59 protein-coding genes and 5 tRNA genes (2 of these 64 cut by a window edge) are annotated in these 57,671 nt (G+C 35.7%); 50 read left to right on the top strand and 14 right to left on the bottom strand.

The genetic code is table 11. The features are described from left to right. From ACNARN_RS02995 to ACNARN_RS02925, 15 genes are all read left to right on the top strand, one after another. On the top strand, positions 1 to 178 hold the final stretch of the coding sequence (locus ACNARN_RS02995; protein WP_416304126.1) for a portal protein. 1,487 nt of this gene lie to the left of the window's left edge; only the last 178 of its 1,665 coding nucleotides appear in the window; its start codon lies off the left edge, out of view; its stop codon occupies positions 176 to 178. After that, entirely contained in the window at positions 175 to 489 is a 315-nt protein-coding gene (locus ACNARN_RS02990) for a hypothetical protein (protein WP_416304125.1), read from the top strand. The genes ACNARN_RS02995 and ACNARN_RS02990 overlap by 4 nt, the downstream gene beginning before the upstream one ends. Positions 490 to 518: 29 nt before the next feature. Next, on the top strand, positions 519 to 1,196 hold the full coding sequence (locus ACNARN_RS02985; RefSeq protein WP_416304124.1) for a peptidase: 678 nt from the start codon (positions 519 to 521) through the stop codon (positions 1,194 to 1,196). 15 nt (positions 1,197 to 1,211) lie between these two features. After that, positions 1,212 to 2,192: a major capsid protein gene (locus ACNARN_RS02980; RefSeq protein ID WP_416304123.1), complete on the top strand. Its 981-nt coding sequence runs from the start codon at positions 1,212 to 1,214 to the stop codon at positions 2,190 to 2,192. Positions 2,193 to 2,250: 58 nt separating this feature from the next. After that, the gene (locus tag ACNARN_RS02975) at positions 2,251 to 2,682 is read left to right on the top strand and encodes a Bbp16 family capsid cement protein (RefSeq protein WP_060555916.1); all 432 of its coding nucleotides are present in this window, start codon (positions 2,251 to 2,253) and stop codon (positions 2,680 to 2,682) included. Positions 2,683 to 2,690: 8 nt separating this feature from the next. After that, on the top strand, positions 2,691 to 3,032 hold the full coding sequence (locus tag ACNARN_RS02970) for a hypothetical protein (RefSeq protein ID WP_416304122.1): 342 nt from the start codon (positions 2,691 to 2,693) through the stop codon (positions 3,030 to 3,032). 62 nt (positions 3,033 to 3,094) lie between these two features. Beyond that, complete coding sequence (gp10, locus tag ACNARN_RS02965; RefSeq protein WP_416304121.1) at positions 3,095 to 3,406, top strand: capsid staple protein; 312 nt, start codon at positions 3,095 to 3,097, stop codon at positions 3,404 to 3,406. After that, positions 3,406 to 4,011, top strand: coding sequence for a hypothetical protein (locus ACNARN_RS02960; protein WP_004243342.1), 606 nt, complete (start codon positions 3,406 to 3,408; stop codon positions 4,009 to 4,011). Before gp10 ends, ACNARN_RS02960 begins: the two co-directional genes overlap by 1 nt. Next, a complete protein-coding gene (locus tag ACNARN_RS02955; protein WP_416304120.1) occupies positions 4,011 to 6,473 on the top strand; it encodes a hypothetical protein in 2,463 nt (820 codons plus the stop codon). Before ACNARN_RS02960 ends, ACNARN_RS02955 begins: the two co-directional genes overlap by 1 nt. A 1-nt stretch (position 6,474) precedes the next feature. Beyond that, positions 6,475 to 6,945: a hypothetical protein gene (locus tag ACNARN_RS02950; RefSeq protein ID WP_416304119.1), complete on the top strand. Its 471-nt coding sequence runs from the start codon at positions 6,475 to 6,477 to the stop codon at positions 6,943 to 6,945. Then, the gene (locus tag ACNARN_RS02945) at positions 6,945 to 7,493 is read left to right on the top strand and encodes a hypothetical protein (RefSeq protein WP_004243338.1); all 549 of its coding nucleotides are present in this window, start codon (positions 6,945 to 6,947) and stop codon (positions 7,491 to 7,493) included. The genes ACNARN_RS02950 and ACNARN_RS02945 overlap by 1 nt, the downstream gene beginning before the upstream one ends. A 2-nt stretch (positions 7,494 to 7,495) precedes the next feature. Continuing rightward, on the top strand, positions 7,496 to 10,579 hold the full coding sequence (locus tag ACNARN_RS02940; RefSeq protein ID WP_416304118.1) for a hypothetical protein: 3,084 nt from the start codon (positions 7,496 to 7,498) through the stop codon (positions 10,577 to 10,579). Further along, positions 10,579 to 13,956, top strand: coding sequence for a hypothetical protein (locus ACNARN_RS02935; protein WP_416304117.1), 3,378 nt, complete (start codon positions 10,579 to 10,581; stop codon positions 13,954 to 13,956). Before ACNARN_RS02940 ends, ACNARN_RS02935 begins: the two co-directional genes overlap by 1 nt. Before the next feature lie 16 nt (positions 13,957 to 13,972). Next, positions 13,973 to 14,269: a hypothetical protein gene (locus ACNARN_RS02930; protein ID WP_416304116.1), complete on the top strand. Its 297-nt coding sequence runs from the start codon at positions 13,973 to 13,975 to the stop codon at positions 14,267 to 14,269. Then, entirely contained in the window at positions 14,269 to 14,580 is a 312-nt protein-coding gene (locus ACNARN_RS02925) for a hypothetical protein (protein ID WP_223293349.1), read from the top strand. The genes ACNARN_RS02930 and ACNARN_RS02925 overlap by 1 nt, the downstream gene beginning before the upstream one ends. Positions 14,581 to 14,608: 28 nt before the next feature. On the opposite strand, the gene ACNARN_RS02920 is transcribed toward ACNARN_RS02925, so the two are convergent. After that, positions 14,609 to 14,860, bottom strand: a complete 252-nt coding sequence (locus ACNARN_RS02920; protein WP_416304115.1) for a hypothetical protein — start codon at positions 14,858 to 14,860, stop codon at positions 14,609 to 14,611. A 173-nt stretch (positions 14,861 to 15,033) separates the two neighbouring features. Here ACNARN_RS02920 and ACNARN_RS02915 point away from each other — a divergent pair, with 173 nt between their 5' ends. After that, positions 15,034 to 17,085, top strand: a complete 2,052-nt coding sequence (locus ACNARN_RS02915; protein WP_416304114.1) for a hypothetical protein — start codon at positions 15,034 to 15,036, stop codon at positions 17,083 to 17,085. Positions 17,086 to 17,117: 32 nt separating this feature from the next. Here ACNARN_RS02915 and ACNARN_RS02910 read toward each other — a convergent pair whose 3' ends face one another. After that, positions 17,118 to 18,956: an acyltransferase family protein gene (locus ACNARN_RS02910; RefSeq protein WP_368887801.1), complete on the bottom strand. Its 1,839-nt coding sequence runs from the start codon at positions 18,954 to 18,956 to the stop codon at positions 17,118 to 17,120. A gap of 141 nt (positions 18,957 to 19,097) precedes the next feature. Next, complete coding sequence (locus ACNARN_RS02905) at positions 19,098 to 19,649, bottom strand: serine O-acetyltransferase (protein WP_198619895.1); 552 nt, start codon at positions 19,647 to 19,649, stop codon at positions 19,098 to 19,100. Between the two features lie 197 nt (positions 19,650 to 19,846). Between ACNARN_RS02905 and ACNARN_RS02900 the strand changes: the two genes are divergently transcribed. The 5 genes from ACNARN_RS02900 (at position 19,847) to ACNARN_RS02880 (ending at position 22,167) form a co-directional block, all read left to right on the top strand. Beyond that, positions 19,847 to 20,218, top strand: coding sequence for a putative holin (locus tag ACNARN_RS02900; protein ID WP_020945795.1), 372 nt, complete (start codon positions 19,847 to 19,849; stop codon positions 20,216 to 20,218). Continuing rightward, positions 20,215 to 20,487: a phage holin family protein gene (locus ACNARN_RS02895; RefSeq protein WP_004243326.1), complete on the top strand. Its 273-nt coding sequence runs from the start codon at positions 20,215 to 20,217 to the stop codon at positions 20,485 to 20,487. The genes ACNARN_RS02900 and ACNARN_RS02895 overlap by 4 nt, the downstream gene beginning before the upstream one ends. Before the next feature lie 2 nt (positions 20,488 to 20,489). Next, on the top strand, positions 20,490 to 20,834 hold the full coding sequence (locus ACNARN_RS02890; RefSeq protein ID WP_416304113.1) for a M15 family metallopeptidase: 345 nt from the start codon (positions 20,490 to 20,492) through the stop codon (positions 20,832 to 20,834). Then, complete coding sequence (locus ACNARN_RS02885; protein WP_416304112.1) at positions 20,834 to 21,328, top strand: hypothetical protein; 495 nt, start codon at positions 20,834 to 20,836, stop codon at positions 21,326 to 21,328. The genes ACNARN_RS02890 and ACNARN_RS02885 overlap by 1 nt, the downstream gene beginning before the upstream one ends. A gap of 347 nt (positions 21,329 to 21,675) precedes the next feature. Then, a complete protein-coding gene (locus ACNARN_RS02880) occupies positions 21,676 to 22,167 on the top strand; it encodes a hypothetical protein (protein WP_416304111.1) in 492 nt (163 codons plus the stop codon). Between the two features lie 60 nt (positions 22,168 to 22,227). On the opposite strand, the gene ACNARN_RS02875 is transcribed toward ACNARN_RS02880, so the two are convergent. Next, the gene (locus ACNARN_RS02875) at positions 22,228 to 22,815 is read right to left on the bottom strand and encodes a hypothetical protein (protein WP_416304110.1); all 588 of its coding nucleotides are present in this window, start codon (positions 22,813 to 22,815) and stop codon (positions 22,228 to 22,230) included. A gap of 142 nt (positions 22,816 to 22,957) precedes the next feature. Here ACNARN_RS02875 and ACNARN_RS02870 point away from each other — a divergent pair, with 142 nt between their 5' ends. Together ACNARN_RS02870 and ACNARN_RS02865 are read left to right on the top strand one after the other, a co-directional pair. Beyond that, positions 22,958 to 23,737, top strand: coding sequence for a DNA polymerase beta superfamily protein (locus ACNARN_RS02870; protein ID WP_416304109.1), 780 nt, complete (start codon positions 22,958 to 22,960; stop codon positions 23,735 to 23,737). Beyond that, complete coding sequence (locus ACNARN_RS02865; protein ID WP_368887797.1) at positions 23,721 to 24,773, top strand: DNA polymerase beta superfamily protein; 1,053 nt, start codon at positions 23,721 to 23,723, stop codon at positions 24,771 to 24,773. Before ACNARN_RS02870 ends, ACNARN_RS02865 begins: the two co-directional genes overlap by 17 nt. Positions 24,774 to 24,901: 128 nt before the next feature. Here the strand turns inward: ACNARN_RS02865 and sra are convergent, their stop codons facing one another. Together sra and cutA are read right to left on the bottom strand one after the other, a co-directional pair. Next, positions 24,902 to 25,135: a stationary-phase-induced ribosome-associated protein gene (gene sra, locus ACNARN_RS02860; protein ID WP_109373597.1), complete on the bottom strand. Its 234-nt coding sequence runs from the start codon at positions 25,133 to 25,135 to the stop codon at positions 24,902 to 24,904. 399 nt (positions 25,136 to 25,534) lie between these two features. Beyond that, complete coding sequence (gene cutA, locus ACNARN_RS02855; protein ID WP_198619902.1) at positions 25,535 to 25,843, bottom strand: divalent-cation tolerance protein CutA; 309 nt, start codon at positions 25,841 to 25,843, stop codon at positions 25,535 to 25,537. A 370-nt stretch (positions 25,844 to 26,213) separates the two neighbouring features. Here cutA and ACNARN_RS02850 point away from each other — a divergent pair, with 370 nt between their 5' ends. The 4 genes from ACNARN_RS02850 to ACNARN_RS02835 all read left to right on the top strand — a co-directional run bounded on the left by ACNARN_RS02850 (position 26,214) and on the right by ACNARN_RS02835 (position 29,701). After that, positions 26,214 to 27,197, top strand: coding sequence for a sugar-binding transcriptional regulator (locus ACNARN_RS02850; RefSeq protein WP_099075600.1), 984 nt, complete (start codon positions 26,214 to 26,216; stop codon positions 27,195 to 27,197). 252 nt (positions 27,198 to 27,449) lie between these two features. After that, entirely contained in the window at positions 27,450 to 28,205 is a 756-nt protein-coding gene (gene modA, locus ACNARN_RS02845; protein WP_196532527.1) for a molybdate ABC transporter substrate-binding protein, read from the top strand. A gap of 99 nt (positions 28,206 to 28,304) precedes the next feature. Beyond that, positions 28,305 to 29,081, top strand: coding sequence for an ABC transporter permease (locus ACNARN_RS02840; RefSeq protein WP_109401741.1), 777 nt, complete (start codon positions 28,305 to 28,307; stop codon positions 29,079 to 29,081). Further along, a complete protein-coding gene (locus ACNARN_RS02835; protein ID WP_160230432.1) occupies positions 29,075 to 29,701 on the top strand; it encodes an ABC transporter ATP-binding protein in 627 nt (208 codons plus the stop codon). Before ACNARN_RS02840 ends, ACNARN_RS02835 begins: the two co-directional genes overlap by 7 nt. Before the next feature lie 21 nt (positions 29,702 to 29,722). Here ACNARN_RS02835 and ACNARN_RS02830 read toward each other — a convergent pair whose 3' ends face one another. Beyond that, entirely contained in the window at positions 29,723 to 30,415 is a 693-nt protein-coding gene (locus ACNARN_RS02830) for an XRE family transcriptional regulator (RefSeq protein WP_109373592.1), read from the bottom strand. Between the two features lie 110 nt (positions 30,416 to 30,525). Further along, a complete protein-coding gene (locus ACNARN_RS02825; RefSeq protein ID WP_006532995.1) occupies positions 30,526 to 30,783 on the bottom strand; it encodes a hypothetical protein in 258 nt (85 codons plus the stop codon). Positions 30,784 to 31,615: 832 nt separating this feature from the next. Here ACNARN_RS02825 and ACNARN_RS02820 point away from each other — a divergent pair. The 5 genes from ACNARN_RS02820 to ACNARN_RS02800 all read left to right on the top strand — a co-directional run bounded on the left by ACNARN_RS02820 (position 31,616) and on the right by ACNARN_RS02800 (position 34,674). Next, positions 31,616 to 32,023, top strand: a complete 408-nt coding sequence (locus ACNARN_RS02820; RefSeq protein ID WP_196532529.1) for a DUF4878 domain-containing protein — start codon at positions 31,616 to 31,618, stop codon at positions 32,021 to 32,023. Then, positions 32,002 to 32,277, top strand: a complete 276-nt coding sequence (locus tag ACNARN_RS02815; protein WP_416304108.1) for a hypothetical protein — start codon at positions 32,002 to 32,004, stop codon at positions 32,275 to 32,277. The genes ACNARN_RS02820 and ACNARN_RS02815 overlap by 22 nt, the downstream gene beginning before the upstream one ends. Continuing rightward, positions 32,258 to 32,578, top strand: a complete 321-nt coding sequence (locus ACNARN_RS02810) for a hypothetical protein (RefSeq protein ID WP_416304107.1) — start codon at positions 32,258 to 32,260, stop codon at positions 32,576 to 32,578. The genes ACNARN_RS02815 and ACNARN_RS02810 overlap by 20 nt, the downstream gene beginning before the upstream one ends. A 258-nt stretch (positions 32,579 to 32,836) precedes the next feature. Beyond that, positions 32,837 to 33,541 (top strand): RNA ligase family protein, encoded by a 705-nt coding sequence (locus ACNARN_RS02805; RefSeq protein ID WP_198619904.1) that lies wholly within the window; start codon positions 32,837 to 32,839, stop codon positions 33,539 to 33,541. Continuing rightward, positions 33,538 to 34,674 (top strand): AAA family ATPase, encoded by a 1,137-nt coding sequence (locus ACNARN_RS02800; RefSeq protein ID WP_198619905.1) that lies wholly within the window; start codon positions 33,538 to 33,540, stop codon positions 34,672 to 34,674. The genes ACNARN_RS02805 and ACNARN_RS02800 overlap by 4 nt, the downstream gene beginning before the upstream one ends. A gap of 125 nt (positions 34,675 to 34,799) precedes the next feature. Here the strand turns inward: ACNARN_RS02800 and ACNARN_RS02795 are convergent, their stop codons facing one another. Beyond that, entirely contained in the window at positions 34,800 to 35,291 is a 492-nt protein-coding gene (locus ACNARN_RS02795; RefSeq protein WP_160230430.1) for a DUF4822 domain-containing protein, read from the bottom strand. A gap of 1,032 nt (positions 35,292 to 36,323) precedes the next feature. On the opposite strand from ACNARN_RS02795, the gene ACNARN_RS02790 reads away from it, so the two are divergent. The 4 genes from ACNARN_RS02790 to ACNARN_RS02775 all read left to right on the top strand — a co-directional run bounded on the left by ACNARN_RS02790 (position 36,324) and on the right by ACNARN_RS02775 (position 40,438). Then, positions 36,324 to 37,544 carry a PfkB family carbohydrate kinase gene (locus tag ACNARN_RS02790; RefSeq protein WP_416304106.1) on the top strand — a complete coding sequence of 407 codons (1,221 nt, stop codon included), beginning with the start codon at positions 36,324 to 36,326 and terminating at the stop codon, positions 37,542 to 37,544. A 27-nt stretch (positions 37,545 to 37,571) separates the two neighbouring features. Further along, a complete protein-coding gene (locus ACNARN_RS02785; protein WP_006532984.1) occupies positions 37,572 to 38,309 on the top strand; it encodes a glutamine amidotransferase in 738 nt (245 codons plus the stop codon). Positions 38,310 to 38,439: 130 nt separating this feature from the next. Beyond that, positions 38,440 to 39,396, top strand: a complete 957-nt coding sequence (locus ACNARN_RS02780; RefSeq protein WP_075674018.1) for a DMT family transporter — start codon at positions 38,440 to 38,442, stop codon at positions 39,394 to 39,396. A 10-nt stretch (positions 39,397 to 39,406) separates the two neighbouring features. Further along, positions 39,407 to 40,438 (top strand): methylphosphonate esterase, encoded by a 1,032-nt coding sequence (locus tag ACNARN_RS02775; protein ID WP_075674019.1) that lies wholly within the window; start codon positions 39,407 to 39,409, stop codon positions 40,436 to 40,438. A 109-nt stretch (positions 40,439 to 40,547) separates the two neighbouring features. On the opposite strand, the gene glpX is transcribed toward ACNARN_RS02775, so the two are convergent. Beyond that, positions 40,548 to 41,528, bottom strand: coding sequence for a class II fructose-bisphosphatase (glpX, locus tag ACNARN_RS02770; RefSeq protein WP_160230428.1), 981 nt, complete (start codon positions 41,526 to 41,528; stop codon positions 40,548 to 40,550). Positions 41,529 to 41,734: 206 nt separating this feature from the next. On the opposite strand from glpX, the gene ACNARN_RS02765 reads away from it, so the two are divergent. The 10 genes from ACNARN_RS02765 (at position 41,735) to ACNARN_RS02720 (ending at position 49,485) form a co-directional block, all read left to right on the top strand. Next, complete coding sequence (locus ACNARN_RS02765) at positions 41,735 to 44,794, top strand: DUF2339 domain-containing protein (protein WP_416304105.1); 3,060 nt, start codon at positions 41,735 to 41,737, stop codon at positions 44,792 to 44,794. A gap of 104 nt (positions 44,795 to 44,898) precedes the next feature. After that, the gene (locus tag ACNARN_RS02760; RefSeq protein ID WP_198619908.1) at positions 44,899 to 45,303 is read left to right on the top strand and encodes a GFA family protein; all 405 of its coding nucleotides are present in this window, start codon (positions 44,899 to 44,901) and stop codon (positions 45,301 to 45,303) included. A 216-nt stretch (positions 45,304 to 45,519) separates the two neighbouring features. After that, positions 45,520 to 46,179, top strand: coding sequence for a LuxR C-terminal-related transcriptional regulator (locus tag ACNARN_RS02755; protein ID WP_198619909.1), 660 nt, complete (start codon positions 45,520 to 45,522; stop codon positions 46,177 to 46,179). Continuing rightward, complete coding sequence (gene uvrC / locus ACNARN_RS02750; protein ID WP_196574360.1) at positions 46,163 to 47,995, top strand: excinuclease ABC subunit UvrC; 1,833 nt, start codon at positions 46,163 to 46,165, stop codon at positions 47,993 to 47,995. The genes ACNARN_RS02755 and uvrC overlap by 17 nt, the downstream gene beginning before the upstream one ends. 55 nt (positions 47,996 to 48,050) lie before the next feature. Next, positions 48,051 to 48,599, top strand: coding sequence for a CDP-diacylglycerol--glycerol-3-phosphate 3-phosphatidyltransferase (gene pgsA / locus ACNARN_RS02745; RefSeq protein WP_075674025.1), 549 nt, complete (start codon positions 48,051 to 48,053; stop codon positions 48,597 to 48,599). A 141-nt stretch (positions 48,600 to 48,740) separates the two neighbouring features. Further along, positions 48,741 to 48,816 (top strand) — tRNA-Gly (locus ACNARN_RS02740). Positions 48,817 to 48,841: 25 nt separating this feature from the next. Beyond that, positions 48,842 to 48,915 (top strand) — tRNA-Cys (locus tag ACNARN_RS02735). Between the two features lie 5 nt (positions 48,916 to 48,920). Then, positions 48,921 to 49,007, top strand: a tRNA-Leu gene (locus tag ACNARN_RS02730). A gap of 133 nt (positions 49,008 to 49,140) precedes the next feature. After that, positions 49,141 to 49,227: transfer RNA gene (locus ACNARN_RS02725), tRNA-Leu, on the top strand. A 171-nt stretch (positions 49,228 to 49,398) separates the two neighbouring features. Further along, positions 49,399 to 49,485, top strand: a tRNA-Leu gene (locus ACNARN_RS02720). 191 nt (positions 49,486 to 49,676) lie between these two features. Here the strand turns inward: ACNARN_RS02720 and ACNARN_RS02715 are convergent. From ACNARN_RS02715 to ACNARN_RS02700, 4 genes are all read right to left on the bottom strand, one after another. Beyond that, a complete protein-coding gene (locus ACNARN_RS02715; protein ID WP_368887795.1) occupies positions 49,677 to 50,708 on the bottom strand; it encodes a glycosyltransferase family 9 protein in 1,032 nt (343 codons plus the stop codon). A 295-nt stretch (positions 50,709 to 51,003) separates the two neighbouring features. Then, a complete protein-coding gene (locus tag ACNARN_RS02710) occupies positions 51,004 to 52,173 on the bottom strand; it encodes an iron-containing alcohol dehydrogenase (protein ID WP_198619911.1) in 1,170 nt (389 codons plus the stop codon). 228 nt (positions 52,174 to 52,401) lie between these two features. Further along, entirely contained in the window at positions 52,402 to 53,313 is a 912-nt protein-coding gene (locus ACNARN_RS02705) for an AraC family transcriptional regulator (protein ID WP_198619912.1), read from the bottom strand. Positions 53,314 to 53,480: 167 nt separating this feature from the next. Next, complete coding sequence (locus ACNARN_RS02700; protein ID WP_109373579.1) at positions 53,481 to 53,852, bottom strand: DUF305 domain-containing protein; 372 nt, start codon at positions 53,850 to 53,852, stop codon at positions 53,481 to 53,483. A gap of 289 nt (positions 53,853 to 54,141) precedes the next feature. On the opposite strand from ACNARN_RS02700, the gene ACNARN_RS02695 reads away from it, so the two are divergent. From ACNARN_RS02695 to ACNARN_RS02680, 4 genes are all read left to right on the top strand, one after another. Further along, the gene (locus tag ACNARN_RS02695; RefSeq protein ID WP_232797460.1) at positions 54,142 to 54,927 is read left to right on the top strand and encodes a class I SAM-dependent methyltransferase; all 786 of its coding nucleotides are present in this window, start codon (positions 54,142 to 54,144) and stop codon (positions 54,925 to 54,927) included. Positions 54,928 to 55,166: 239 nt separating this feature from the next. Further along, the gene (locus ACNARN_RS02690) at positions 55,167 to 55,586 is read left to right on the top strand and encodes a hypothetical protein (RefSeq protein WP_198619913.1); all 420 of its coding nucleotides are present in this window, start codon (positions 55,167 to 55,169) and stop codon (positions 55,584 to 55,586) included. Between the two features lie 460 nt (positions 55,587 to 56,046). Continuing rightward, the gene (locus ACNARN_RS02685; RefSeq protein ID WP_198630155.1) at positions 56,047 to 57,276 is read left to right on the top strand and encodes a sugar transporter; all 1,230 of its coding nucleotides are present in this window, start codon (positions 56,047 to 56,049) and stop codon (positions 57,274 to 57,276) included. 134 nt (positions 57,277 to 57,410) lie between these two features. Further along, positions 57,411 to 57,671: the 5' portion of an SMR family transporter gene (locus ACNARN_RS02680; protein ID WP_023581949.1), read on the top strand. 72 nt of this gene lie beyond the right edge of the window; the window shows 261 of its 333 coding nt (coding positions 1-261); the start codon lies at positions 57,411 to 57,413; its stop codon lies off the right edge, out of view.

Below are 57,671 nucleotides of genomic sequence, written 5' to 3'. Positions count from 1 at the left end.
TATCGTTGCAACCAATGAGCAAGTACAAGCCATACGTCAACAACGACAAGTACAGCAACAACAAATGGCGCAGATGCAAATGGCGCAGTCTGCTATTGATGGTGCTAAAACGCTCAGTGATACCAATCTTGATAACGATAGTGCCTTGTCCTCTATGGCTGGTGGAGGTGTTCAATGACACATCCATTCGATGCGTATGAAGACGAGAAGATTGCTCGCACTGAATACGATATTCAACAAAAAAATAAGCAAGAGAAAGAAGAACAACAGCTAAAAGAGGTTATGTCCACAGAAGCTGGACGTGCTGTTATTTGGCGTTTGATTTCTGACTCTGGCGTATTTCGTAGCTCTTTTTCTAATGATCCCTATGCAATGGCATTTAGAGAGGGCGAGCGTAACTATGGGTTAAAAGTTTTCAATAAATTACACGAAGTTTGCCCTGAGCTTTATGCGCAAATGGCAAATGAAGCAGTTACACCAAGCGTTTAACCAAGATTTAAAGAATGGGAGAAGCAGTCATGAACTTATGGCAGAAATTAATCATGCGTCGCTTGTATAACGAGCAACACAGCGAGGGAGGTGAAGGCGATGGCGGTGCAGCAACGGAACCTACTCAGGAAACATCAGCAATAGATAAAAATGAGCCACCAGCAAACAGTGCTGATCCTACTAAAAGCACTGAAAAAGAGAATGGTGGAGAGCAAGGCAAGCCGGCTGATAAGAAAAATGATGCCAATAAATCAGATGTAGGTGCGCCTGAAAAGTATGAATTTAAAGCACCAGAAGAAGGGCAAGAGCTTGATAAAGGTGCATTGGAAGTCTTTGAGCCGATTGCTCGTGAGCTGAATTTAAACAACGAACAAGCGCAAAAATTGGTTGATGTTTATGGCTCTAAAATCATGCCAGCGATTAATAAGCAACTTGCTGAAGGTTGGCAAAAACAGACAGAGCAATGGGCTGAAACTGTTAAAGCAGATAAAGAGCTTGGTTCCGCTGAATCTATCGGTGCGGCACAAAAAGCAATGGATAAGTTCGGTTCACCTGAACTGAAACAGTATTTAGAAGAATCAGGACTAGGTAACCATCCTGAGCTTATTCGTATCTTTGCTGGTGTTGGCAAAGCAATGTCAGAGGACGGTCTTGTCACTGGCAACAGTAACGGCAGTAAAAGTGCTGCTGATGTTTTATTTGGATAACAAAGAGGAAATAACATGCCTGCTTTAACTCTCGTTGATTGGGCTAAACGACAAGGCCCTGACAGCAAGCAAGCGAAGATCGTCGAATTGCTGAATCAGTCTAATGAAATCCTTGATGATATGGTTTTCGTTGAAGGTAACTTACCAACGGGGCACCGTACAACCGTTCGTACAGGTCTGCCGTCAGCAACATGGCGTTTGCTTAACTATGGTGTACCACCAAGCAAATCAACCACAGCTCAGGTTACTGATGCGATTGGTATGCTGGAAACCTATTCTGAGGTTGATAAAGACCTTGCTAACTTGAATGGGCAAAAGAATGAATTTCTATTGTCTGAATCAATTGCATTCTTAGAGTCAATGAACCAGCAAATGGCTGAAACGGTTATTTACGGTGATGCTACGGTTCATCCTCAGCGATTTACGGGTTTAGCCGCACGCTTTAACGATATGAAAGCAAAGAATGCAGTCAACATCATTGATGCTGGTGGTACTGGTAGTAACTTAACTTCTGTGTGGTTAGTGGTATGGGGTGAAAACACTGTCCACGGTATTTTCCCTAAAGGTTCTAAAGCAGGTTTAGAACAAAACCATTTAGGTGAAGTTACTTTAGAAGATGAGAACAAAGGTAAATACCAAGGCTTTCGTACTCACTTCCAATGGAAAAATGGTATCTCAGTTCGTGACTGGCGTTATGTTGTCCGTATCGCCAATATTGATTTATCCAAAATTGGTAAAGATCCAGAAAAAGTGGACACACTCGATTTACCAGACTTGTTTATTCAAGCAATTGAGAAGATCCCTAACCTCTCTATGGGGCGTCCTGTTTTTTATTGTAACCAGCAAATCCGTAGCTGGATGCGTCGCCAAATTAAAAACAGCAAAAACGTCAATATTTCTATGGCAGAAGTTGCCGGTAAGAAAGTTGTTTCATTCGATGAAATTCCTGTTCGCCGTGTTGATGCCATCTTAACGACTGAAGATCAGGTGGAATAAGTTATTGCGGTGTCGTTTAACGGCTCCGCTAACTTTCATTTATTTGGAGATAGTCAAAATGATTTTAGATAAAGAAACGCTTTTTTCACTGGATCAGGCGGTTACTGCATCTGCTGTAAGTAAGCAAATTATCGACTTAACGCCAGTGCATGGCGCATTTCGTGATATCGGTATTGGTGAGCCATTAGAGCTGTTTGCACAAGTGACTGAACAGGCTAAAGCAGCAGGTGAAGCGACGGTTCAAATTAAGTTAGAAACCGCGACAGACGATAAATTCTCTGATGCTAAATCTATCTTTGAATCTGTGGCAATACCAATTGCTGATTTAAATGCAGGTAAACGTATTGTGGCGAAAGTACCTCAAGGCGTTCTGAAGTATTTGCGCCTGCAATATGTTGTTGCAGAAGGTCCATTAACGGCGGGTAAGTTCACTGCGGGTATTAACCTAACTGTTGATGCTCATCCTATTTACGATGCTGTAACTCAATAAGGTGTGACATGTCACGATATAAGGTTTTAAAAAAATCATTTATCGCTGGGCGTCTACTTGAAATCGGTGAAGAGGTTGAGTACGACGGTATAGCTGGCGATAATTTAGCGTTAATTGGTGGCGCTGATGCTCGACTTAATACTCATAGTGTGACTGATGGGGCTGGTGATAATACTGGTGAAGGCGTAAGTAATATTGCTGTTAGCGGTTCAGGTGTGGCGATTGACTCAAGCCTTGATGCGCTTCGTGAGCAATATACCCAGCTATTTGGTAAAGCACCTCATCACAATATGGGCGCAGATAAAATGCGCACAGCAATAGATGAAAAGCGGAAAGAACTTGGGGTTTAACCCCCGATGATAAAGGGGGCGAAAGCCCCTTTTTTTTTTCTACTTGATCCGAGAGATATCCAATGAAACTAATCAATCTAAAAACCAGCACAGAAACTTATGAAAATGCCAAAGGTGAAAAAGAAACTCGTGAAGAATATCCATACGGGCTACGTATTTCACTTGAAAACGACACAATAGAAAAATTAGGCGTTTCTATTCCTGATGTTGGTGAAAGTATTGAGCTGTCTGCTGTTGCCAAAATACTGTCTAAATCCATTAATGAACGTGAAGGTAAGAAGTCAGTATATGTAGAGTTACAAATAACCGATCTGGGTCTAGGTGCAGGCGACACAAAATCAACGGCAGATGTTCTTTTTGATGGGGGTGAGTAATGGCCTCAGAAATTGAAATTTGCAATATTGCATTAAGTCGCATTGGTAATAGTCGTTCAATTAATAGCATGACTGAAGCCAGCAAAGAAGCCGTTCAATGCAACCTTCATTATGCGCAATGCCGTGATAGTGTGCTGGCCGATTTTCCTTGGAACTTTGCGACTAAAAAGGTGGCATTAGCCAATACAAATAATCCCCCACCTAATTGGGCGTATGCCTATCGCTATCCTAATGATTGTCTAAAAGCCATTGGCATTGTCGAACCTCATCAAAAGTACCGTAGACCAGATACAGCAATCCATTTTCATGTTGGTTCAGATGAAAACGGTACTGGTCGATTAATTTTTACTGATCATCCTAGTGCATGGCTTGAGTATGTTGCGCGTATTACTGACGTCAATATGTTTGATGCATTATTTAAAGATGCGCTTGCATGGCGTTTAGCGGCTGAATTGGCTCGTCCATTGGCATCAAATGCGGGTATTGGTGGTGAAGCACTACAAATTTACCAAGGTGTAATTAAAAGCGCGGCCGCACATTCATTAAGTGAGTCAGCAGAGCCAACTGATTATATGGATGAATTCACACAAGCGAGGTTGTCATAATGCCATTTAGTCTTATTCAACCTAGTTTTTCAGGCGGTGAAATTGCACCAAGCCTATATGGACGTGTTGATCTTGCAAAGTATTCAACAGCACTGCGTAAGTGCCATAACTTTATTGTTCGTCAATATGGTGGCGTTGAGAATAGACCAGGCACACGATTTATTGCTGAAACAAAGTATCGAAATAAGAAATCTCGCCTTATTCCTTTCCAATTCAGCACCGTACAAACCTATGCGTTAGAGTTTGGTGATCGTTATATTCGTGTGTTTAAAGAGGGTGGGCAGGTTCTCTATGCTGATGGTGAACATAAAGGCGAAGTGTTTGAATTAGCGACACCTTATAAAGAAGCTGATTTGTTTGATTTGAAGTATACGCAATCAGCCGATGTTATGACGATAGTTCATACTGATTATCCACCAATGGAGTTACAGCGTTACGATCATGATGATTGGAAGTTAGTCTCCGTTGAAACCAAGAACGGTCCCTTTGAAGATATCAATACCGATAAGGTAATGAAAGTCTATGCCAGCGCAAGCACAGGGCAAATTACGTTAACCTCTACGCATGATATTTTTGGTACCGAGCAAATAGGTAAACAGTTCTATTTAGAGCAACGTGATATTGATGCGGTTCCTGTATGGGAAACAGATAAAACAACCAACCTCAATGATCAACGTCGTGCTGACAGTAACTACTATCGTGCCAATAGTGGCGGTAAAACAGGAACATTAAGACCGTCTCACACGGAAGGAATGAGCTGGGATGGTTGGGGTGGTGATACAGGTATTCAATGGGAATATCTGCATAGTGGTTTTGGTATCGTAAAAATTGAAACTGTAAGTGAAGATGGTAAAACAGCCACAGGAAAGGTGATCTCTTATATTCCATCCAATGCCGTTGGTGAAGATAATGCAAGTCATAAATGGGCGCGTGCAGTGTGGAATGATGTTGATGGTTATCCAAGCACCGTTGTTTATTATCAACAACGTTTATTCTTTGCCGGCTCTCGTGCCTACCCACAAACGATATGGGCCAGTCGTAGCGGTGACTATAAAGACTTTGGGCGCAACAATCCTATTCAAGATGATGATCGCATTATCTACACGTATGCAGGTCGTCAAGTTAATGAGATTCGCCATTTGATTGATGTCGGTTCGCTGGTGGCATTGACCTCTGGCGGTGAATATCAAATCACGGGTGATCAGAACAAAGTACTTACACCTTCCAGTTTTTCAATGTCATCACAAGGTGCTAACGGTTCAAGTGATTTACCGCCAATCTCTGTTGCGAACATTGCGCTTTATATACAAGAGAAAGGTAGTGCCGTGCGTGATTTATCGTATTCCTTTGATGTGGATGGGTATCAAGGCACTGACTTAACTATGTTGGCAAATCACCTATTTCAACGCCACCGTATTGTTGATTGGTCATTTACTACGGTTCCATATTCTATTGCATGGTGCATTCGTGACGATGGGTTAATGCTGGCTTTAACCTATTTAAGAGAACAACAAGTTTTTGCATGGGCGCCACAATCGACAGAAGGGAAATTTGAGTCAACCTGTTCGATCAGTGAAGGCAATGAAGATTCAGCCTATTTTATTGTTCAGCGTACAGTAAACGGTAAACAGGTTCGGTATGTAGAACGATTGGCTAGCCGTTTATTTACTCGTACAGAAGATGCTTTCTTTGTGGATTCTGGCTTAAGTTATGACGGTAGAAATACTGATATATCACAAACAGCAACTATCACTGGCGGAGCGGGTGAGTGGAACTATCAAGAAAACTATCAATTAGTGATTTCAGGCAATCCGGTCTTTGGTGCTTCTGATATTGGTAGTGCCGTCAATATTCCTTATTTTGAAGATAATGAACATAAAGAGCTTTGCTGTAAGATTGTTCAATATGTATCTGCAAATCAAGTGGTTATTTCTGCTAATCGCAATATTCCACCAGCATTACAAAATACGCCAACGACTGAATGGAGCATTGCCCGCTATCGCTTTGCTGGCTTAAATCATCTTGAAGGTAAGACGGTTAATATTCTTTCTGACGCTAACGTTTCCCCTCAGGCTATGGTCATCAATGGTGCAGTGGAAATTGATACACCATCAGCCGTAGTACATATTGGATTACCTATTACCAGCGAATTAGAAACGCTTGATATCCATATCAATGGGCAAGAAACGTTACTTGATAAGAAGAAGCTTATTAAGGTTGCCAGCTTAATTGTAAATAGTAGTCGGGGTATTTGGGCTGGTACTGAAAAAGAACGGTTATATGAGTATCCTCAACGTCAATTCGAGTTTTACGACAATCCTGTCGATGATGCCACAGGTATTGTTGAAATTAATTTAGATGCAGATTGGAGCAAAAACGGACGTGTATTTATTAGACAGGTTGATCCTTTACCGTTAGCGGTGCTCTCTGTTATTCCGCGTATTGATGCTGGTGGTTTCTGATATGAAAAAACATCATGTACAAATTATTCTTGCCACTCATGAACATATCGTTCGTTTATTACCACATGTAAGACAAGCTGATATTGATGAGTTCTACGCTATGTCAATGCAAACACCTGAACAGGTATTACGGCATGGCTTATCTGTTTCTACTAAAGCTTATGCAGGCATTATTAATGATGAAGTCGTGACTATTTTTGGTGTTGCTTCTGGCTCATTACTGACTGGTTTAGGTGTTCCTTGGTTGGTGGGAACTGACTTATTAGAGCAACATCAGAAAACCTTTCTACGGCGCTGTAAACCCATCTTAAAACAGATATTAGGGCAATACCCAACACTGATGAATTATGTCGATGAACGTAATCATATTGCTAAGGCTTGGCTCCATTGGTTGGGGTTTCAGATTGAAGAAGCAAAGCCAGCAGGTTTACTTCAGTTACCTTTCCATCGTTTTACATTGAGGGCTAAATAATGTGTGAACCAACAACATTAGCAGCTGCAGTGATTGGTACTTCTGCATTGCAAGCATACGGACAATATACCGATGGTAAATTTCAAGCATCAGTGGCCAATCAAAACGCCAAAATTAATGAAGATGCTGCGCTTGATGCAATTAATAAAGGAAACGCTCAGGCACAAGAACAGCGTAGACGTACTCGCCAATTAGCCGGCACACAGGCGGCAACAATGTCAGCCAGTGGCATTGATTTAAGTACTGCGGGTGCTTTAGATATTTTGGGTGATACTGCCGCAATGGGTGAGCTTGATGCGTTAACTATGGTTAATAACGCTTCTCGTGAAGCGTATGGCTATCGTATGCAAGCTGAAAATGATCGCCTTAATGCAAAAATGGCAAGACGCTCAGGCAATATGGGTGCAATGACAACGTTATTAACAGCACCTATTCAAGCTTATGGCGCGTATCAGTTGGCTGGTGGTACATGGAGTCCATTCGGTGGTGGTGGCTCAGGTGCTGCGAAAGCGGGTAAGACATTTGCTAAAGCACCAAAAGGATTTTAATCATGCCAAAGGTTCCTACATACGATAATAGAACGGTTATTCCTGAGCAGTTACCAAATAATGGGTTTTCTGTTCAATCATCACCTGATGCTTTTGGCGCTGGATTTGGTCGTGTTGGTGAGCAATATGTCGGTTTATTTGCAGAAGCAAAACAAAGAGCCAACGTTGCACTGGCGCAAGATGCCGCATTACAGCTACGACAGAAAGCCAACGAACTGATGACCGATCCACAAAATGGATTACTTTCTCAACAAGGTAAAAATGCGATTGGTAAAGCGTCTGAGTATGAGCAGTCATTTCGTGATTATGCTGGTGAAATATCATCAACATTACCTGACGATATTGTTCGACAAAGCTTTATGCAACAAGCGCAAGAAATGGATGTTCAGTTTGCATCACAAGCGAATCGTCATGAGATGGGGCAAATCAAAGCTTATGAACAAGATCAGTTTCAATCAACGCTAACATTAAATGCAGAGTCTGCCGCATCAATGTACGGTGATAATCAGGCTTATATCTCTGCACATAAACAAGTGTTTCAGCAAATAGAAGAGTTTGGATTATCACACGGTTGGGGTGAAGAGCAGATCCTCGCCAAGAAACAAGAATTCAAAGTGGCAACTGCTCGTAAAGCGATTGAAAATCAACTCGGTGCTGATTATATGGGGTTCTTAGAACGAAATGGAGAACCTTCAAGCCTTGGTGGTGCTACCAGAAATAATGCGTTCTATGGTGGTACTGTTAGTAAAGTTAAAGGAATGACCCAGCAGGGCAATATTAACTTACTCAATAGACCAACAGTTAAAAACGAAGACGGCTCAATTAGTACAGTAAGAACGATTTCTATTGGTACTGATGATGGTGAAGTGCTAATACCTACCGTAAGTGACGATGGCAAGCTGTTATCTGATGATGAAGCCATTGCGTTATACGAGCAAACAGGTAAGCACTTAGGAATTTTTGATAACCCAGAAGATGCAACTGCTTACGCTGATAATCTGCATAAACAGCAAGAGAATATGTATACACCTAGTAACGGTGATACAAGAGGTGTTAGAAACAACAACCCTGGTAATATTCGTATATCTAGCAATAAATGGGTAGGGCAAACCGGTGATGATGGTGCATTTGCTAAGTTTGCCACACCTGAGCACGGCATTAGAGCATTAGGTAAAAATCTACTTTCTTATGCTCGACAAGGGTTTGTTACACCAGAGCAGATCATTAATCGTTGGGCGCCACCAGAAGATAATAATGATACTCAGGCATACATTGAGTATGTATCTGATTACCTTGGTGTTGCACCTAATCAGCCATTAGATTTAACGAATCTTGATACCTTAACGCATTTATCGACAGCGATAATGTATAAAGAAAATGGCCGTAATCGTGTTAATTACACTGATGAGCAGATAGCAACGGGAATACAGTCAGCACTTGGTTTCGTTGAGTTACAAGCGACATCAGAAGCACCAAAACTATTAACCGGATCTGCCGCTTTCGATGCCTTAGATGAAGCTGATCAAGCAAAATATTTACGACAAGCAGAACAGCTACGTAAGCAAAAGCAAAGTGAGTTACAGCAACAATTCGGTACTCGTGTAGCTGACTCTTACGCAGCATGGGAAAGAGGACTTGAAGCACCTAATGCGCCTACTCATGATGAATTAATCTCTGCATTTGGCTATGACAAAGGTTCAGCTATGTCTGCTGATATGCAAGAAGCTAAACGTTATGCTGGTTTTATGTCAGTAGCTAAAGAGATGTCTCCACAAGCACAGCAAGCTTTGTTATCTCAAATCAGACCACAAACGGGTGAAGCAAACTACGAAAGCAAAATTCAACGTTGGGAGAAATTTGGTAAGTTCGTTGAAGGTAATATCAAGGAACAAGATAAACAGTTTGCAGCTAACCGATTACAACTTTCCATACAAAATAACTTTCCGCTTGATCCTAATGATAAAAATAATCAGCAGGCAGCAGATGATTACTTTGAACAATATATTCAGCAGAGCTTTAATTTACGTGATGCTAATAGCTTAAATGCCGTTGCTGAACTTACAGCAAGAACAGGGATTATCCCATCACAAGTTAAGTCTGTATTGAATATGGGGGCAACGTCTAAAGATCCTGAAGTTGTTCTTCCTATCGCGAAAATGTATGGGCAGATATTTGATAACAATCCGGCATCAGCGACTGACATTCCATCAAGCACAATGGCGTATTACTCAAAAGTATATAGTTTAAGTCGTGCAGGTATGCCTGATGAGAAAGCGGTAGAAACTGCATTTAAGACGACATTTGAACAAGATGAACGCACTAAGCAAATGATCGCTTCTCAAATCAGGGATAAAGGATATATCAAGGATAGAGATAAAGCAGCGCAATCTAATATCAATGATTTTTACCCTTGGTATAAACCATTCTCTTCACCAAGCATTAGTAAGCCTGGTACTCAAAATGGCGCTTACTTACGTGACTATCAAACGCTGTATGATGCTAACTTTGCTGAAACAGGCGGTGATGCAGAACTAGCCAAGAAAATGACTAATGCTCAAATTAAAAGAACGTGGGCAGTATCAAATATTAATGGCAGTGAAGAAGTTATGCGTTATGCACCAGAAGCCGTATACGGTATTAATGAATCAGGTGCCGGAAACTGGATTGCTGGCCAATGGGAAGAAGAGAAAAAGCAATTAATGTCTAAGTCATTTGGTGGTGCTTCTTCTGGCACTGAAATCGTTATTGTCTCTGATGCAGTGACTCCCAGAGATTACAGCTACGGCATAATGATAAAACAAACCGGTAGTGATGATATCCCTATTTATCGCCCATACACGGGAGATAACGGCTTGCCTATTCGCTTTAAACCAGAACAGTCATCATCACCAATGTATAAAGAGGTAATGGAAAAACGCCAACAAAGCGTTAAGGAAGCACAGGATAAAAGGGAACGAGAAGAAGCATTGGATAAATCGCGCTCAGAATTTGATGAACGTCGTCAAAGTATCCGTGAGCAATATAAAGAAGCTCACAATGAGCGAGTAAATAAATTCAATAATTATTTTTCTTGGGAGAAAGACTGATGACTATTTACGAACAACAACCTGATGATATTTTATCTGCGGATATTAATGCTGTTCAGCAACCAGAACCTGCTTACGGTGATAATGTTTCACCGTCTTGGTATGACCCTATTAATCCGCTTGATGATAGACGGCAAACTAAAGAATTACGTGATGCAGCGTTTCGTATCGATAACTCAGTGGGTAGTTTGATTGCTACTGTACCTTTTAATCAATTTGAAGATGTAGACGGCTATAACCCATTTGAAGATGAATTAACGCTTTTAGGCTATGAAGACTATGCCGATGCCTTTATTCATTCAAACTCTCCTCAAGAAACCGCCGCAATAAAACAACGCATTGATCGTGAGAAGAACGACCGACAGCAATTAATGGATTCAGGCGGTGCCGGTATTGTGAGTAGCATAGCAATGGGGGTTATTGATCCAATCAATGTTGCTGCAATGATGATACCAGGTGGTGCAATAGTAAAAGGCGGTAGTGTTGGTGCAACAGCAGGTAAGTTTGCGCTAGCAAATACTGCTGGTGGCGTAGCTTCTGAAATGGCATTACATAGTACCCAAGAAACACGAACATTAACTGAAAGTGCGATTAACGTTACGCTGGATGCCATGATAGGGGGAACCTTAGGTTCAGCGGCGCAATTAGTTAGAAATCGAGGTGAGTTAATTAATAAAGTTAGAAATGACATTATTGAACCTCAGCCAAGTAATAATCCACCAGCCAATCAATCTGGTGATCGAAGCATTGGTGCTGCGGAAGTTGCTAATACCACACTTGAACAAGAGACACTAAAAGGACCCTCTTTTGTTAATAGAACAATGATGGTTAGCCCTGTTGGCCGTGTTGCTCAATCTCCCTCTAAAACAGCGCGTCAAATTAACCAACAACTCACAGAAAATAACTTTACCTTTGCTAAAAATGAAGAAGGTATTGCGACATTTACCGCTGTTGAAACAAAAGTGAGAGGTTATGAAACTCTCGTTTATAAACAAGTAGAATCAACGAAAGACCACTTTAAACAATACCGTCAATCTGGTGGCCGTGATATGAGCTATTACCAATTTAGTGAAGCTGTTGGTGATGCTATGCGTAACGGTGACACACATGCGGTACCACAAATTGCAGAGGCGGCACGTTCTATTAGACCTATTGTCGAAGCAACCAAAGATAGAATGGTTGAATTAGGGATCTTACGTGAAGGTGTAAAGGTGACAACAGCACAAAGCTATTTCCCTAGAATTTATAAATTCGACAAAATTTTAAATGATCGTACTGAATTTAAGAAAATCATTGCTGACTGGTTAGAAGAGATTAATCAAACCTCAATAAATAAAGCCAAAGGTAGTCTTGATCGTGCTGAAATTGGTATTGATAAAGCACGTAACGCTTCACCACAAACTGAACGTTTAGGGCTTGAAATTAAAGAGGCTGAGGGTTGGTCAGGTAAAAAATCCTTATTGATGGATGATATTAATAAATATCAAAAAATCATTAATGAAAAGAATGCGATAGAAGTTGAGCTAAATTCACTTTCTAACCTTGCTAAGTTAAATAAAACGCAAACAAGAAGACAGGCAACATTACAAAGAAAATTACAGCGTATTAATGATGCTGAGAATAAATTACCTGCGTTACAACGTAGCGTTGATATTCTTGATAACCCTCGCAAGTTTAGAAATGAACATCGTCGTTTAACACGAACTGCGAATTCATTAACTCGCCATGACAGAATTAGACAATCAGCATTAAATCGCATGACACCTTTAGAGCGTGAAGAGTTAGATGCGGCTGCAGATGATATCGTTAATAAAATTATTGGTGCTCCGTCTGGCATTGTACCCAGTGAGCTAATCCCTGATGGGTTAGTTAAACGAGCTGGTTTTACAAAAGATAGAACGCTAAACATTCCTGATGAACGAATTAAAGACTATCTCGAATCAGATGTTAACTATGTGATGGAAAACTATATTCGCCAAGTTGCACCTGAAATTGAACTCACGGCTAAATTTGGCCGTGTTGATATGGATAATCAAATCAAAGCGATTACAGAGGAATACAACCAGCTTATTGCTGATGCAACCACACCTAAAGAACATAGTCGATTAGAAGCACGAAGAAAGGCTGATTTACGTGATATTCGTGCTATGCGTGACCGCCTGTTAGGAACTTATGGCGCACCTAAAGATCCATCTACTTTCTTTGTTCGTGCTGGTCGTGTGGCTCGTCACGTTAACTTCTTACGTTTATTAGGTGGCATGACAATATCATCGTTGCCTGATATGGCTCGTCCGATTATGCAACATGGTTTACGTAGTGCGTTAAAACCATTGGGTAAAATGCTAACTGATATCGGTGCTATGCGTATTGCTAAATCTGATTTACGTGAGATGGGTATTGGTCTTGAATATGCATTATCAAGTCGTTCTAAGGTGATTGCTGACCTTAATGATCCATATAGCAGACGTAGCTATTTAGAACGTGGTTTACAGTGGTCATCACAGAAATTTGGCAACCTTACGTTGATGAATCAGTACACCGATACTATGAAAATGTGGTCTGGTGTTATTACTCAATCTAAGGTGCTGAGAGCGGCAAATACTTTAGATGCTGGTGGTACGCTAAGTAAACGAGAAATAAAGAAGCTGGCTCATATTGGTATCGATGAATCAATGCTAAAGCGTATAGCAGATCAGTTTAAGCGACATGGTGAAGACTTAGACGGCATGTTAACAGGACATAGCCACTTATGGGATGATCGTGTTGTGCGTGAAACATTTCAGGCAGCAGTATTAAAAGATGTAAGAACTACGGTTATAACACCAGGCATTGGTGATACACCATTAATGATGAGCAGTGAACTAGGTAAGATGGTGATGCAATTTAAAACCTTCTTCTTTGCTACTCACAATAGAGCTTTAGTATCAGGCATACAATCAGGTGATGCATCATTTTACTATGGAGCATTGCTTCAAGTAGCGCTTGGATCCCTTGTTTATGTTCTTAAAGCTAAAATGGCAGGGCGTGATATTAATACCGAACCGGCTAACTTAGTGAAAGAGGGTTTAGACTGGTCAGGAATGATGGGCTGGTTAGGTGAGCCTAACAACGTATTGGAAAACCTTAGCGGTGGTACTTATGGTATGAGTGCTATGTTTGGTGGGCCACCAGCATCACGTTATCAAAGCCGTAACGGGATTGGTGCATTATTAGGCCCTACATTTGACCTTGGCGGTGATATTAAAAATATCACATCAGGTGTATTAAACGGTGAGTTTGATGATAGAGAAGTGCGATCTGTGCGCAAACTATTACCTTTCCAAAACTTGTTTTATTTGTCACCATTATTGAATCAAGTCGAAGAACAGATGAAGTAATGGTGGCTAGGTAAATATGAATAAGCCTATTAGAAATGCTGAGAAAGATAAAAGTAATGCTCTAATGAATTCAAGAATAGGGCTATATATGTTTTTTGCTGGAATAGTATTACTTATAAGCAAATACATATGGGGAACAGATGTTAGTTACGCACTTGCTGGCGGTATAGCTGGAGGTGGTTTAGTCTACTGGGGAATGAATTACGACAAGGTTAGTAAACTAAAGCGAAAACTTGATGATCTATGTTATAAAAAATATAACAAACCTCATAAAGATTCATGGAATGATATTGCTGATGACGAGGGGTATTGATGAAAAACTTATTATTAATAACATCGTTGTTATTTAGTTTTAATGCATATTCTTATGTGTATGGTGGTAGCAATTTATATGGTAGTAATTACCCATCATTCAATGATATGGAACCAAGCAGACCATATACAGACGATCAGTACTCTTGGCAGAATTATAAAAATGAGGCTGAACGCTATGTTGATGCAGCTAAAGAATATGTTGATAAAGCAAACAATGATATACAACGTATACAGGAAGCTAAGTCAGAAGCTATAGAAAACGCAAATAGAGTAATTGAAGAATATAATAGAAATGTAAGAGGGTATTAAGCAATGCACCGCGAATGCGGTGCATATCTCATTTTTTCAATTCAGCTAAAATACATTCCACCAACGGTATTATATTTTTATTGCCTCTCATCTTTTGAACTATAAAGTTTCTCATTGCTATCAGTTCTACAAGCGGAGCTGATACATCATGACCATCTTCTCCCATTTTTGTTAAAAGTGCTTCAAGGTTTGATTGTGTAATTAACTTTTCAATCCCTTTATCGGTATTCACTACATCTGGATAGTTAGCTGGTGCAGGGTATTTATACTTCTTTTCCATGGCTAAAGTCCTCACTAATGAAAATAATTACGTAAACTATAATAATGTAAATGCATTAAAATGTTCATCCAAATGGTTAATTTAATTTTCTATTTGATAACCATTATTGCAAATATGGATATATTTTGTAGTTAAACGTATCATATCCTCATTAACACCAGAGGAGATGGGCAATGACGGTATCTACTGAACTAAACCATGAAGAGTATGTAGGCAATGACGTAACAACGGATTTTGATTTTCGATTCCGTATCTTTGAAAGCAGGCATTTGATTGTTGTTGTTGCTGACAACGATGGTAATGAAACTACATTAAAGAATGGTACTGATTACACTATTGTTGGTGCAGGTTCCTATCATGGCGGTAAGGTGGTTTTAAATAAACCTTTAGCTCAAGGCTGGAAGATATTATTAGAACGTGATTTACCCGTTGTACAAGAAACTGACTTACGTAATCAGGGGAAATTCTTTGCAGAAGTACATGAAGATGCTTTTGATTATCTAACAATGTTAATTCAAAAGGCATTGGGTACTTTCTCGTTGAGCCTGCGTAAGCCTACCTATCTATCGAATTACTATGATGCAAAGGGCAATCGTATTGCTAATTTGGCACCGCCTAAGTTGGGTACTGATGCAGTAAATAAAGACTATGTTGATAATAGTATTAAGGACATTGATAGTAAGACATTACGAGTTAAGGATAAGCCTATTAATGCGTTACCAAATACTGAACAACGCGCCAATAAAATTTTAGCGTTTGATGATAATGGTCAGCCAATAACAGTTTTGCCAGAGAGCGGATCGGCTTCGGATGTGTTAATTGAATTAGCTAAGCCTACGGGTGCCGAGTTGATAAATACAAATCGCGGTACATCTGTTCAAGAGCATATAAATGGAGGAATGTTTACAACTAGACAATTAAATATAACAAACTCAGATCAACTAGTTTCTGCACTAAGTGAACATGGTGCGATTATTGTTAATTCTGACGTTATTATTGATAAATATACAATTATTCCATCACATTCTAATGTTATAAATGGCGGTGGATTATTTAGACTAGTTAATAGAGACTCTTGTATTTCAATTCGACCTAACGTTAAGTTTGATTGTGATGTTTCCATTGCATCAGGAGTCAATCTTTTAGTGTCTGCATTTCATATTGATGGAAAAATAGATAATCCGAGATGGTATGTTGCAGATCATGATACTTATATAAAATCTAATGTTAGATCTGATGACATTGATGGAGTATGCTTATTTCTTGATGCTATTTCAGAACTTGGTAAACGGGCATTAATATCAGGATTGCGTGCTGATATAAATTTATACAGAATGAAGACTGGTATTCTAGCAAAAACTGACGGTAGAAAAATCACATCAGGAAATACTTATATAACAAGTAATACAATAAAAATCACAGCAAGTGGAACAAGAACAATTTTAGATGAACGTTATTCTATGAATAATGGAAATAGACCACAAAATGAGGAAATTAGCGGTAATACATATTGGTTAGAGCATCAGCCTTCGATATATGATGAATATAAGTTAATAAACTTAGACGGTAGAATGAATAGATTATATTGTAATCTGTGGGATGTTGAACATGCTGTAAACAATGATGTTATTGTTATTAATGGTGATGATAATTATATAACGGGACAAAATCTACCTACAATAAATAGCAGGTATATTAAAATAAATGGTAAAAGATGTTCTTATTTTGGTCATACATATGGTATTCCAGAGTTTAAATTAAATAGAGTTCATAGTGAACGAGGCGTTAAATTTGGAGTGAATGGAGATTTCAAGGCTGATGGATTAGTTTTTGTTACTCAAAAACAAAATAAAATAACATTAATTAATAATGTTATTTTTTCAAAAAGTATCTATATTGATGAAAGTAGAAGGCCTTTTTATTTCAAATTAAAATCAATAAGTAAAATATCAGATGCTGTTTATAAGTCTGAGTTTAATATTAATAATATTGAATTTCGACATGAGTTAAGTGTAAACACTGGACATGTCGATCATGTTATATACATTCTTATATCAGAACTTCAGGTGCATATTGTTTCAACAATAAATGGGCGAGTAAACTCATCATCTTATGATAGAATATTATATGGTGATATTAACTTTTCATTCTTAATATCTAGTAATATAAATAATTCTGGTTTTAATATGATAAATATATTAAAAGGAGGAACGGATAATATTTAAAACAAAGGCACCTAAATTGGTGCCTTTATTTTCTATTTATTATTTAAGAAATGATTAATAACCATATCCGAACCAAATATAGTCATGTGACTATTATCTGAGTAAATAGGTTCATTATCATTATTTAGAAGTAAACATTTTCCATTTTTACATAATATTTCGTTTGGATCTATAAATGTTACGTTCTCTACATTTGCAAATAGAAATTTTATTTCCTCATTGATGGATAATATTTTTTGATCCATATTTTTGTCGCATGCACTAGTAATTTTCCATATAGGAAGATTATGTCTTGCTAGGCATTCAAAAGTAGCTACTTTGCTATTTTGTGGTCTACCAATGATATAGTAATGTCTATCTTTTCCGCCTATCTTTATGAGTTCCTTTATATCATTAGCTATTACTTCATCAATGTTATCATTTATAATTTTATTAGTATTTCTATTTGTTAATGTATAAGAATTCCATGATTGAGCAAAGATAACATTTGTTTTTGGGAAGTTTTTCATTGCTGAAATAAAGTTATTGTAACGCATTTCACATCTTTCGTTATTGAAATCATCTCGTTTAGAGATCAGGTTGGGTGTTATAAAACAGCCATCCTTAAATATAGCAATAGATTTAATTTTATTTGAATTTAATGAATTCATATATTGTCGCATGAAACTATCACCACTTATGATAAAATCAGGGGTTTCATTTTCGACAATATTAAATTTTTGTATAATGCTACCTTGATTTATTCCAGAACCCCCAAAATATTTTTCATGAAATTGGTCTTTATTAAGTCGATATTTTTCATCAACTCTTTTCCCAATTCCATCAATAGAAATATAATATGATGCACATAATGCCACTACCCAACATAATAGTAATCCATAATGGTAATTTCTTTTTTTCTCTATAATACTATAAACAACAAATGCAAGTAGCAGTGTGGAAATAAAATATGTAAAAATAGAAATGTCCACATCTATTTTTTTCAAGAATACAATGAGAGACCAATGAATTAAATAAATAGAATAAGACCACAATCCAATTTTTTGAAACACAACGTTTGAAAGTAGAGTTTTAGAATTGTTAGCAAGTATACATAAGTAAGCCCCTAATACAGGTAGTAAAGCATTGTAGCTAGGCCATGTATTAGTATCTGAAAAAATAAAAAATGATGTGATAATTAGAATTAACCCTAGTATCTCAATTATTCTTTTTTTGTTCTCTGTTGTTGATAATGGGAATAGAAATGCGATACCACCCAAAAGCATTTCCCATCCTCTAGTGTAAATCATAAAGTAAGAAAGGGTTTTATTTATGGATGAAAAATAAACACAAAAAACAAAACTTATGATAGCAGAAACTACAATAAATTTTTTCAGTGTATTTATTGAAAATAGTTTTGATAAGATAAGCAATATTATTGGATATATTATATAGAATTGCCATTCAACTGATAATGACCATGTATGTAAAAATAGTTTACTAAAGGAATCAGCATCAAAATATCCAGCTTCATTGGCATAAGTAATATTAGATATGAAAAGTAAACTAGAGAATCCGTGTTTACCAACCAATTGATATGTTAGTGGTTCAAAAAATAGATAACCAAGTGCTAATACAATTGATATGACAGTTACTAGTGCTGGAACAATTCGTCTAGCTCTTGCTTTTAAAAAATTCCAGAGAGAGAAATTATTGTTTTCTAATCCTCTAAATATAATTGATGTCATTAGAAAACCGGATATGACAAAAAATACATCAACTCCAGCAAAACCACCAGGGGCTAACTCTGGTTTAAAATGGAAAAACATAACGGACAGAACAGCAATAGCTCTCAATCCATTGATATCAGCTCTAAATTTTTTACTTTGCATATTAGTTATGTGTAGTCTATCAATTAATAAATTTGCGAAATATTATCACTACAAGCCAATTAGATCATTAGTGAAATTATAAACATCTATGTGAGTTATTTATTAACATAAATATAATACAACAGGATTTGTAAGAATAATTTACTTAATTGCAAACCTTTTTGTTACAAAATCGTTATATTTGCAGTGATTTATTTTTTTTGCTGGAACCCCAGCAACTACGGAATTGCTGTCTACATTTTTTGTAACAACAGCTCCAGCCCCTATTTTCACCTCATTTCCAATGATTACATTTTCAATAATTGATACTCCAGGGCCTATATAAACGCCATCGCCTATTGTTGCAGCATTTGATTCGACTGATCCGATAGTTGTGAATTGTGATAGATTTACATTGTTTCCTATGACAGCAGAGGCGTTTATGACGATGCATTTTCCATGGCCTAGATATAATCCATAGCCTAATTTTGTTGCTCTAGGAATATCAATACAAAACTTAGTTGATAGCCTTTTATGTTGGATAATGGCAACTAACTTGAACAATTTGTTTTTAGAATGGCAAGTTCTCAGCCAAAATAAATATTTAAATCCATTATCAAAAAAATATGTTTTCATGAATTTCTTCGATAGAAATTTACTTGTACCAGTGTATCTGAATAAATCGCTCTTAATTAGCTCAGTTACTTGACTCATGTTATCTACCACTATCACTATGAAGAATATGTTTTTAACATCCTATCACTTATGTAAAATTTATAAATAACTAAAACCAATGAGGAAACATACTAAATATTAACTATTTAAATGGTTTTTATATTTTTTATGCATTTTTGTTTATCTATGTGGTTATGTAGTATCATGATTGTTCATTAATCACTGGTACTACACTCATGCAAGAAGATGTCTACACAAAAGCTGGGATCGGCACAACTGCTTTTCTTGGCTATTTCGCAGGGCTTCCAGCAGAAGTTGTTATGGGTTCACTGTTGGGAGCCATCTTCTTTACCACTGCTGCTACTGAATATAGCTTTAAACGTAGATCGGTATTAGCTTTTCTAAGCTTCGTTTGTGGTCTTATATTCTTTAGCCCTGCAGCAACTATCTTTATTTCTGTTACTGGTCTTTTCGGTGTGAAACCGGAGCAATACGAAATCGAACATATCGATGCCGTAGGTGCTTTTGTTTCCGCTTTGCTTGTGGTTAAGTTAAGCGTAAAAGCATACGGAAGGGCTGATATACCGAAACAAGGAGGGCAACAATGAAATGCGAAACATTGCTCACTATTGTTAATGCCATCATCTGTACTGTCATATTTCTGCGTGTATTCTATTTTAAACGTGACGGCAGACAACACTGTAAAAAAGGTGGATGGTTAGCTTTCCTCATTCTTGCTTACTCTTCAAGCGTACCTATTCGCGCTTACTTCGATCCTAATTATCACGCTGATATCTACAACATCTTTGCCAATATCCTGATCTGCACAACGTTGCTGGTCAGTAAAGGCAATGTCATCAAGTTTATAAAGGGGTGAATATGTCATTAGTCGATAAACAGAATATGTTTACAGGTATGGTTGCAAAGCTGATCACCTTTGCTCAGCAGAAGGGATATAAATTGACGTTTGGCGAAGCTTATCGAACACCAGAACAAGCGCAGCTTAATGCAAAGAAAGGATCGGGTATTAGTAACAGTCTGCATACTCAACGTTTAGCAGTTGATTTCAACCTATTTGATGCTAACGGCAAATACCTTACAGCCACCAGCGACTATAAAGAACTGGGCGAGTATTGGGAATCATTGGGTGGAAGTTGGGGCGGGCGTTTTAAAACTCGTCCTGATGGTAATCATTTTTCATTAGAACACAATGGAGTTCGTTAATGAATAAAACCGTCATAGCGCTAATTGCTTTGGCTGTTTCCTTTACCGCTGGCTTTGTTGCTGGCGGTATTTATTTTGATAACCAAGCAATGAGTAAACAGATTTCTGGTAATCAATTAGATGAAAAGGATGTGGCCACAAATATTGATCTGCGTAAACACGCAGACAATGAACAGCAGAATAGGTTGGAGATATACCATGACGCACAACAGCATGATACGATACGCACAGATGCTTTACTTGATCGTGTTCTTAATCACTTTGACAGGGTGCAGTTCTCAACCAGTACCACGCAAACAGAAGTTGCAAGTACCGATAACGCCAATACCTGCCGAGTTGAGAAAGCCAAAGCCAGTGAACTTTCTCGACAACTACGAGAAACACTTGAACGATATGGGCGTGAAGCTCAGCGTGCAGATGAAAATACCAGAACACTCAACCTTTGTATTTCAGAGCTGGAAGCAAAGGAAAAACTCCTCAATTCTTACCGATGAAAAAATAGACAGATTTTATAATGACGGTATCGGCGACGGTGTTAGTGATATCTAATTTAGATATAATTTATATTTATCAGTAAGTTATATTGCTAGAATATAATCGAGTGGGAATAAAATACCGTTTATCAGTAATCGTTGATAAAGGTTAAAAAACCAAGAGCCATCAGTAAGTTACTGGTGGCTTTTTTGTTTAGATTGAGAATTGATGGTTAAAAAACTACAGTTCGTATACAAAGAATAGCATTAAAATCTAGCTTATTAAGCCATTTGACTATTTTAAAATTTGTTATTATTGAAATTTGTTTTTTATGAATAGCATATTTTTATAATACTGAGGATTTTTAATGCGAAACATTCTATTTATATTAATAATAATTGCTTCTTTTGGTGCTAATGCTTCTAATTGGCAATATTCTGAGAAAAAAGATGAATTAAGAGATACATCTTTTTATTTCTCTGGTAATTTATCTAGCAATATAAATAAGTTGGGTTTTCCTTATGAAGAAAACCAACTGAGAATAATTTTAAGAAAACATCTAGATACACAATATGTACTTCTTGAAATGATAAATGGACAATTTTATTGTGGTGAATTAACTGAATATGAGAATTGCCAGTTTTCAATTAAATTTGATAATAATGAAATATTGAGCAAGGAGTATCTTCCTCAACAAGGAGGAGACAATATTGTTTTTGTTTTTGAACCCAAGGTCTTTTTTGAACAACTAAAAAATGCAAATAAAGCAATTATTGAACTAAATGCGTATCAAGGTGGTAAGGTTCAATATAAATTTGACTTATCAGGGTTTGATATAGAAAAATCACATTTCCAATAATATAAATAGATAAGAATAGTTTTCATGACGAATGCTATTCTTAATGTTTTAAATAAATCATTAAACCCCAATACCAATAACCTTTTTTAATTCTTTTTTAATATCCTCTTCAAACCATATACTATTATCGACGATAATGGCATGCTCGGTTTTATCCACGAGAACAATTTCAGTTTCAATATTCCGCTTATTTAATAATGCTTGTACATGTTGTAAATTACGGTGTTTATTAGTAAACCAATTTTTATTAATGGTGAGTAAATTAATAATGTCGGTATATCCGCATTCTAGCCATTGTTTCAAATTAAGTAATGCGATTTTGTTTTCTTTAGAAAAAGTGGGGCGAAGAAGATAGAACTGACTATCAGCAGTTTGGGTATCATAGATATCTTGTAGAAAATCCTCGACACTTTCTCCACTACCAACGATATCAATTTTACCTGTAGAGGTATTCACTAAATAGGCATTTACACCGACATAACAATGCTCTAGTTGATTATAAATAACATAACGTTCAGAGTTGCAACGGATTATCCAAAAATCTTGTTTCGGCGATAACTCACAAAAATAAATAGCAAACCGTTTATCACAAAGTGATGAGTGACAGTGATTAAGAACGATATCTTGTGCTTGTTGTGAGGTGATCATTTCAGTTATAGACCAATTAATTACACATGAAAAAATAAAAATTAGCCAAGTTTGTATTGGTGTATGTCTGTGTTATAACCATAGAATATTAGAACTAAGATGTAAATTAGCGAAAAAGTAACAATAAGGAGATAAGGACATCATGCATAATGAGATTTTAAAAAAACTCCCGCAGATAGAGCAAGAGTATCAAGTCAAACTACTCTATGTTGCTGAAAGTGGTAGTCGAGCTTGGGGATTTGCCTCAACAGATAGTGATTATGATGTGCGAGGTATTTTTATACGGCCTCGCAATGCTTATCTTTCTATTGATAAACCTAAAGAAACCTTCGAATGGATAGAAAATAGTTGGTTTGATGTAGGCGCTTGGGATATTACCAAAGCTCTATACTTATTACGCAAATCGAATTGTATATTATTAGAGTGGCTCCAATCGCCAATAATTTATCAACAATATCCTAATGTTCAAAAAGAGTTATTTGAGCTTGCAGAACTCTATTATCAACCAAAAGTGATTGTTCATCATTACAGAGGAATTGCTAAAGTTGTGAGTGAATATTGTCCTGAAAATAACGCTAAAAATGAGATTAGTGCAGAGCCAATAAAATTAAAAAAATGGTTCTATATGTTACGCTCTCTTTTATCCGCTTATTGGACAGTGAAAACGAGTAACATTCCGCCTATGGAATTAGATAAGCTGATAAAAATTTTAACTATCGAAGAACAAAAAGTCATCAAAGAACTAGTAGAATTTAAATCAGATAAAGATGAACATTTTACTTGGGTTCCAACAGATGCAATGCAACATCTAGTGATCTTTTTATGGCAAGAGACAAATGTTCAATTAACCAAGAGAACAGTACCCGATAATAATATTTTAAATAATTGGTTTAGGAGAAAATTAGATGAAACTGACTATTGAAGATATAAAACCTTACCTTTTATTTGAAAGTATTGCTGGAAGTCGTTCACATAATCTTGCAACGGAAACATCAGATACAGATATTAAAGGTGTCTTTTATCTTCCTAAAGATCTTTTTTATGGGTTGGAATACACACCACAAGTAAGTAATGAAACCAATGATATAGTCTATTATGAACTTGGACGATTTATAGAACTATTGTGTGCATCTAATCCTAATATTTTAGAGTTACTTAATTCACCCGAACAGATGGTTATTTATCGACATCCTTTAATGTCATTGATAAAACCAGAATGGTTTTTGTCTAAAACTTGTGTTCAAACATTTGTGCGCTATGCACAAGGGCAGATTAAGAAAGCTCAGGGACTAAACAAAAAAATAGTAAATCCGGTCGAAAAAAAATTAAAAACTATTCTTGATTTTTGTTATGTCATTGAAGATGGAAAAACAACATTAATCAATACTTGGTTAGAAAATCGACGTTGGAAACAAGAGAATGTTGGGTTAGCAAAACTTACTCATGCTCAAGATATTTATGCAATTTATTATGATGATAAAGTGCCTTATCAAGGAATAATAAAAAAAGAAAATGCTAATGATGTATTGCTAAGTAGTATTTCTAAAACAGCAAAACTAGAAGGTTATCTTAGCTTTAATAAAGAAGGTTATAGTGCATATCGCAAGCAATATCATGAATATTGGCAGTGGGTTGAGCAACGTAATGATGTTCGTTACCAACAAAACATCGATCATGGCAGAAGTTATGATAGCAAGAATATGATGCATACCTTTAGATTACTCTATATTGCATTAGGGATTGCACAAGAAGGTAAAGTGAAGGTTTGGTGTGATAACAGAGATGAATTATTAGCAATTAAGGCAGGTCAGTTTAGTTATAATGAATTATTAGAGCGCAGTGAAATTCTTATTAAGACTATTAAGAGAGCATTTCAATTAAGCCTGTTGCCTGAAAAAATTGAGCCTTCAATTGCAGAAGTTGCTCTTATAAATATAAGAAAAGAGCTTTATAACTAATAGAAAAATAAACTAGCCTAGAAAACTAATATCCCTTACGTAATGTAAGGGATATGCTATTTTAAATATTTTAAGTATACAAACTAAATGTAAAAATATTTATTAAATAGCGTTGATATATAAAAATATTAATTAGTTGCAAGATACTCTGGGTAAGCATCTGTTAACTTCATATATATACGCTTGTGCTCTGCGTTCTTTCTAAAATCCTGTTTTAAACAGATTTTAGCTGTATTTTTTAACTCAGCAGGCATATTTTCTGCGTTTGCAGAGGCAATAATGGAAAAACGCACTTTCTTTTTAGACCGACTCAAATTATAAGGTAAACCTAAAATACGTCTTGCGACTCTGTTTGTTTTCACAACTCACTCCTTTTTGCATGTAATTTAGAGAAAGCCTATTTATTATAGCAGAGAATAAAAAGAATAAGATATTGGTAACCTTATTAATTTAGCATTAAAGGCTATTCTGCCTATATTTTCCCTTTTTTTAAAAATATTCAGATTAATAAAATAAATATTTTTATATTCGAAATTTAATTAAGTATCTAGATTATCATCAGTTGAAATTAAAATATTTACACTTATAAAGTGTATTTAAAACACTTGTCATGATTAAAAATAAGAAATTTAGCTTAATATTAACATCAAGTTATTTGTCTCATAATTGAGATGATATAAGATGCTTTAATTTACAATTAATTATCATTTTTTTGAAAAAGAGAATTAGAAAAGAGATCTCGTTAAAAATTTAACGTTATTTTAATTCAAGGAGGTATAGATCCAATTAAGATAACCTTTAAAACCATTTTCAATCGGTATTATAATTACTTCAGGAGTATCATAAGGGTGTATTTCGATAAGAGTATCAATTAAGTTTTGCTGTTTACTTTTTTCGGATTTTATCATCATAAGTATTTCATTATCTTCAACAATTTCATTGTTCCAATGATAAATAGACTTTACGTGAGGTATTAAATTCACACAAGCAGCAAGTTTTGCATTGATGAGGTGGTGAGCAATTTCATTAGCGATTGTTTCATTTGGTGCGGTTGAGTATGCAATTATCATTGTTTTTCCTTTTAAAATTAATTCGATCTTTCATAGCAACAATAAGGTTTGGTGATTTTAATTTTATCAAAATAAAACTTTTTAAAACTTAAAGCTAATATTTTTATTTTTAGCGAAATAAAACAGTTTTTTCAAAAAAAACTTTCTCGATATGAAATGTTTACGGCATTATTAAGGGCTTTTTACGTATTATAAGGTTCTTGTAGTAAAGAAAAATATCAGGGTGCCGATATTATTATTAGATTAATGAAATCTATCTATTTGTGTTATAAGGCTTAATTTTGCTAAAGGCATTTTTACCTTCAATAATATCTCTAATATAAAATAAACTAATTAGTCATAAGATTTATAAAAATTTGTGGGGTTTAAAATGGATAATAATTCGCTAAAAAACGCGAGTTTATTTGATAATGATCCCGTTCTCTATGCTGCGTGGCTTTACTATCAAGACGGACTCAGCCAAAGTGAAGTTGCAAATATTATGGGTGTTTCTCGAGTCACCGTCGTGAAATATTTGCATCTAGCTAGAGAAAAAGGATTCGTAAATATTAACTTGGATTCATCAGTATTTTCTACGATTGATTATGCCATCAGAATAAAAGCAAAATTCGATCTTAATAATGTGCTTATTTTACCTGATGAAGAAAAAAATAAATCGCAACACACTTTAAATATGAATAGAGAAAGATTAGCGAAAGCAGGAGCAATGTATCTTTCTCAGATAATTAATGACGATGATATTTTAGGTGTTGCTTGGGGACGAACAATTTATAAATTGGGTAATTATCTTCCACCCAAGTCATTAAAAAATATCACCGTACTACAAATGATAGGTGCAGTAGCGCCACAGCCTGATTTTAAAACAACAGAAGCAGCCGCGTTAATCGCAAACAAGTTGTCAGGGTGCAGTATTAATTTACATGTGCCTGCGGTGGTTTCTAGTGCGCGTCTAGCAATGGAACTTCAAGCTGAACCTATTATTAGGCGTAATTTTTCAGCGCTAAATCAGTGTAATAAAGCCCTTTTTGTTGTGGGTAATACATTAGATGATAATCCTTTGGTTACAACGGGGGTTTTAACGAGCAGTGAGATGGCTCAATATCGTGATTTGGGTGCTGTTGGCGTAATTTGTGGACGTTTTTATGATGCGCAAGGCAATCCTCTGGTTTCTGATATTGACCTTAGAATAATGGGAATAAGCCTTGCTCAGTTAAGACAAATAACACAGAGACTTTTTATTGCTGGTGGTGTGGAAAATATTCAGGCAACAATAGGGGCGATAAAAGGAGGTTACGCCACTGATATTGTGATTGATGAAGTCACAGCGCTGGCATTATTAGAGCTAGACAATTAGTAATAAAATCCTCGTGAAAGCGAGGATTTGTTGGCAAACCACTATTTAAGCTTTACTTATTTCTGATAAAAATAAAGTATTTGAAGCATTTGTTTTGATCAGTCTATTTTGTAAAGCTTACATATAAAGAAAAAGATAAAAATGATAAGTTGTTAACATTTTTATCTTTTTTTATATGAGCCTCTTGCCTTAAATACTTATATCATTCATTATATAAAAAATTATATAACGATAGTCGGGATCACCACTTTTATGAAACGCCAATTTCTTGCTGGTTTAGGACTAGCATTAGGATTAATTTGCCATAATACATTTGCAGCAGAGCTTCATCTTTATGCAGGCGCTGGATTAAAACAACCAGTAGAGCAAGTTGTGAGTGTATTTGAAAAAGAGACAGGAAATAAAGTTACTATTGAATATGGCGGTTCAGGTCAAATACTAACACGCTTTAATTTAACTAAGCAGGGGGATTTATTTTTTCCCGGTTCACAAGATTACGTGGAAAAGTTAAATAAAGAAGGACAAGTAGTTAATCAATATTCTATTGTTCGCCATATTCCAGTTATTGCTGTGCGTAAAGATAAAGTGGGTGATATTAAAACACTAGAAGATCTTGCGAATAGTTCATTAAAACTAGGTATGGGTGATGCTAAAGCTATCGCATTAGGAAAAAGTGGCGAGCAACTTATTGATGCATCAGGTCAAGGCGATAAACTACGTGATAAAGTTGTTGTACGCACTGCAACCATTAAACAATTGCTTATGTATTTACTCAATGGGGAAGTGGATGCCGCCATTATTGGGTATGCAGATGCAATGAAAAATCAAGATAAACTCGTTTTGCTTCCAGTTCCTGAAGGTAGCCCAGAAGAAGTGGCAACACTTGCTGTTTTAAAAACATCAGCAAATCCGAAAGAAGCACAATTACTTGCTGATTATTTTACTCGTGCTGAAGGGATAAAGGCTTTTACTGATTATGGTTTTCTTCCTGTAATTTCGAAACCATAGATTTTTTCTCACATAAATTGTGTTTTTTCGCCACCAACTCACTGGTGGCTTTTTTCATTATTACAGCAAAATAAATATCTATCTTAAAAAGGAAATAACGTGTTTCGATGGGCATTAATTCCACTTTTTTTATTGTTATTTCTGATCTTAGGATCGCTAATTGCATTGATATGCCAACTTTCTTATGTTGAATTGAGGCAAGTTATTACCGATCCTGAATTCCATTTTGCTATTGGCATGTCGCTCAGTACAGCGTTAACTTCTTTATGTCTAGCAATTATCCTAGGTGTACCTGCCGCATGGGCAATGGCAAGAATTCCTTTTAAAGGACATCGTTTTATTGATGCGTTATTAGATTTGCCTTTGGTTACTCCTCCATTAGTTATTGGTATCGGATTATTATTATTGTTAGGAAATCAGGGCCCTTTAACAGGCGTTTTTCCTGAATTATCTCGCTCTCTTTTTTCACCATTGGGTATTATTATTGCTCAAACTTATGTCGCAAGCGCGATTATTATGAGAAATAGTCTCTCTGCTTTTAAGTCTGTCGATCCTGCTTATATTCAAACGGCACAAAATTTAGGATTAACGCCAACAAAAACATTTTTCTTGATTGAAATACCACTGTGTTGGCCAGCTTTAATGAGTGGAAGCATCATTGCATTTTCTAGAGCTTTAGGTGAATTTGGCGCAACGTTAATGTTAGCTGGTGCAACAAGGTTAAAAACAGAAACGTTGCCTATGGCAATTTATTTAAATATTGCCAGCGGAGACTTTACTCTGGCAATAGGTTGTGCGCTTGTTCTTATCGCTATCGCGATTACTTTGTTATTTGCATTACATCGTTTACAGCGAGAAAGGAAAAGATCATGTTAGAAATTCGTTCATTAACAACGGGTATATTAAAAGATATTTCGTTGGACGTAGAAAAAGGAACATGTTTAGGAATAAGTGGTACATCTGGAAGTGGTAAAACAACGCTTTTAAATGCGATTGCTGGATATACTTCATACACTGGTGATATCTACCTTGCAGATAAAAATATAAATGAACAACCAGTATGGTTACGCTCTTGTCGATATTTAAATCAACGGCTTTATTTATTTCCGTTTATGACTGTGACACAAAATTTATGGTTAGCACAATATGGTGCAAAACAGAAACGAAGCAAGGAGAGAGAAAAGGCGATATTAGAGCAAATGGGAATTGCACATCTCGCTACACGTTATCCTCATCAAATTTCAGGAGGGGAGCAACAACGCGTTGCATTGGCAAGAGCGCTTATTAGCCAACCCAAACTGTTACTACTGGACGAACCTTTTTCGAGTTTGGATTGGGAAACACGTTATCAGCTTTGGGATTTAATTGATTCCTTAAAATCTAAGGAAATAACGATGATCATGGTTACTCATGAGCCTCGTGAAATCAGAGCGCTAGCAGATAAAACGGTTTTATTGTCTAAAGGACAAGTTGTTACTGAAAATTCTATACTATGAAATTGTTGCTTTGCTTATTGATTACCAAGCCATTACTGACCAATGGATAATACGCCCCATAATTTTTACAGAATCAGTTTCTGCTGATTCATCAGGAAATTCGTCTTTATTATAACTACGTATAATCAATTTACCGCCCGGTTGACGATAGAGCAGTTTTATTCTAAACAAGGCATCTTGTTCGATAGCATAAATGCCACCATCAACAATACGTGTGTTACCTGTATCGACAGTGACTGTTGAGCCATTGGGAATAACAGGTGACATACTATCGCCATAAACAGAAAAGCAAATAACGTTTTGAGAAGATGCGCCATAACGGCGTAATGTGCTTTTTGAAAATCTCAATTTATATCCATTATGATCTTCGTTAGTACAACAACCGTCACCCGCCGCGAGTTCGATACTTTTAAAATAGGGAATTTCCACTTCATCGGCACCTAAAGGGGTATTACTGTCCCATTCACTCACCGGTTGCCATTCATTCTCTGGTGGAATTTCAGAAGTTGCATTGGGTTGTTCTTCACCTTCGAGTAGCCAAGCCAAATCACAATTTAATGCTTTTGCTAATTCAGGTAAAAAACGGGGGCGTTTAGTTTTACCACTTTCTAGCTGTTCTATGGATTGCTGTGTCGTACTCGCTAAAGTAGCAAGTTCTGATTGTGTTAAACCTAACGCAATGCGTTTATCTTTGGTACGTTTCGCAATAGACATTAGTGACTCCTAATACGTGTCCTTACATATTCAAGTACAAAGAGTATATCGTAAAAAGAAAACAAATTAAATTGTATTTTATCTTAATTATAAAACTAGGAATAGATTAGTTACTTAATTTTGAAAACGTCGTCTGCACTATCTGGTGGGGTGAGGTAAGGGTTTTCATCAGTAACTTCAGGATCTCTCAAGACTTCTCCACAGAAAATAATAAGGTCAGGTCTTTTTTGTTTTAAGTAGTTAAGTCGTGTTGTGCATTCATCTTTAGTATAAATTGTTTCTGTAACAGGAACTGCATCACAAGAATCATTTCCACAAGGACTTACCAACAACACATAACCGACCAGCATGAGCTGTGAAGTAAACATAAAATATCCTTTTAACTATTCATGTTTGGTCATCAAAATCAGACCGCTAGATTACCTATTTGTTGATAAAAAAGCAGTTTCTATTTGTCTTAAATAGCATTAATGATGCAAAAAAGTGTATGCGATCACAATTTTTCTAGTGTTTATTTGTGTTTTTTTGCAATGTGTTATAAGCAAATGACCTAAATATTAGGCAATAATACGCTGTGATATATTGTGAAAACAAATAGAATTGTTTTTTAGTCTACTTAATTGTTGTAATATTGTTATTTGTAATATTAAATTGATATTTCTCATGAGATATTAGTTTAAATGATGCTTGTTAATTAGATAAATTAAGGCAAAAAGTATTATATTTAGCAAATATTAAAGTAGTTTCGACAATAAATAGAGAATAATTTTATTCTAATGTTATCGAAAAAATATTAATACTCAATATTATTAATATTTGCTCCTAATTATATTCTTAAAAAGAAAGCAAAAAGCTAAAGTAGAGATGTTTTTTCTTTATTTATTGATTATAAAGGGTAAATATATAAGATATTTTCATTATGTAACGAGTCGGTTTCTTGTGCAAATTAGAATTACTCTTTTTATGATATGCTGCAAAACTAATTTAGTTTCATTTAATCTCTATCTGAAAATAGTGAATGATATAAAAATATGCCTAAACTTACTTTTATCACGTATAATTTATTGGTAGGAAAGGTAAGTTATCTCTCTTTATTGAATTAATTTTAAATAATGCATTTACTGTCTTATATCTTAATATAGGAAATATTTTATATAAGATTTCTTTTAGTTAAAATAACTTTTATGGTGATGGCGAATTATGTTAAAGAAAATTGTGGGTTCTCTGTTTTTAATATTTACAGTTATGGTGTTATCAGCTTGTGGTGATAAAACAGATGATCCAGGGCAGGCTGCCGTTGCATTCGTTGAAGCAATTGCAGAAGGAAATGGAGATAAAGCAGTATCATTAATCCACTTAGGCGAAATGGAAAAAGATCCAAGAGCAGAGCAATTTAATAGCAAGTTTAAGATGATTGTTGCGGAAACAGGGAAACAAGTTAAAGAGCAGGGTGGTTTAAGCAAGGTTGAAATTGTTAGTGTTGAATATAGCGAAGATAAAAAGAGCGCAATAGTGACATTAAAAACTGTCTTAAAAGATGGTGTAGAAAAAACAAAAGCACAAGAAATGATTAATGTTGATGGTAAATGGAAAGTTGCTTTCAAGTGATTGTTCGCATATTTAATATTGTAGCTTTATTCTTAGCGGGTGCATTTTATGCACTCGCTTTGCCTCATGACTTAAAAAATGGTGATTTAGTCTTTCGGGATGGGGATGAAGTTATTAGTGAGATAATTAAACAAGTTGATAAAAGTGGGTTCAGCCACGTAGGTATGCTGTGGATCTCTGATTACGGTGTTCAAGTGATCCATTCTACACCCAGTGAACATAGCAATATAAAAGATGGCGTTACTGTGGGATAGTCTTGAATTTTTCATTAGTCGAGCAAAGCCGAATTCAGTTCGTTTTTACCAAGTGAAAGGAAGTGAAGAAGCTAGAAATATTGCGGTGCAAACTGCATTAGAACGAGTTGGTGAAAAATTTAGTATTTACCCAGGACAGGGTGTTTATTGCACTGAGCTAGTTGCTGCTGCATGGTTAAGAGCTGGGGTTTCTATTTCCACGGGTAGTCGAAAATTAGATATGCCATTTATTTCAGATAATCCACTTATTTTTCCTGAAAATCTGATTAACTCTGAAAATATTTTTCCATATCCACAGTGATATTTATCTTTAAGTTATTTCAAGCGTAAGATTAATTAGAAAAAATACAAAGAAAAATGTATATTAATTGTCTAGCTCTTTTGGAAAGTTATAGGTAATATCTGTCTAAATTTATTTTCCTCTCTCTTTTGATTATTTAGGTCGTTGTTATGTAATACACATTAAGGCACTGAAGGAATAGTGCAATACAGAAAAATTAACTTACTGAATTTCTTTTTAAATTTGGTAGGACTTCTGTTACTTGATGAGTATTAAATAATGAATAATCAATCACAAAAATATGATAGAACTTATCACTATCCTTTTTCACCAGGCACAACAAACGACGATCGTATAAATGCACAATGGTGGCAGGATATTTGCAAGATAAAACAACTTATCCATACAGAAAAACTGGATGGAGAAAATAATTGCCTGAATAAAATGGGTGTTTTTGCACGCTCGCATGCAACCCCAACACAATCAGCGTGGACATCTCAATTGCGTCAACGTTGGCAATTGATGAAAAATGATTTAGGTGAGTTAGATATTTTCGGCGAGAATCTATATGCCATTCATTCTATTGAATATGCACACCTAGAAGAATATTTTTATGTGTTTGCGGTTCGTTATAAAGATAAATGGCTAAGTTGGGAAGAAGTGCAGTTTTATGCTTCTCTGTTTGATCTTCCAACTGTGCCAGAAATTAAACTGCCTAAATGTCAGGATAAAACTGATTTTGAAAATATGATTGTTTCACAAGCGAAACAGGCAAGTTTCTTTCAATCACATGATGTTTTAACGCAAAAACCAAGCCCAATGGAAGGTATTGTTACACGAGATGCACAATCATTTTCTTTAGATGATTTTTCACATCGTGTTTTTAAATATGTTAGAAAAGATCACGTTAAAACAGATGTTCATTGGAAAAAAAATTGGCGACGAGCCTCTTTAATTTGGGAAAAAACACAGGAGTCTCAATGATGCTTCATAAGAAATTACACACTGAAATGTCATGGGAACATCTCTGTGGATTGTATGACGAAATTAGTGATATGGCTGGTGTTATGCAAGATCCTATTCATCATGCAGAAGGTGATGTGGCGATACATACACAAAGAGTAATCAATTCAGTTAAATCATTGCCAGAATATAAGACTTTAACTGAAAGAGAACAGCAAATTTTATGGATCTCGGCACTACTTCATGATGTGGAAAAACGATCTACAACACGCGAAGAAGAGGGGCGTATTGTTTCACCGGGTCATGCACGTAAAGGGGAATTAACAACACGTCTTTTTCTGTATGAAAAAGTACCTTTAAGCTTTGCTGATAGAGAGCAGATCGCGGCTTTAGTTCGCTTTCATGGGCTGCCGTTGTGGGTGATGGATAAGCCTGATCCTAAAAAAGCGCTGCTTGCTGCATCATTAAGAGTAGATTGCTATTTGTTGGCATTATTAGCTAAAGCTGATGTTTTAGGGCGAGATTGTGAAGATAAACAAGCCCTTTTTGATAAAATTGTGTTATTTGCGCTTTATTGTGAAGAGCTAAATTGTTGGCGTAAGGTTGCTCCATTTCCTTCAGATGATGCTCGCTTTCACTATTTTTATACAGAAAATAGTACGGATTGCAATTATGAGCCTTACCCTGAAAAAGGAAGTGAAGTTACGGTGTTATGTGGATTACCAGGTATGGGAAAAGATACTTTTATTCGCCAACATTGTGCAGATCTTCCGATTGTGAGTTTAGATGATCTCCGTCGTCAGCATAATATTAAGCCTGATAACAGAGATGCTAATGGTTGGATAGTACAGCAAGCAAAAGAACAAGCCCGTCTTTATTTACGAGAGCATAAACCTTTTGTTTGGAATGCCACCAATATTACAAGAAAAATGCGAGATCAACTTATCTCTTTGTTTTATCGTTATAATGCGAAAATTAGATTGGTTTATATTGAAGTCCCTTATGTGCAGTGGCAGAGGCAAAATAATGCAAGAAACGAAGCCGTGCCAGTTAAAGTAATGGAACGCATGTTGAGTAAATTGGAAGTACCAACACCAGAAGAAGCGCATGAAGTGATTTATTGGATTGAAGGGCAATCTCAGACCATACTTTAATTATCCGATTATTTCGGCGAAATGATAAGTCGGTTATAAAGTAAAGTGAGGGTTACTTATTTTTATAAGTAACCCTTTTTACTTATTGAGTAGGATTAATTTGCAGGTAAAACAACGTACTAAATTTATTTTTTAACGTGATGGATAATATCGAAATAGGTATTACGATCATCAGCATTTGGATAAATACGATAGGTATACTCATCATTTTTAACCGTGATATTTTCTACATCTCGGGTGAATAATGTTTTACCCTCAGTATCTTTGGCAACTAAGGTACGTATTTTGCCATCATCTGACATTGACCAATCACCTTGCATTTTCTGTTTACCTTCCGGTGTAAACATAATAAAAGTGCCATTAGGATAATACTCAGCAAGTCCAAAATAGTTGCTGACTTGAGGATTATCGGCCGCAGTTTTATTTCCTTTTTCATCGATAGCATCAGTCGTTATCCAAACTTTTTCTATCATGACTTTCTCATAGTCATTCAGTTCTTTTTGAGCCTGAATAACTCCTTGAGTTTGAATATTGGCAGTTGATGTCGAACTCTCTGCGGCAAAAAGAGAAAAACTAGCGCTTAATAATGAGATTGCGATAAGTGATTTTATTTTCATTAATATATCCTTATTTTACGTTGTACTTCTTGTCTATGAACACTGATGTTTTTCCTGTTAGTAATAAAGTTAGGCATGAAACGAGGTAAGTACCAGAAAAGAAGTATGTCAGAATGTTTCTGATGAAAAGGTTGTTTTACAAAAACAGCTAGAATTAAATCACTTTAACTGCGTTGTTTTCGGTGTTAAGTATCAATAATTTTTGTTTTTAGGATTTATTATCCGATTAAAAGATGTTCAACAATATAAATAATTATTATAAACAATGGATAAAACGTATAGAAAGCCTTCCTTATTTACAAAATTAGATCAAAGCTTGACCAATCGATGTGCAATATAGACAAAGATAAATAGCCAGCTCTCTGTAAAAATGGTGCATAAAATGAAAGATTGAAATAAATAATCAATATTCTATTTATGAAAAGGGTGTTGTAAACGTATTGAATGATATCTCGATCACAAAAATGAAAAGACAAAAATAGAAGATGTTTTAAGCATTACTTTTGCATTACTTAAGTGATTTATGTTCTTTGGTAAAAGGGTATCGTTTTCTTTGGTATTTAATGATTAGAATTTCTTTATGGTAAATGCGTTTTAAAAACCCGCGATGATAAAAATAATTAATGCATTGCTCGATTCAATTAGATTGTATTTTATTTAAGCATTATTACGGATATTTTACAGAAATATAAAATTATTTTTCTGTAATGCCTTATTTATAAAAGTGAATTTTATTTTTATATTTAATTTTTTAATTTTATCTCCCGTATAAAAATAAAAAATAATATTAAATTTATTTATGGTAAATAGATTTGAATGACGTTATATGTTGATTCGTTTTTTCTGAAAAATAAATAAATTCCAAATTTATTTATTAAATAATCTTACGATTATCATTGTTTATTTCTGTTTCTTTTTGTTTTTTATTTTTGTATTTCTGCTTTTTTTTGCTTTTAATAAATAACATATGATTGTAATCACAATCCTATAACAACTAATAAACTAAAGTTGTTGCCATAGAGGTAACATTAAATGAAAGCAGAACGTCATAAAAAAATAATTAATCTGATTAAAGGTAATGGTGCAGTAAAAGTTTCTGTTTTGGCCAAAGAACTTGATGTTACCAAAGAAACAATACGATCAGATTTAAATACACTAGCAGAAAAAGGAATTATAAAAAGATGCCATGGTGGTGCTTTTATAGAATTTGAGACATTAGATAAAGTCGCTAAGAAAGAAATTATACAATTTCTAGAATGTAATGATCAAATTGATAAAAACGATTTAGCAAACAAGACTGCAATAAATAAGGTGTGCGTACTGGGCTCATTTAATGTTGATATGATTAGTTATCTTCCTAGATTGCCAGAAGCCGGGGAATCCTTATTATCGAATAAATTTATCTTCTCACCAGGAGGTAAAGGCTGTAACCAAGCATTGGCGGCGAGTTATGCTGATGTACAAGTACATTTTATTACGAAGATAGGTACTGATCAATTTAGTGATTATGCAGTTAATTTTATATCGTCATCAAGAATAAAAACGTCAACGATATATCAAACTGAAAATTATCAAACAGGAACAGCGTCTATTTTTGTATCGGAGGAGAGTGGAGAGAATATTATTTCTATTTACTCGGGTTCTAATATGGATATTTCTGCTGATGAAGTAAAAATACAGAAAGATAAAATTATTGACGCGGATATAATTTTAATTCAATTAGAAACGAATATTGAAGCATTAAAAGAAATTATTGCTATTGGAAACGAAAATAATATTCCTATTATTCTTAACCCAGCACCTTATAACAAAATAGTTAATGAATTACTTCCAATGATAGATGTTTTAACACCTAATGAAACGGAAGCAAGTTTATTATCTGGGATAGAAGTACTTGATTTAGAATCTGCAAAAAATGCTGCAGTTTCTATTTATCAGCAAGGCGTAAATAAGGTGGTTATTACGCTGGGTAGTAAAGGTTCGTTAGCTTATGACGGATATAAGTATATTTATTCGCCGGCATATCCGGCAGTTGTAAAAAATACAGCAGGGGCAGGTGATGCTTTTAATGGAGCACTCGCTGCCTCATTGGCAAAAGGAAAGCAGTTTTCTTATGCGTTACGCTATGCATCAGCTTTTTCATCATTAGCTGTTGAGACGAGTAATGCTTCAGAAATGCCTGAAGATATTAATGTCATGCATCGCATCAATCAAACAACATATTCACAGATTGTCACCCAATCCCCTGAATAAATAATCTTTTTTGAAAGAGGAATAAAAATGAAAATCTTATTTATTGGTGAGTCATGGCACATTCATATGATCCACTCCAAAGGCTACGACAGTTTCACTTCCAGCAAATATGAAGAAGGTTCAACGTTCTTATTAAGTTGCTTAAGAGAAAAGGGTGTTGAAGTTGATTATATGCCAGCTCATACCGTTCAGGTTGCATTCCCTCAAACGGCTGAAGCATTAGCTAAATACGATGTCATTGTTATTAGTGATATTGGTGCAAATACGTTCCTTCTGCAAAACGATACTTTCTATAACATGAAAGTTATCCCTAACGCATTAGGGTTAATTAAAGAGTTTGTGGTTAATGGCGGTGGTTTATTAATGATTGGTGGTTACTTGTCATTTATGGGTATTGAAGCTAAAGCAAACTACAAAAATACATTACTTGCAGAAGTTCTGCCTGTTGAAATGCTGGATGGCGACGATCGTGTTGAAGCGCCAGAAGGTGTATTTGCAAGTGCGGTTAATGCAGAGCATGCATCCGTAAAAGGTTTTGGTGAATGGCCAATGTTCCTTGGCTATAACAAAGTTTCAGCTAAAGAGAATACAGAAACTGTATTAAATATTGGCGAAGATCCATTACTGGTATTTGGTCAGTTTGAAAAAGGAAAAACAGGCTGCTTTATGAGTGACTGTTCTCCTCACTGGGGAAGTAAAGAATTTTTAGCATGGCCGCATTATGCCGATATGTGGGTCAACATTCTTAAACAAATCGCTCGTTAATTTGAATTAAGAATAACTGTCATAAAAAGTAAAAAAGCGCAGAGTTGCCGCTCTGCGCTAATAAAAAACCGATTACTTGAAAAATAAAAAAAGAAATCACTCATAGCCAATAATCCAAAAGGAACATCTTATGAGTACAAAAAATTTATCAACACCATTGCTGATGTTAGCAACTGTGTTAGCAGGTATGCTATCACCAATGCAGTCTGCGGTGAATGGGCAGTTAGGGCATGTTTTAAAAGATGGTAACGCCAGTGCAGTTATCTCTTTTGCCAGTGGTTTAGTGGTGATGTTTTTTATCATTATGTCGAAAAAACAGTATCGCCAGCAATTTGCTTCAATCCCTAGTTTAATTAAAACGCGCAAAATTCCATTATGGAACTGGTTTGCGGGTCTTTGTGGTGCAATGGTTGTTTTCTCTGAAGGGGCTTCTGCGAGTGCATTAGGGATTGCAACATTCCAAACAGCATTAATTTCAGCACTTTTATTATCAGGCTTGTTATGTGACCGCTTTGGTGTTGGTGTTGATGAGAAAAAATATTTCACACCATATCGTGTATTAGGAGCTGTGTTAGCTGTTGTTGCGACTTTATTTGTAGTTTCTCCGCAATGGCACTCAACCTCATTTATTTATTTAGCAATCTTACCTTTCCTTGCGGGTTTATTAGCCGGTTGGCAGCCAGCAGGTAACTCAAAAGTTGCAGAAGCAACAGGTTCTATGATGGTGTCTATCACTTGGAACTTTATTGTTGGCTTCACTGTTTTAACGATTGCTCTCATTGTTCGTATGGCATTAGGTCATATCACTCTTGAATTACCAGGTACTTGGTGGATGTATTTAGGTGGTCCTTTAGGGCTTATGTCTATCGCATTAATGGCTATTTTAGTACGTGGTTTAGGCTTACTGATGTTAGGTGTTGCTTCAACAGCGGGTCAATTGTTAGGTTCTGTATTAATTGACTTGTTATTACCTTCATTGGGCAATACCGTTTATTTAGTGACAATCATCGGTACATTATTTGCGTTAGTGGGTGCAATTGTAACAACAATTCCTGAATTCAGAGCGACTAAGTCAGCAAAAGCGTAGGAGTATCGTAATGAAAGGTTATATTCAAACCGTAACTGGCCCCGTGAAAAAAGAAGATATGGGGCTAACATTGCCCCATGAACACCTCTTTAATGATCTCTCAGGTGTTGTTGATGAACCTTTTTATGAATTCTCGCATGTGTTAGTTGATAAAAAAGTGAGTGCAGATATTCAGTGGGGACTTAAATACGATCCATATTGTTGTTGCGATAATATGGATAAAAAACCAATCGAAGATGTTATTTTTGAATTAAATAACTTCAAAGAGTTAGGTGGAAGAACAATTGTTGATGCAACAGGCTCTTCATCCATTGGACGTGATATTAGAAAACTAAGACAAGTTGCAGAAATAACAGGTATTAATGTTGTAGCTTCTTCAGGACTTTATATTGAAAAGTTTGAAGGAGAACGGCTGGCTGATGATATTGATGCAATGGCAAAAATCATTGATGATGAATTGAATGTAGGTATTGATGGTACTGATATTCGTGCAGGTATGATTGGTGAAATTGGTGTTTCTCCATTCTTTACAGATGGTGAGAAAAATAGCCTACGTGCCGCCGCTATTGCACAAAACAGTAATCCTCATGCTTCGATGAATATTCATATGCCAGGTTGGCAACGTCGTGGTGATGAAGTTTTAGATATTCTATTAACAGAAATGGGATGTAATCCCGCTAAGATTTCATTGGCACATTCTGATCCATCAGGTAAAGATATTGATTATCAATGCAAAATGTTAGATCGCGGTGTTTGGCTTGAATTTGATATGATTGGTCTGGATATCTCTTTCCCTAAAGAGGGTGCGGCACCAAGTGTTATGGATACCGTAGAAGCTGTCGCAACTTTAATTGAACGAGGTTATGGTAGCCAAATTGTATTAAGCCATGATGTGTTTTTAAAACAGATGTGGGCGAAAAATGGGGGGAATGGCTGGGGATTTGTTCCTAATGTATTCCTTTCATTATTGGCTCAACGTGGCATTGATAAATCTATTATCAAAAAATTATGTGTTGAGAATCCAGCCAATTTGTTGGCTTAAATCTGAAGTGAATAAATAACAATAAATATACCCCTTGAAGTAAATTTAGCGGCATCTTAATAAGGTGCCGCTTTTTTATGTCTCAAGGAAACGAAGACAAATTTAAGCATTAACGTAAATGATAATTTTCAATATAACGTAATGAGTGTGTTGAACCATTAATTACTAAAGAATGTGTTTGTAGATATTGAGCTTGTTGATTAACACCAGATAAGAAATCACCTTTGGTAATCGCGGTTGCGGCAAACATAACATCTTGGTTACGTACTAATGTGTCTAATGACAATTTAATATTTACATCAGTACCCATTTTATGACAACGAGCAATTTCAGAAACGGCATATTCTCTATTTTCTGCACTATTTCCTTTTGCAATATCACGAGTAATTAAACGTGCTTGCATATCACCACCTAATGCCTTAGCGATAGCTGCACTAATTACGCCTTCAGGTGCTCCACCAATACCATACATAACATCAATACTGTTATTAGGCATTGTGGCATATAAAGAGGCTAGAACATCACCATCAGGTAGTGTAATAACATTAATACCTTTAGCGCGTAGATCGTTAATAATATCGTGGTGACGCGGTTTATCTAAAATAGCGAGAGTTAACTGCTCAATAGATTTATTTAATGTTTGTGCAATCGCATCAAGGTTATATTCAAGGCAATGGTTAAGATCAATCACACCAGCAGCTTGCTTACCCACAATTAATTTTTCCATATACATGTCGGGAGCTTGTAAAAAACTGCCTTCAAAGCCTGCGGCTAAAATGGCTAGGGAATTATTTTCACCCGTAGCGACCATGCGAGTACCGTCAATTGGATCAACCGCGATTTCTATTTTATCGCCTTTCCCATTACCTACTTTTTCGCCAATATAGAGCATAGGTGCTTCATCTATTTCACCTTCACCAATGACTATTTCACCATTGATATTCAGGTTATTCAAACGTTCACGCATAGCACTGACAGCAGCATCATCTGCTGCATTTTTATTTTGTTTTCCAATCCAAGGCATTGCTGCAATAGCTGCGGCTTCTGTTACAGAAGCGATAGCATTAGTTAATTCGTCATTTAATTTCATATTATGAGTGTGTTTTGCGATATAAATGGAAGATTAAGATAGGTTGCCGATCATACCTTTTTTTCGAAATTATGTGCTAGGTTTAAATCAAGAGTTCTCGAAATAGGTTATTTAGGAATAAACTAAGATAAATCTGTGAAAATTAAAGTATAACTAAGGTTAAGAGATTAAAAGCATGTGATGCTTAACGCAAAAGGATTAGGTTTATGGATGACTTTTTGGTGCTTATCGTTACAATATTTGTCGTGGTATCTTTGTATTGGCAATATCACGCTTATACAAATAGCAACTCATTGTTACATCGAATTAAACAGCTTGAAGAAAAACTTACTGAACAACAAGAGAAATTATTTAAGTTATTAAGTAAAGATAACGCTGCGGATATTCGCACAGAGCTTGACGCTCAGAAAAGCGAAGTTAAGGATTTCTCTTGTGATATAAAAAAAGAGCCTCAATCAACGATTTCAACTGCTTCAACTTATCAACCTAAAACAGTTGAACCTATTAACACAACAGAACATGTGAAAAATCAGGCGGAAAATAAAGACGCGCCTGTATCTCAATATGCACAAGCATCACAAGAAACAGCATTTAATAAAGTTTCTCCTAAAGAAGAAAATCCAATTGTTCAATCTTCTATGGTTAATAATATTAACTTTGAAAACAAACAACCTGATCAGCCAGAAATATCAACAGCCCCTACACCTAAAGGAGCTGAGCCTTATCAACCTAAGATAGCAACAAGTCGTTTTGCCCATCATTACCAACAAGAGGCAAAACAAACATCTGTTAAATCAACATCAGATCTGCTTGCCGAAAATAGAGCTAATATGGCAAGTGCAAGCCTTGCAGGATCTGAAACAGGTAATTTAGGAAATGCTACACCTCAAGCAAATAGACCTGCATCGCAATATAGACCTAATTTAAACCCTCGTCCAAAACGTCAACAGAAATCGATCTTGGGGCTTATTTGGAATTGGGTAGTAACAGGAAATCCGCTGGCTAAAATAGGGATGTTATTACTCTTTTTTGGTCTGTCTTATTTACTTAAATATAGTATTGAGAATGAGCTTGTCTCAGCATCAACACGTTTAATGATGGCGGGAACAGGATGCTTAGCGTTATTAGGTATTGGCTGGTGGCTTAGAAAGAAAAACCTGATATATGCATTAATTTTGCAAGGTGGCGGCATTGGTGGGTTTTACATTACTATTTTTGCTGCGACTAAAATTTATGATTTTATTCCTATTAGCATTGCTCTCGCTATTATGGTGTTTATCTGTTTGGTTAGTGTAAGTTTGGCAGTTATTCATCGGGCTATTAGTTTAGCTATATTAGCTTCACTTGGTGGTTATTTAGCACCTGTATTATTGTCTACGGGTAGTGGCAATTATGTTGCATTGTTTAGCTATTATCTTATTCTTTCAATTGGTATTCTTATTATCAGCCATTGGCAAGTTTGGCGTTTATTAAATCTTATTGGTTTTGCATTTACTTTTGGTATTGCTTTTATATGGGCAATACCAAATTACACTCATGCTGATTATTTACCTTGCCAGCTATTTTTAATTGCAAATTGGTTGATTTTTGGTGTTGCAACGGAACTTTCAACATTAAAAAATAAACTGAAACTTAATATTCCTTTTGATGCCACATTACTATTTGGTACGCCATTAATTGGTTTTATCTTCCAACATCGATTAGCTTCTGAATGGCCATATGGTGTTGCTATTGCTTCATCACTTTATGGATTAGCTTATTTCGCACTAAGTTGGTTTGCACTTAAGCGTTATCGTGAAGAGGGCAAATTACTGGCAATTGCCTTCTTTATGCTATCTGTCACCTTTGCTACTTTAGCCGTACCATTTGCATTCTCTGCTGAATGGACATCGATTGTATGGGCAATTGAAGGGGTAATGATCCTCGCATTTTCTGTTTTACAGCAGCAAAAGAAACCTGCGATTGCAGGGACTATTTTAGTTGCGGTTTCCTCTGTTTTATTATTTAACATGCCTGTTATCTCGCTAGGCGATTGGCTAATGCTTGTAACACAAGTCATCGTTGTATTTGCCGTCGCAGTACCGTGGTATCGAGCACAATTTATTAATCTTGATAATCGAACTATTGGATATGTAACACTATTTATTTCTGCTGTAAGTTGGGGATATAGCGTTTTACTTCTACAAGAATATGGCGAACATTGGCTTTCTCCAGAAGTAAAATCCATTACCTTTGCTTTTATTCTTATTAGCTGTTGGGGCATGTTCTTTGCTGGGAAGAAAGCCCAATTTTCTGAGTTGGCTAGTTGTTCTATTTTATTATGGCCGATGTCAGCGCTTATTATGTTGGTGTACATCTATCTTGCAGGCTCGTTAATTGATAATTGGTTAAGTGCGATTATCTGGATAGCAGTTTTTGCGAGTGGTTTTTACTTGCTTAAGGTAAATACGTTATTGCCGAAACAAAGGATAAATAAAGCATTGATCCACAGTATGCACCTTATCTTTATTGTTCTATTCTTATTTACTGAAATTATTTGGTTAATGGATGTTACGTACCTTTATGTGAGTTTACATTTTGCAAGCGTAATTTTTGTTATAAGTTTATTTATTGCAATAAGCTATATACTAGCAATGAAAGTTGATTGGATAAAAGAGTACCAAAATGCTTATTGGGTAGTCACTTTTCCTGTTTTAGGTTTACTGGCACTTTCTTTAATCTTTGCAAACTTTAATGACGGCACTGAAAGTGGAGTTAAATTTATTCCATTATTTAACTTAATGGATCTAATGGGAGTTATTGGAATATGGGTTGGCTATAAATTTATATTAGTAATAAAACAGTCACCTAAATATCAAATATTATTGAAAAATAACTTGATTATATTTAATTACATTATTCCAGCTATGATTTTCTGGTGGGCAAACGGTATTTTATTAAGAGGACTAGTCTTTGCAACAGATATTGATTGGTCGAGTTATGCAATAATTAATTCCAAAGTTATCCAAACAGTATTAGCCATTATTTGGGCAATTACTGCGTTAGTGACTATGGTGATGGCGACACGTAAGAAGTTACGTTCACAATGGTTTATTGGTGGCGTACTGTTGGCCGTAGTTATCGCTAAACTTTTCCTAATTGATACATCATTAAGTAGTGGGTTGCTCAGAGCATTGGCCTTCATTGGTGTTGCAATACTGATTTTATTAATTGGGTATTTCTCACCATTGCCACCTAAAAAGCAAAGAGAAAATACAAAAGTATAGACGTTTTTTACATGTGCGTTTTATTGATCTTTGAAATTAAATCATGCATATAATCTTAAGTGATTAATGCATGATTTCATGATCTAAAGAAGAGGAGAGTATCAATGCATCAAGGTCAATGTTTATGTGGCAAGGTTAAGCTATCGACAGCGCAAGATATCTCTGCACTCAGCGTTTGTCATTGCAGTATGTGTTTGCGTTGGAATGGTGGCCCTGGTTTTTCAATTGATTGTAAATCAGATTTGAAGATTGAAGGTGAAGAAAATATAACACGTTATGATTCATCTTTATGGGGAGAACGAGCATTTTGTAAGCATTGTGGTTCTCATCTTTTTTATCATCTAAAAGAAACCCATACTTACTATGTATCAGCAGGATTATTCCCCGATGCAAAAGAAAGTAAACTGACAATGCAAATTTATATAGATAGCAAACCTAATTATTATAATTTTGTAGAAAAAACACCCATGCTAACAGAACAAGATATTATGAATATGTTCAATAAATAAAATTTCATTTATTAGTTTTTTATATTTTTTTATTTTTTAAAGACTCTTTTCTACATGAGTCTTTTTTATTATTTTATTTCATTAAATAAATATTAATGTAATATAAAGGAAGCGCTGGGTTGCTATTTTCTTATTATAGTATGATGTTTGTATTCACGCCTGTGAAGAATTGATTTAATGTTCTTTGTTATGGTGTAATTTAAAAGGAAAAAGTTATTGATAAATACATTGATAATAAGTCGAGTTGAAATATTTAGCTTGGGAATAAAAACACTTCTTAGCCAGATTAAAAAAATTAATATCCGAAAGGTGGTGAATAATGAAAATGATGCATTTCGTTATTGCCGACAATTTTCAGTTAATCTTATTATTATTTATTCAGCACCTTCAGTCTCATTAATTGATTCTATAAAAAGAATAAAGCGATCATCTTTATCAATTAAAATTATTGTTATTTCACCAAAAACAGATTCAATATTATCAATAACACTTCTTCAATTGGGTATTGAAGGTTTTATTGTAGCTGATACTTCTTGTGAAAATATTCTGCAAGCTATCCGACAGGTTTGTATCGGTCAACGGTATATAAGCCAAGAGTTAGCGATGGAAATCGCACTAACAAAATTACAGCAAGAATTAAATCCTTTACATCATCTGTCTGAACGAGAATTGCAGATTATGTCGATGATCATTAGAGGGAAGAAAATCACACAAATCGCAAGTGAGTTGAATATTAATACAAAAACAGTAAATAGCTATCGTTACCGAATGTTTAGTAAACTTAAAATTTCAGGTGATGTAGAATTAACACATATAGCAATACGTTATGGGTTAATTGAGATAGAGAGTCATTTACAAAGTGGAAGACAAATTTGACGCCAAAGCATTCTTAAGCCGAGTCACAGATAAACCAGGTGTGTATCGGATGTATGATGCAACAGACACAGTAATCTATGTCGGCAAAGCTAAAGATCTGAAAAAAAGGCTTTCAAGCTATTTTCGTACACAGGTAAATAGCCGTAAAACTGAAGCTTTAGTGAAGTGCATTGCAAATATTGATGTCACGATCACCCATACAGAAACGGAAGCTTTATTGCTTGAACACAGCTACATTCAGCGTTATCAGCCTCGCTATAATGTGTTGTTGCGAGATGATAAATCCTATCCTTATATCTATTTAAGCGGTGATAAACACCCCAGACTTGCTAGCTACCGTGGCGCAAAACATGCGAAAGGGGAATATTTTGGACCTTTTCCTAACTCCTTTGCAGTAAGAGAAACCTTAGCATTAATGCAAAAATTGTTTCCTATTCGTCAATGCGAAGACAGTGTTTATCGCAATCGTTCAAGACCTTGTTTGCAATATCAAATTGGGCGTTGCCTTGCACCTTGCGTAAAAGGTTATGTTTCTGATGAAGAATATGCCCAACAAGTTAATTATGTGCGACTTTTTCTTTCAGGTGATGATACGCAAGTTATTGATGGATTGGTTAAACGTATGGAAGGAGCTAGCCAAGAATTACGTTTTGAAGAGGCCGCTCGCATTCGTGATCAAATTCAAGCGGTAAGGCAAGTAACAGAAAAACAATTTGTTGCCAATATTGGTGATGATCTTGATGTGATCAGTGTTGCTTTTAATGGTGCGATTGCTTGTGTTTATGTTCTCTTTTTCCGTCAAGGTAAAGTGTTAGGTAGTCGGAGTTATTTTCCTAAAGTTCCTGCAAATACCTCAATCGATGAAGTTGTTCAGACTTTTATTGGTCAATTTTATTTACAAGGCAGTGCAATTCGTACTTTACCAAGTGAAATTTTGCTCGATTTTGATTTAGAAGATAAAGCCATTCTTTCTGAATCTATATCTTCAATTGCAGGTCGAAAAATTCAAATTCAAACAAAACCGCGTGGTGATAGGGCGCGCTATTTGAAATTAGCTAGAACAAATGCGGCAACGGCATTGGCTTCAAAACAAGTCGAGCAATCGACAATTTCACAGCGTTATACCTCTTTGATGTCTCTTCTTGATATGAAAGAGATAAAACGAATGGAATGTTTTGATATTAGTCACACTATGGGAGAGCAAACTGTGGCTTCATGTGTAGTATTTGACATGAATGGCCCATTAAAATCTGAATATAGGCGCTATAATATTAGTGGTATTACTCCTGGCGATGATTATGCGGCGATGAATCAAGTGCTTACTCGACGTTATGGTAAATCATTAGAAGACAGTAAGGTTCCAGATGTTATCTTTATCGATGGTGGTAAAGGGCAATTAGCACAAGCAATAGAGGTATTTGATTCTCTTAATGTTGATTGGGACAAATCACACCCAAAATTAATTGGTGTCGCAAAAGGAAGTGATCGTAAAGCAGGGCTTGAAACTTTGTTTTTTGTGCCTGAAGGTGAAGGAATGGCGTTACCTTCTGATTCACCTGCGTTACATTTGATCCAACATATTCGTGATGAATCCCATCGTCATGCAATAACGGGACATCGTCAACGTAGAGCAAAAGTAAAAAATACCAGTTCGCTGGAGTCTATTGAAGGCGTAGGGCCCAAACGTCGTCAAATGTTGTTGAAATATATGGGAGGGCTACAAGCTTTACGAGATGCAAGTGTTGAAGAAATTGCAAAAGTCCCCACAATTTCGACGGCATTAGCAGAAAAAATTTTTAATGCGTTGAAACACTAAGTGTATTGATGCACCATATTAATAACTCTCACTTTTCTAGGTCGTGTAGAACGCTATGCAACTAAATATCCCAACTTGGCTAACTCTATTTCGTGTCGCTCTAATCCCATTCTTTGTTTTGGTGTTTTATTTACCATTCAAAGATGCTCCATTAGTTTGCGCTATTATTTTTATGGTAGCAGCTGCAACAGACTGGTTTGATGGTTTTTTAGCACGTAGATGGAAACAAACTACCCGCTTCGGAGCTTTTCTTGATCCAGTAGCGGATAAAGTAATGGTTGCAACAGCACTTGTTTTAATTACTGAGTACTATCATGAGTGGTGGATAACCTTACCTGCAGCAACAATGATTGCTCGTGAAATTATTATTTCTTCATTAAGAGAATGGATGGCTGAATTAGGGAAACGTAACAGTGTTGCAGTTTCTTGGATAGGAAAAGTGAAGACGACCGCACAAATGGGATCGCTTGTTGTGTTATTATGGCGTCCTACTGTTGAAGCAGAATGGTTTGGATTCGCTTTATTATATATCGCAACAGTGCTGACTTTCTGGTCAATGTTTCAATATTTGAGCGCTGCGTGGTCAGATTTGCGCGAAGGTTGATCGAAATGACTGAAAATTCACCGAACAGTCAAAAAGATGCAAATATAGTGTTGACTAGATTCAGGAAATCAGTAGAATGCAACGCATCGAAAGGCACAACGGTTTACAGAAATAAATAAGTAAATCAGCAAGTTCGGTAATGCGGGAATAGCTCAGTTGGTAGAGCACAACCTTGCCAAGGTTGGGGTCGCGAGTTCGAGTCTCGTTTCCCGCTCCAATCTCTTATGAGATTGAGTAGTTGAGGCGCGTTGGCAGAGTGGTCATGCAGCGGATTGCAAATCCGTGTACCTCGGTTCGATTCCGGGACGCGCCTCCATTAATGCCCAGGTGGTGAAATCGGTAGACACAAGGGATTTAAAATCCCTCGGCTGTAAGGCTGTGCGGGTTCAAGTCCCGCCCTGGGCACCATCTCTTTAAGATAAAGAGTTTGGTGCAAAAAGAAAGTCCATTGTAAATGGCATTGAGAAGTAAATAAGTAATAAGTCGTCCATGCCAGTATCTATCTTAGTAATAAGGATTTACGGACGCACCACAGAATTTAGCCCAGGTGGTGAAATCGGTAGACACAAGGGATTTAAAATCCCTCGGCTGTAAGGCTGTGCGGGTTCAAGTCCCGCCCTGGGCACCATATAAATAGCGGACCTTAACTTGGGTCCGTTTTTTCTTCCTCTAGCAACAAGTTAGTGAGAGAAAAGCAAAAAACTAAAGTTAGCTGTTTTAGAAGTAAATGCTTTAAATTTATTTGTTATCTATCTTGTTTGATAAACAAGTATTAAGCGTGACAAGTAAATACAATTTAGCCCAGGTGGTGAAATCGGTAGACACAAGGGATTTAAAATCCCTCGGCTGTAAGGCTGTGCGGGTTCAAGTCCCGCCCTGGGCACCATATAAAAAAGCGGACCTTAATAAGGTCCGTTTTTTTTGATCATAAAAAGTAAAAATCAAATTGAATATATTATTTTATTGCTACTTAAATATGATTTTATCAACTCGATGGGTATAAAATAAAAAATCACCTTATCAGGTGTAGCAATAAGGTGATTTATATTTAATGTTTTTTGTATTAGTGTTTGGCAATTAACTCTTTGTATTTAAAGCAATGACTCGATCTCTTAGTGTAATAAAACGAGTCAATACATCGTCTACCGTAAGAAGCCCTACATTATCTTCAGGCGCCTTCAGTACTTCACTGGCAATATGCCATGGACCCCAAAAATCAGCATCACTATTACCAAACATCGCTACTGTCGGCACACCAACACCCACTGAAATATGTAATGCACCACCATCGCTGGTTAGCATCTGATCACATAAAGACATACCAGCCATTAATTCTCTAAGATTTTGCGTAGGTACTGGCGTAATAGGGATATCTTTGCACTGTTCAAGGATAAACTGTGCTTTTTCATCATCACCGGGGTGCTGTTTATTGTCGTTGCTTCCTGGCGACCAAAAGAGAAGAATGTGGCATTTTTCGCGTTGTGTTAATTGGTGTGCTAACTCGATAAATTTTTCTGCTTGCCAACGTTGTTGTGGTTTACGTGAACTGATTTGTAAGCCGTAAATAGGAACATTTTCAGTTATTTTAATGCGTTGACGAATTGCAGAGATCTCTTCATCTTTAACATACAATTTTAAAGGGCCAGCTTTTTTCTCTATTCCAAGAGGATGGGCTAGTTGACAGAACAACTCAGCGATATGGCCTTTGTTAGACGGCGTTGGAATAGGATCTGTCACTGCTGAAGGCGCGTCATTGCCAATAGCGATAATACGCTTAGCACCTGATAATTTTGCCCATTGTAATGCTCTTTTGGCCCAATGGTCACGAGCAACAATTGCGATATCATAATGCTGACGACGCATATCAAAAATAATTTTCAAGCGACTTAGAATAAGTTTTAGGGATGATTGTCCTGATTTTTTATGATGTAACTTACTGTAAATATGTACATTTCCAACAGAAGGGTTGCCTTCTAGGATGGCTTGATTGTAAGAGTTTACGAGCAGATCTATTTTTGTATTATATTCATGGGCAAGAGAGTCAATTAATGGTGTTGTAAGTATTAAATCACCAATGTTATCTCTTTGTATTATTAATATTTTAGGCATAATTAGATTTATGTATATTCGAATGAGAGAAATTCATTGCTGATGAGTATGACTTCAGCAGTAATCATATTGTATATTTATGATTATAAGCGATTCGATATGTAGAGGCATCTTTATCAGGGAATTAATCTGCTTTTGGGATAGGGATAGGGAATGAGAAGAAGATAAGCTCAAAGGCTGTACTATTGATAATACGATGACTATTTTTTAGATAATCATCGTATTTGTTATATGTCTTAATATAAAATTTATCTTTAGTAACTAAGACTATGTTTATAATGCCATTTACGGGTAATTAAAAACACGCTTCCAAAATATCGAGTACATCTTTAGAGGTTAGCTTTTGATAGCCTCTACCAATAATTGTGGTTGATTGTGCAATCTCAGGAAGCATTTCTCTTGTTGCACCTAAGGCTTCTAATGATGTAATAATGCCGCATTCCTTTGTGAAACGTTCTAGTGCATCAATACCTTCAAGGGCAATTTGATCTTGCGTTTTTCCTTCTGCGGAAATTCCCCATACTTGAGTTGCAAATCGTACAAATTTTTCAATACCAAACTTATAGATAAAACGATAATAAGGTAGAGAAATCGCTGCGAGTCCCATTCCATGTGCACAGTCTGTATAAGCCCCTAATTGATGTTCAATCATATGAACTTGCCAATCTTGTGTTTTTGATAATCCTGTGAGGGTATTTAATGCAAGTGTTGCATTCCACATAAGATTACTTCTGGCTTCGTAATCTGTTGGATTTTTTAGTGCGATACGTAAATTATCAATCGAAGATTTTAATAAACTTTCAATTAAATAATCGGTTGTATTTGCACCTTCATCAGAAAAATATTGCTCCATCAAATGCGACATAGTGTCAAAAACACCACTTACCATCTGATACTGAGAAACAGAAAAAGTATATTCTGGGTTTAAAATCGAGAACTTAGGAAATACATTTGCAGGAAATGCACGTCCAATTTTATATTTAGTCTCTTCATGGGTAATAACTGAACCACCATTCATTTCAGAGCCTGTGCCTACCATGGTAAGAATTGATGCGACAGGAACAATTTTATTTGTTACATCTTGGTATTCAACCCAGTATTTTTGGAAAGGATCTTCATTTTCACAATAAGCCGAAATGGAAATGCCTTTCGCACAATCGATAACGGAGCCACCACCGACCGCTAATATCAAACTGACATTGTGTTCGCGAACTAGCTGAGCACCTTCCATCATTTTTTTATAAGTTGGGTTTGGCATAACGCCTGATAACTCAACAATGTTTTTACCTGCATGACGGAGTATGGTTATAACCTCATCATAGAGCCCATTTGATTTAATCGCGTTACGGCCATACATCAGCATAACTGTTTCGCCATAATGTGATAATTCATCATTTAATTTAGCAAGAGAATTCTTACCAAAATGAATGGTGGTTGGATTATAGTAAGAGAAATCGAGTTGCATTTTGATATCCTTTTGCCAGATTAAAGACTATCTAATTAAAGCCTAATGTATTTTTTAACTTCAAATAAGATAGAGACAGATTAATTGTTGAGGAAAATGCTATCGCTTTCGCATTTAGAAATGAATGTCTGATCTTCTTAGTCTCTTGCCTATTTTTCCAAAAAACTAAAATGATGATTGTGAATAATATAAATCAGCTTAGAGAAAGAACAAGAGCATTTATAACGGTTAAATATGATCCGTTTCTTTAAGCAACTTAATGTCTGTTGCTGGTGGAGCTCCGAATAATCGACTATATTCACGACTAAATTGAGAAGGGCTTTCATAACCAACTCGGAAAGTGGTTGTCGTTGCACCTAAATTTTCAGTTAACATTAACCGACGGGCTTCACTGAGTCGTAATTTTTTTTGGAATTGAAGCGGAGTCATTGATGTCATTGTTTTAAAATGAGTATAAAAAGCAGATTTGCTCATTCCAGAACATGAAGCCAATTCACTGATATTTAATGGTTTTATATAATTACTTTTTAACCAATCAATCGCTTTAGCTATTTGATGACTATGACTACCTGCTGTGACGATTTGATTCAATCGTTCACCTTGCTCTGTAATAAGTAGACGATAAAAAATCTCACGCTTTATACCTGGAGCAAGAATTTTAATACTATCAGGCTCATCAAGAAGAGTGAGCAAGCGAATAAAGGCATTGACTAAAGGTTCTGATAATTTGCCAACAGCAATTCCTTTTTGAGCATTTAAATCTGAGTTAAATGTTAATTCACTATCAACGATGAGTTGCGATATTTCTTGCAGATCTAACTCCATAACTAGCCCTAAAAAAGGTTTCTCGTTGCTGGCTTTCATAATATTTGCCATAACTGGGAGTTCTATTGAAGAAATTAAAAAATGGTTGGCATCATAAATAAAGCTTTCTTCTCCTAAGATCACTCTCTTTTCACCTTGGGCAATTAAACATATTCCTGATTTGTGAGTATGGCTGGTAATTGGTGTAGGAGAAGTCCAGTGTGTCAGCGTTAATCCCGGAATTTGAGTTTCAAATTGATTAGTATCATGAGTCCATTTTTCAATCTGCATGGCTAGTTTTTGAGTTAATAACGCCATGTTTTCTAATTTATTCATATGGACTCCATACGGGATAAAGCGATTAATATTGTCGTCGTCGCAAAATTATAATGTATGAGATGAATATTAGAAAATTATTTGACGTATATTTAATAAGAAATCTGGAAAGTAAACATCAAAAATAAGATAGGCTGTGCCTAATAAATCACAGCCTTATGAATATATTATTTATTGGTTTTATTTTTTTCTAACCATTTTTGCATTTGTTCTATTTCAGGGCCTTGCGCATCAATAATAGCCTGAGCTAGTTTACGCATTTCAGGATCAGTACCGTATTTCAACTCGATCTTAGCCATATCAATAGCGCCTAAATGGTGGGCAATCATGCCATCAGCAAAAGCGACATCTGCATTATCGGTATTCATCCCTTTTGCCATATCGGCATGCATCTTATTCATGGAATCATTGAGTTCTTTTTGCATTGGCGAACTGTTATGAGGTGTATCCATATTCATGTTCATGTGTGTATTGTTTGCCATTGCACCAAAAGAGATAGCACTCATTAAAATAACAGCAGTAGGTAAAATCTTTTTCATAACAGTTTCCTTTAATTTATCGTGTAATTGTTATTACTCTAAAGATTCCCCCTAGGGGAAGGTCAATGTTGTTATTCAAAGTTTAATGTTCTTTACCTTTAATGACGTAATTACAAAATAGCCTTTTTAACCCATTTTATTTCAATTGGTTATATCCCTAAATTCAATTTCATATCTCTTTATACACTCAGAATTTCTTTATAAAAGATAGAAAAGTAATGATAACTATTCCCATTGAATGTATTTTATTATAAAGTTGCATTATTAATGCAACTTTATGGCGGGCTATATGGATAATCAAACTACAACGCAGTCTATGTCTCAAGAGCACTCAAAAGCAGGACATACCTTTTTAGCAAGTTTAGGGAAAACACGTTTAAGACCCGGCGGTGTAGAGGCATCTGATTGGTTGATTAATAACGCACATTTTACATCATCAAGCCATGTTCTTGAGATTGCTTGTAATATGGCGACAACTTCAATTGAAATTGCTAAGGAATATGGTTGCCATATTATTGCTGTCGATATGGATGATAATGCTTTAGCTCATGCACAGAATAATGTTGATAAAGCACAATTATCACATTTGATTCAATTAACCAAAGCCAATGCGTTATCTTTGCCTTTTCCTGATAATACGTTTGATATTGTTATAAATGAAGCAATGTTGACAATGTATGCAGATAAAGCCAAAACAAAGCTAGTAAAAGAGTATTACCGTGTTTTAAAACCCGGTGGTTTATTATTAACTCATGATATTATGAAGAAAAATGATGATGTTAATAGAGATAAATTAATCGGTGTAGTGAAATCAAATGTAGCACCAATGTTTAAGCAAGAGTGGCATGATTTATTTATTAATATTGGTTTCTCAGAAGTAAAAATAAAATCTGGCAACATGAGTTTAATGTCACCTATTGGTTTAATTCGTGATGAAGGTTTATTTAGAACAGCTAAGATAATTAAAAATGGATTGGCAAATAAGCAAAATAGGCCACGCTTCTTATCAATGTTTCGTTTTTTTAGAGAAAATCGGCATATTTTAAATTATATTGCGTGTTGCTCTAAAAAATAATTCCATCAAGAAAAGCTTATATATCATTTAATGGCACCTAGGTAAAACTAGGTGCTTGTTTTTCTATTAATAAGAATAAATAGAACTGTATACCTCCGTAATAAAATGTAAAAAATAAAAAGAATCGTAATCCAGATTGAACCTGATTTATTTTAACTATATATATTAAAAATAAGCATTAAAAATAAGCATTAAAAAATAAATATTAAAACAGATATGATTGATATGTGGAGTTTAATATGAAACAGATACTTATTATTGCAGGAGGGATATTATCGCTGACTATTATGTTGGCTATTCTTGTCGCTATTATCATAGTATCTGTCATTAAAGAAAATACCACTGAGTTTTGGAGTGAAAGCCGTGAATTGATTGAAAATTCGTCATCAACAGTACGTAAAACGCTTTCTACCGTAGAAGCAAAACGCGATACGCTTATGGCTATTTATCAATCTAAAGATAATAATGGAAGTTGTCAGCAGCTAGCTGAAAAGCTAAATGATGTTGAAAAAGCACTTTCTAATGGAAATTTAACGCTATCACGACCAGCAAAAGAACAAATTTCAACTATCAAAAATGCTTTTGATGGTTCGACATCACCTACGAAAAATATTGCTTGCGAGCAAGCAATTCAAGTTATTACTGACTTGAGTCAGTAATCTTAATATCCTTTCTATTTTTATTTATCTTTTATCCAACAGTAAGATTATTTTCGGTTATTAAATTAGTATCTCTTAACTTAATTCAATGAATATGCGATATATTTTTCTTGAAAAGAGTATATTTTTATTCTTTACCATAAAGTAGCAATAGGGCATTTATATCTACAATCTTACTATTAAAAGATTATGTTAACGTTAAAAAGAAGTTGCCAAGGGGATTTAAAATCGCGATACGAATATGCTAAAATTGATAGCTGATTCGCTTTAGCAGTGAGATTTGGTGATAATTTGGTTTATTTTTTGTTTCTAACGAAATGTGTTTTTATTTTTAATACTATTTTTTATTTTCAATCTAATAAATCAATTTTAGCGCAAGTAAGAAAAGCAAATCAGACAAAAGCTTCTATCAAAAGCATGGCATATATATCAATATAATTTAAGAAAATATCAATCAATTATGAATATCGCAGCATCAAACGTAAATGAAGTTAGCCGACAAACAGCGTGGATCAGGGTAATAATATTATCATTCGCGGCTTTCGTTTTTAATACAACAGAATTTGTTCCTGTTGCATTGTTAAGTGATATTTCTGAAAGCTTTGGTATGCTCCCAGCTCAAACAGGTTTAATGATCACGATATATGCTTGGGTTGTTGCTTTAATGTCTCTGCCTTTAATGATAATGACAAGTAAAGTTGAGCGACGTAAGTTACTTATTATTTTATTTATACTCTTTATTTTAAGTCATATTTTATCTGGTGTGGCATGGGATTTTAAATCACTGATAGCAGGGCGTATTGGTGTCGCTTTTTCTCATGCAGTATTTTGGTCTATTACTGCATCACTAGCTATTAGAGTAGCACCTGCTGGTAAACGCGCTCAGGCATTAGGTTTATTAGCAACAGGAACAGCACTTGCAACAGTATTAGGTTTACCTATTGGTCGTGTTGTTGGACAGTGGTTAGGATGGCGTGCAACATTTATGGGCATTGGGATATTAGCCTTAATTACTATGTTTGCATTAATGCGTTATTTACCTTTATTACCAAGTGAGCATTCAGGATCACTAAAAAGTGTGCCTATGTTATTAAAGCGCGGCCCACTCATGGGGATCTTTCTATTAACGGTTATTGCCGTAACGGCGCATTTTACAGCGTATAGTTATATCGAGCCTTTTGTGGTTGATATTGCAAATCTGGATCAGAATTTTGCTACGTTGGTGTTATTGATTTTTGGTGGAGCCGGTATCATTGGTAGCGTGTTATTTAGTCGTTATAGCACCAAAATGCCAACATCATTCTTATTTTCAGCCTTAATATTGCTTACTGTTTGTTTAAGCTTATTAATGATCAGTAGCCAGAATCTAACCGCATTTATTGTGCTGATTATATTTTGGGGTATTGGATTTATGTGTATTGGGCTAGGAATGCAGGTGAAAGTGATTGATTTAGCACCTGATGCAACAGATATCGCTATGTCTATTTATTCTGGTATTTTTAATATCGGTATTGGTGCTGGAGCATTGATTGGTAATCAGGTTATTTTACATGCTGGTATGACAAACATTGGCTATGCAGGAACAATATTAAGTATTATTGCAGCGGTTTGGTGTGGTTTTATCTTTAATCGTTATCGTGTTGCTATGGGCGGGGAACCCCGCCAAAGGAATCAACTTCATCAACACTAAATAAGTATTTCTACGATATAAAGGCACTTATTCAATAGGAAGAGTGCCTTTTTTATTTGTTGTAGATGAATATCCGTAATCTCGCTTGTGATAGAATTCACAAAATTGACTTTGTATAGGATTAAGGCGAAAAAATGAATGGATTAACTTACTTAATGTTGGCAATTATATCTGAAGTCATTGCGACAACAATGCTGAAAGCTTCTGATGGTTTTAGCCGATTATATCCATCTATTGTAGTCGTCATTGGTTACTGTCTTTCTTTTTGGGCACTTTCTCAAGTGGTAAGAGTTATGCCATTAGGTATTGCTTATGCAATATGGAGTGGATTAGGGATAGTTTTAGTCTCTGTTGCAGCAGTATTTCTTTATCAACAAAAACTCGATTTACCTGCC

The sequence above is a fragment of the Proteus sp. TSJ240517 genome (genome assembly GCF_047921575.1).
GTDB lineage: Bacteria > Pseudomonadota > Gammaproteobacteria > Enterobacterales > Enterobacteriaceae > Proteus.
This window is presented reverse-complemented; position numbering and strand designations above follow the sequence as displayed.

Excerpts from the sequence above, each read along its gene's own strand:
- ACNARN_RS02710 (WP_198619911.1), bottom strand. The coding sequence starts at position 52,173 with ATGCAACTCGATTTCTCTTACTATAATCCAACCACCATTCATTTTGGT.
- ACNARN_RS02980 (WP_416304123.1), top strand. The coding sequence starts at position 1,212 with ATGCCTGCTTTAACTCTCGTTGATTGGGCTAAACGACAAGGCCCTGAC.
- ACNARN_RS02790 (WP_416304106.1), top strand. The coding sequence starts at position 36,324 with ATGAAAGCAGAACGTCATAAAAAAATAATTAATCTGATTAAAGGTAAT.
- ACNARN_RS02915 (WP_416304114.1), top strand. The coding sequence starts at position 15,034 with ATGACGGTATCTACTGAACTAAACCATGAAGAGTATGTAGGCAATGAC.
- ACNARN_RS02700 (WP_109373579.1), bottom strand. The coding sequence starts at position 53,852 with ATGAAAAAGATTTTACCTACTGCTGTTATTTTAATGAGTGCTATCTCT.
- ACNARN_RS02885 (WP_416304112.1), top strand. The coding sequence starts at position 20,834 with ATGAATAAAACCGTCATAGCGCTAATTGCTTTGGCTGTTTCCTTTACC.
- ACNARN_RS02970 (WP_416304122.1), top strand. The coding sequence starts at position 2,691 with ATGTCACGATATAAGGTTTTAAAAAAATCATTTATCGCTGGGCGTCTA.
- ACNARN_RS02905 (WP_198619895.1), bottom strand. The coding sequence starts at position 19,649 with ATGAGTCAAGTAACTGAGCTAATTAAGAGCGATTTATTCAGATACACT.
- ACNARN_RS02890 (WP_416304113.1), top strand. The coding sequence starts at position 20,490 with ATGTCATTAGTCGATAAACAGAATATGTTTACAGGTATGGTTGCAAAG.
- ACNARN_RS02880 (WP_416304111.1), top strand. The coding sequence starts at position 21,676 with ATGCGAAACATTCTATTTATATTAATAATAATTGCTTCTTTTGGTGCT.
- ACNARN_RS02695 (WP_232797460.1), top strand. The coding sequence starts at position 54,142 with ATGGATAATCAAACTACAACGCAGTCTATGTCTCAAGAGCACTCAAAA.
- ACNARN_RS02690 (WP_198619913.1), top strand. The coding sequence starts at position 55,167 with ATGAAACAGATACTTATTATTGCAGGAGGGATATTATCGCTGACTATT.
- ACNARN_RS02975 (WP_060555916.1), top strand. The coding sequence starts at position 2,251 with ATGATTTTAGATAAAGAAACGCTTTTTTCACTGGATCAGGCGGTTACT.
- ACNARN_RS02805 (WP_198619904.1), top strand. The coding sequence starts at position 32,837 with ATGAATAATCAATCACAAAAATATGATAGAACTTATCACTATCCTTTT.
- ACNARN_RS02820 (WP_196532529.1), top strand. The coding sequence starts at position 31,616 with ATGTTAAAGAAAATTGTGGGTTCTCTGTTTTTAATATTTACAGTTATG.
- ACNARN_RS02930 (WP_416304116.1), top strand. The coding sequence starts at position 13,973 with ATGAATAAGCCTATTAGAAATGCTGAGAAAGATAAAAGTAATGCTCTA.
- ACNARN_RS02870 (WP_416304109.1), top strand. The coding sequence starts at position 22,958 with ATGCATAATGAGATTTTAAAAAAACTCCCGCAGATAGAGCAAGAGTAT.
- cutA (WP_198619902.1), bottom strand. The coding sequence starts at position 25,843 with ATGATAATTGCATACTCAACCGCACCAAATGAAACAATCGCTAATGAA.
- ACNARN_RS02825 (WP_006532995.1), bottom strand. The coding sequence starts at position 30,783 with ATGTTTACTTCACAGCTCATGCTGGTCGGTTATGTGTTGTTGGTAAGT.
- ACNARN_RS02685 (WP_198630155.1), top strand. The coding sequence starts at position 56,047 with ATGAATATCGCAGCATCAAACGTAAATGAAGTTAGCCGACAAACAGCG.
- ACNARN_RS02850 (WP_099075600.1), top strand. The coding sequence starts at position 26,214 with ATGGATAATAATTCGCTAAAAAACGCGAGTTTATTTGATAATGATCCC.
- modA (WP_196532527.1), top strand. The coding sequence starts at position 27,450 with ATGAAACGCCAATTTCTTGCTGGTTTAGGACTAGCATTAGGATTAATT.
- ACNARN_RS02760 (WP_198619908.1), top strand. The coding sequence starts at position 44,899 with ATGCATCAAGGTCAATGTTTATGTGGCAAGGTTAAGCTATCGACAGCG.
- ACNARN_RS02910 (WP_368887801.1), bottom strand. The coding sequence starts at position 18,956 with ATGCAAAGTAAAAAATTTAGAGCTGATATCAATGGATTGAGAGCTATT.
- ACNARN_RS02960 (WP_004243342.1), top strand. The coding sequence starts at position 3,406 with ATGGCCTCAGAAATTGAAATTTGCAATATTGCATTAAGTCGCATTGGT.
- gp10 (WP_416304121.1), top strand. The coding sequence starts at position 3,095 with ATGAAACTAATCAATCTAAAAACCAGCACAGAAACTTATGAAAATGCC.
- ACNARN_RS02925 (WP_223293349.1), top strand. The coding sequence starts at position 14,269 with ATGAAAAACTTATTATTAATAACATCGTTGTTATTTAGTTTTAATGCA.
- ACNARN_RS02920 (WP_416304115.1), bottom strand. The coding sequence starts at position 14,860 with ATGGAAAAGAAGTATAAATACCCTGCACCAGCTAACTATCCAGATGTA.
- ACNARN_RS02935 (WP_416304117.1), top strand. The coding sequence starts at position 10,579 with ATGACTATTTACGAACAACAACCTGATGATATTTTATCTGCGGATATT.
- ACNARN_RS02780 (WP_075674018.1), top strand. The coding sequence starts at position 38,440 with ATGAGTACAAAAAATTTATCAACACCATTGCTGATGTTAGCAACTGTG.
- ACNARN_RS02775 (WP_075674019.1), top strand. The coding sequence starts at position 39,407 with ATGAAAGGTTATATTCAAACCGTAACTGGCCCCGTGAAAAAAGAAGAT.
- ACNARN_RS02765 (WP_416304105.1), top strand. The coding sequence starts at position 41,735 with ATGGATGACTTTTTGGTGCTTATCGTTACAATATTTGTCGTGGTATCT.
- ACNARN_RS02830 (WP_109373592.1), bottom strand. The coding sequence starts at position 30,415 with ATGTCTATTGCGAAACGTACCAAAGATAAACGCATTGCGTTAGGTTTA.
- ACNARN_RS02810 (WP_416304107.1), top strand. The coding sequence starts at position 32,258 with ATGGCGTTACTGTGGGATAGTCTTGAATTTTTCATTAGTCGAGCAAAG.
- ACNARN_RS02940 (WP_416304118.1), top strand. The coding sequence starts at position 7,496 with ATGCCAAAGGTTCCTACATACGATAATAGAACGGTTATTCCTGAGCAG.
- ACNARN_RS02955 (WP_416304120.1), top strand. The coding sequence starts at position 4,011 with ATGCCATTTAGTCTTATTCAACCTAGTTTTTCAGGCGGTGAAATTGCA.
- ACNARN_RS02785 (WP_006532984.1), top strand. The coding sequence starts at position 37,572 with ATGAAAATCTTATTTATTGGTGAGTCATGGCACATTCATATGATCCAC.
- ACNARN_RS02990 (WP_416304125.1), top strand. The coding sequence starts at position 175 with ATGACACATCCATTCGATGCGTATGAAGACGAGAAGATTGCTCGCACT.
- ACNARN_RS02705 (WP_198619912.1), bottom strand. The coding sequence starts at position 53,313 with ATGAATAAATTAGAAAACATGGCGTTATTAACTCAAAAACTAGCCATG.
- ACNARN_RS02950 (WP_416304119.1), top strand. The coding sequence starts at position 6,475 with ATGAAAAAACATCATGTACAAATTATTCTTGCCACTCATGAACATATC.
- ACNARN_RS02795 (WP_160230430.1), bottom strand. The coding sequence starts at position 35,291 with ATGAAAATAAAATCACTTATCGCAATCTCATTATTAAGCGCTAGTTTT.
- ACNARN_RS02815 (WP_416304108.1), top strand. The coding sequence starts at position 32,002 with ATGGAAAGTTGCTTTCAAGTGATTGTTCGCATATTTAATATTGTAGCT.
- ACNARN_RS02865 (WP_368887797.1), top strand. The coding sequence starts at position 23,721 with ATGAAACTGACTATTGAAGATATAAAACCTTACCTTTTATTTGAAAGT.
- ACNARN_RS02875 (WP_416304110.1), bottom strand. The coding sequence starts at position 22,815 with ATGATCACCTCACAACAAGCACAAGATATCGTTCTTAATCACTGTCAC.
- ACNARN_RS02715 (WP_368887795.1), bottom strand. The coding sequence starts at position 50,708 with ATGCCTAAAATATTAATAATACAAAGAGATAACATTGGTGATTTAATA.
- ACNARN_RS02900 (WP_020945795.1), top strand. The coding sequence starts at position 19,847 with ATGCAAGAAGATGTCTACACAAAAGCTGGGATCGGCACAACTGCTTTT.
- ACNARN_RS02985 (WP_416304124.1), top strand. The coding sequence starts at position 519 with ATGAACTTATGGCAGAAATTAATCATGCGTCGCTTGTATAACGAGCAA.
- ACNARN_RS02800 (WP_198619905.1), top strand. The coding sequence starts at position 33,538 with ATGATGCTTCATAAGAAATTACACACTGAAATGTCATGGGAACATCTC.
- ACNARN_RS02945 (WP_004243338.1), top strand. The coding sequence starts at position 6,945 with ATGTGTGAACCAACAACATTAGCAGCTGCAGTGATTGGTACTTCTGCA.
- glpX (WP_160230428.1), bottom strand. The coding sequence starts at position 41,528 with ATGAAATTAAATGACGAATTAACTAATGCTATCGCTTCTGTAACAGAA.
- ACNARN_RS02895 (WP_004243326.1), top strand. The coding sequence starts at position 20,215 with ATGAAATGCGAAACATTGCTCACTATTGTTAATGCCATCATCTGTACT.
- ACNARN_RS02835 (WP_160230432.1), top strand. The coding sequence starts at position 29,075 with ATGTTAGAAATTCGTTCATTAACAACGGGTATATTAAAAGATATTTCG.
- pgsA (WP_075674025.1), top strand. The coding sequence starts at position 48,051 with ATGCAACTAAATATCCCAACTTGGCTAACTCTATTTCGTGTCGCTCTA.